57 protein-coding genes and 2 pseudogenes (1 of these 59 only partly in view) are annotated in these 57,671 nt (G+C 39.4%); 16 read left to right on the top strand and 43 right to left on the bottom strand.

Translation table 11 applies throughout. The annotated features are described in order from the left end of the window. Nucleotides 1-658, bottom strand: partial view of an SIR2 family protein gene (locus tag H5S41_RS02440; RefSeq protein WP_182602141.1) — the 5' portion only. Its footprint begins 32 nt before the window's first position; only the first 658 of its 690 coding nucleotides appear in the window; its start codon is at nt 656-658; its stop codon lies off the left edge, out of view. A gap of 263 nt (nt 659-921) precedes the next feature. On the opposite strand from H5S41_RS02440, the gene H5S41_RS02435 reads away from it, so the two are divergent. After that, complete coding sequence (locus H5S41_RS02435) at nt 922-1,470, top strand: SDR family NAD(P)-dependent oxidoreductase (protein WP_182602139.1); 549 nt, start codon at nt 922-924, stop codon at nt 1,468-1,470. Between the two features lie 17 nt (nt 1,471-1,487). Here the strand turns inward: H5S41_RS02435 and tnpA are convergent, their stop codons facing one another. Next, complete coding sequence (gene tnpA, locus H5S41_RS02430) at nt 1,488-1,946, bottom strand: IS200/IS605 family transposase (protein WP_182602137.1); 459 nt, start codon at nt 1,944-1,946, stop codon at nt 1,488-1,490. 165 nt (nt 1,947-2,111) lie between these two features. Here tnpA and H5S41_RS02425 point away from each other — a divergent pair. Further along, nucleotides 2,112-2,447 (top strand): annotated as a pseudogene (locus tag H5S41_RS02425) (SDR family oxidoreductase); the annotation flags it as partial. A 100-nt stretch (nt 2,448-2,547) separates the two neighbouring features. Beyond that, complete coding sequence (locus tag H5S41_RS02420; RefSeq protein WP_182602135.1) at nt 2,548-3,039, top strand: DUF805 domain-containing protein; 492 nt, start codon at nt 2,548-2,550, stop codon at nt 3,037-3,039. Between the two features lie 63 nt (nt 3,040-3,102). On the opposite strand, the gene H5S41_RS02415 is transcribed toward H5S41_RS02420, so the two are convergent. Continuing rightward, nucleotides 3,103-3,378: a hypothetical protein gene (locus H5S41_RS02415; protein ID WP_153709678.1), complete on the bottom strand. Its 276-nt coding sequence runs from the start codon at nt 3,376-3,378 to the stop codon at nt 3,103-3,105. A 177-nt stretch (nt 3,379-3,555) separates the two neighbouring features. Next, nucleotides 3,556-3,702 (bottom strand): hypothetical protein, encoded by a 147-nt coding sequence (locus H5S41_RS02410; protein WP_182602133.1) that lies wholly within the window; start codon nt 3,700-3,702, stop codon nt 3,556-3,558. Between the two features lie 47 nt (nt 3,703-3,749). Between H5S41_RS02410 and H5S41_RS02405 the strand changes: the two genes are divergently transcribed. Then, nucleotides 3,750-3,980, top strand: a complete 231-nt coding sequence (locus tag H5S41_RS02405; RefSeq protein WP_182602131.1) for a hypothetical protein — start codon at nt 3,750-3,752, stop codon at nt 3,978-3,980. A 153-nt stretch (nt 3,981-4,133) separates the two neighbouring features. Next, nucleotides 4,134-4,445, top strand: coding sequence for a hypothetical protein (locus tag H5S41_RS02400; protein WP_153709680.1), 312 nt, complete (start codon nt 4,134-4,136; stop codon nt 4,443-4,445). Nucleotides 4,446-4,487: 42 nt separating this feature from the next. Here H5S41_RS02400 and H5S41_RS02395 read toward each other — a convergent pair whose 3' ends face one another. Next, nucleotides 4,488-5,231, bottom strand: coding sequence for a zinc ribbon domain-containing protein (locus H5S41_RS02395; protein WP_182599048.1), 744 nt, complete (start codon nt 5,229-5,231; stop codon nt 4,488-4,490). A gap of 10 nt (nt 5,232-5,241) precedes the next feature. Then, the gene (locus tag H5S41_RS02390; RefSeq protein ID WP_182599050.1) at nt 5,242-5,775 is read right to left on the bottom strand and encodes a GNAT family N-acetyltransferase; all 534 of its coding nucleotides are present in this window, start codon (nt 5,773-5,775) and stop codon (nt 5,242-5,244) included. 230 nt (nt 5,776-6,005) lie between these two features. Between H5S41_RS02390 and H5S41_RS02385 the strand changes: the two genes are divergently transcribed. The 7 genes from H5S41_RS02385 (at nt 6,006) to H5S41_RS02355 (ending at nt 12,901) form a co-directional block, all read left to right on the top strand. Further along, nucleotides 6,006-7,535, top strand: coding sequence for a gluconokinase (locus H5S41_RS02385; protein WP_182602129.1), 1,530 nt, complete (start codon nt 6,006-6,008; stop codon nt 7,533-7,535). 13 nt (nt 7,536-7,548) lie between these two features. Beyond that, entirely contained in the window at nt 7,549-8,892 is a 1,344-nt protein-coding gene (locus tag H5S41_RS02380) for a gluconate:H+ symporter (protein WP_182602127.1), read from the top strand. 81 nt (nt 8,893-8,973) lie between these two features. Continuing rightward, entirely contained in the window at nt 8,974-9,993 is a 1,020-nt protein-coding gene (locus H5S41_RS02375; RefSeq protein WP_182602125.1) for a LacI family DNA-binding transcriptional regulator, read from the top strand. Nucleotides 9,994-10,044: 51 nt separating this feature from the next. Continuing rightward, on the top strand, nt 10,045-11,574 hold the full coding sequence (locus H5S41_RS02370) for a gluconokinase (RefSeq protein ID WP_182599055.1): 1,530 nt from the start codon (nt 10,045-10,047) through the stop codon (nt 11,572-11,574). A 176-nt stretch (nt 11,575-11,750) separates the two neighbouring features. Next, the gene (gene amaP, locus H5S41_RS02365; protein WP_153709687.1) at nt 11,751-12,296 is read left to right on the top strand and encodes an alkaline shock response membrane anchor protein AmaP; all 546 of its coding nucleotides are present in this window, start codon (nt 11,751-11,753) and stop codon (nt 12,294-12,296) included. Nucleotides 12,297-12,307: 11 nt separating this feature from the next. Continuing rightward, nucleotides 12,308-12,499 (top strand): hypothetical protein, encoded by a 192-nt coding sequence (locus H5S41_RS02360; protein WP_182599056.1) that lies wholly within the window; start codon nt 12,308-12,310, stop codon nt 12,497-12,499. An 18-nt stretch (nt 12,500-12,517) separates the two neighbouring features. Continuing rightward, the gene (locus tag H5S41_RS02355) at nt 12,518-12,901 is read left to right on the top strand and encodes an Asp23/Gls24 family envelope stress response protein (protein WP_182599058.1); all 384 of its coding nucleotides are present in this window, start codon (nt 12,518-12,520) and stop codon (nt 12,899-12,901) included. Between the two features lie 153 nt (nt 12,902-13,054). On the opposite strand, the gene H5S41_RS02350 is transcribed toward H5S41_RS02355, so the two are convergent. The 6 genes from H5S41_RS02350 to parE form a co-directional block, all read right to left on the bottom strand. After that, nucleotides 13,055-13,549 carry a GNAT family N-acetyltransferase gene (locus H5S41_RS02350; protein ID WP_182602123.1) on the bottom strand — a complete coding sequence of 165 codons (495 nt, stop codon included), beginning with the start codon at nt 13,547-13,549 and terminating at the stop codon, nt 13,055-13,057. Nucleotides 13,550-14,284: 735 nt separating this feature from the next. Beyond that, on the bottom strand, nt 14,285-14,674 hold the full coding sequence (locus tag H5S41_RS02345; protein ID WP_310740894.1) for an iron-sulfur cluster biosynthesis family protein: 390 nt from the start codon (nt 14,672-14,674) through the stop codon (nt 14,285-14,287). Nucleotides 14,675-14,801: 127 nt separating this feature from the next. Continuing rightward, complete coding sequence (locus H5S41_RS02340) at nt 14,802-15,737, bottom strand: manganese-dependent inorganic pyrophosphatase (RefSeq protein ID WP_182602119.1); 936 nt, start codon at nt 15,735-15,737, stop codon at nt 14,802-14,804. Between the two features lie 116 nt (nt 15,738-15,853). Further along, complete coding sequence (locus H5S41_RS02335; RefSeq protein ID WP_182602117.1) at nt 15,854-16,312, bottom strand: NUDIX hydrolase; 459 nt, start codon at nt 16,310-16,312, stop codon at nt 15,854-15,856. Nucleotides 16,313-16,328: 16 nt separating this feature from the next. Then, nucleotides 16,329-18,794: a DNA topoisomerase IV subunit A gene (gene parC / locus H5S41_RS02330; RefSeq protein ID WP_182602115.1), complete on the bottom strand. Its 2,466-nt coding sequence runs from the start codon at nt 18,792-18,794 to the stop codon at nt 16,329-16,331. Between the two features lie 21 nt (nt 18,795-18,815). Continuing rightward, complete coding sequence (gene parE / locus H5S41_RS02325) at nt 18,816-20,837, bottom strand: DNA topoisomerase IV subunit B (RefSeq protein WP_220483205.1); 2,022 nt, start codon at nt 20,835-20,837, stop codon at nt 18,816-18,818. Between the two features lie 210 nt (nt 20,838-21,047). On the opposite strand from parE, the gene plsY reads away from it, so the two are divergent. Further along, complete coding sequence (gene plsY / locus H5S41_RS02320) at nt 21,048-21,677, top strand: glycerol-3-phosphate 1-O-acyltransferase PlsY (RefSeq protein ID WP_163704118.1); 630 nt, start codon at nt 21,048-21,050, stop codon at nt 21,675-21,677. Nucleotides 21,678-21,769: 92 nt separating this feature from the next. Here plsY and H5S41_RS02315 read toward each other — a convergent pair whose 3' ends face one another. The 3 genes and pseudogenes from H5S41_RS02315 to H5S41_RS02305 form a co-directional block, all read right to left on the bottom strand. Continuing rightward, a complete protein-coding gene (locus H5S41_RS02315; RefSeq protein WP_182602111.1) occupies nt 21,770-22,648 on the bottom strand; it encodes an aldose 1-epimerase family protein in 879 nt (292 codons plus the stop codon). Between the two features lie 133 nt (nt 22,649-22,781). Continuing rightward, nucleotides 22,782-24,902 (bottom strand): type I DNA topoisomerase, encoded by a 2,121-nt coding sequence (gene topA, locus H5S41_RS02310; RefSeq protein WP_182599076.1) that lies wholly within the window; start codon nt 24,900-24,902, stop codon nt 22,782-22,784. A gap of 130 nt (nt 24,903-25,032) precedes the next feature. Further along, nucleotides 25,033-25,209: pseudogene (locus tag H5S41_RS02305) on the bottom strand (DNA-processing protein DprA); the annotation flags it as partial. A 396-nt stretch (nt 25,210-25,605) separates the two neighbouring features. On the opposite strand from H5S41_RS02305, the gene H5S41_RS02300 reads away from it, so the two are divergent. From H5S41_RS02300 to H5S41_RS02290, 3 genes are all read left to right on the top strand, one after another. After that, a complete protein-coding gene (locus H5S41_RS02300; protein WP_182602109.1) occupies nt 25,606-25,995 on the top strand; it encodes a hypothetical protein in 390 nt (129 codons plus the stop codon). A gap of 22 nt (nt 25,996-26,017) precedes the next feature. Then, a complete protein-coding gene (locus tag H5S41_RS02295) occupies nt 26,018-26,515 on the top strand; it encodes a hypothetical protein (RefSeq protein ID WP_182602107.1) in 498 nt (165 codons plus the stop codon). Between the two features lie 76 nt (nt 26,516-26,591). Then, the gene (locus H5S41_RS02290) at nt 26,592-27,440 is read left to right on the top strand and encodes a DNA adenine methylase (protein ID WP_182602105.1); all 849 of its coding nucleotides are present in this window, start codon (nt 26,592-26,594) and stop codon (nt 27,438-27,440) included. Nucleotides 27,441-27,472: 32 nt separating this feature from the next. Here H5S41_RS02290 and H5S41_RS02285 read toward each other — a convergent pair whose 3' ends face one another. From H5S41_RS02285 to H5S41_RS02150, 28 genes are all read right to left on the bottom strand, one after another. After that, a complete protein-coding gene (locus H5S41_RS02285) occupies nt 27,473-29,176 on the bottom strand; it encodes an AlwI family type II restriction endonuclease (protein ID WP_182602103.1) in 1,704 nt (567 codons plus the stop codon). Between the two features lie 583 nt (nt 29,177-29,759). Continuing rightward, nucleotides 29,760-31,955, bottom strand: coding sequence for a hypothetical protein (locus H5S41_RS02280; RefSeq protein ID WP_182602101.1), 2,196 nt, complete (start codon nt 31,953-31,955; stop codon nt 29,760-29,762). 16 nt (nt 31,956-31,971) lie between these two features. After that, on the bottom strand, nt 31,972-33,171 hold the full coding sequence (locus tag H5S41_RS02275; RefSeq protein WP_231833121.1) for a GH25 family lysozyme: 1,200 nt from the start codon (nt 33,169-33,171) through the stop codon (nt 31,972-31,974). Nucleotides 33,172-33,297: 126 nt separating this feature from the next. Continuing rightward, nucleotides 33,298-33,711, bottom strand: a complete 414-nt coding sequence (locus H5S41_RS02270; protein ID WP_182602099.1) for a phage holin — start codon at nt 33,709-33,711, stop codon at nt 33,298-33,300. Further along, nucleotides 33,695-34,051, bottom strand: coding sequence for a hypothetical protein (locus H5S41_RS02265; protein ID WP_182602097.1), 357 nt, complete (start codon nt 34,049-34,051; stop codon nt 33,695-33,697). Before H5S41_RS02265 ends, H5S41_RS02270 begins: the two co-directional genes overlap by 17 nt. Nucleotides 34,052-34,065: 14 nt before the next feature. Next, complete coding sequence (locus H5S41_RS02260; RefSeq protein ID WP_182602095.1) at nt 34,066-35,355, bottom strand: BppU family phage baseplate upper protein; 1,290 nt, start codon at nt 35,353-35,355, stop codon at nt 34,066-34,068. Between the two features lie 18 nt (nt 35,356-35,373). Then, complete coding sequence (locus tag H5S41_RS02255) at nt 35,374-35,676, bottom strand: hypothetical protein (RefSeq protein WP_182602093.1); 303 nt, start codon at nt 35,674-35,676, stop codon at nt 35,374-35,376. 29 nt (nt 35,677-35,705) lie between these two features. Beyond that, nucleotides 35,706-37,994, bottom strand: a complete 2,289-nt coding sequence (locus H5S41_RS02250; protein ID WP_182602091.1) for a phage tail protein — start codon at nt 37,992-37,994, stop codon at nt 35,706-35,708. Between the two features lie 24 nt (nt 37,995-38,018). Further along, complete coding sequence (locus H5S41_RS02245; RefSeq protein WP_182602089.1) at nt 38,019-38,960, bottom strand: phage tail domain-containing protein; 942 nt, start codon at nt 38,958-38,960, stop codon at nt 38,019-38,021. Nucleotides 38,961-38,981: 21 nt separating this feature from the next. Continuing rightward, complete coding sequence (locus H5S41_RS02240) at nt 38,982-42,578, bottom strand: tape measure protein (RefSeq protein WP_182602087.1); 3,597 nt, start codon at nt 42,576-42,578, stop codon at nt 38,982-38,984. Nucleotides 42,579-42,598: 20 nt separating this feature from the next. Then, nucleotides 42,599-42,781 carry a hypothetical protein gene (locus tag H5S41_RS02235; RefSeq protein ID WP_182602085.1) on the bottom strand — a complete coding sequence of 61 codons (183 nt, stop codon included), beginning with the start codon at nt 42,779-42,781 and terminating at the stop codon, nt 42,599-42,601. A 61-nt stretch (nt 42,782-42,842) separates the two neighbouring features. After that, nucleotides 42,843-43,223 (bottom strand): phage tail tube assembly chaperone, encoded by a 381-nt coding sequence (locus H5S41_RS02230; RefSeq protein WP_182602083.1) that lies wholly within the window; start codon nt 43,221-43,223, stop codon nt 42,843-42,845. An 88-nt stretch (nt 43,224-43,311) separates the two neighbouring features. Beyond that, nucleotides 43,312-43,914, bottom strand: coding sequence for a phage tail protein (locus H5S41_RS02225; RefSeq protein ID WP_182602081.1), 603 nt, complete (start codon nt 43,912-43,914; stop codon nt 43,312-43,314). 20 nt (nt 43,915-43,934) lie between these two features. Continuing rightward, on the bottom strand, nt 43,935-44,312 hold the full coding sequence (locus tag H5S41_RS02220) for a DUF806 family protein (RefSeq protein ID WP_182602079.1): 378 nt from the start codon (nt 44,310-44,312) through the stop codon (nt 43,935-43,937). Nucleotides 44,313-44,314: 2 nt separating this feature from the next. Continuing rightward, entirely contained in the window at nt 44,315-44,770 is a 456-nt protein-coding gene (locus H5S41_RS02215) for a hypothetical protein (RefSeq protein ID WP_182602077.1), read from the bottom strand. A 1-nt stretch (nt 44,771) separates the two neighbouring features. Beyond that, nucleotides 44,772-45,152, bottom strand: coding sequence for a phage head closure protein (locus H5S41_RS02210; RefSeq protein WP_182602075.1), 381 nt, complete (start codon nt 45,150-45,152; stop codon nt 44,772-44,774). Continuing rightward, entirely contained in the window at nt 45,131-45,460 is a 330-nt protein-coding gene (locus H5S41_RS02205; RefSeq protein ID WP_182602073.1) for a head-tail connector protein, read from the bottom strand. Before H5S41_RS02205 ends, H5S41_RS02210 begins: the two co-directional genes overlap by 22 nt. 31 nt (nt 45,461-45,491) lie before the next feature. Continuing rightward, complete coding sequence (locus H5S41_RS02200; RefSeq protein ID WP_182602071.1) at nt 45,492-47,468, bottom strand: HK97 family phage prohead protease; 1,977 nt, start codon at nt 47,466-47,468, stop codon at nt 45,492-45,494. Next, the gene (locus tag H5S41_RS02195) at nt 47,440-48,693 is read right to left on the bottom strand and encodes a phage portal protein (RefSeq protein WP_182602069.1); all 1,254 of its coding nucleotides are present in this window, start codon (nt 48,691-48,693) and stop codon (nt 47,440-47,442) included. The genes H5S41_RS02200 and H5S41_RS02195 overlap by 29 nt, the downstream gene beginning before the upstream one ends. A gap of 24 nt (nt 48,694-48,717) precedes the next feature. Next, the gene (locus H5S41_RS02190; protein ID WP_182602067.1) at nt 48,718-50,646 is read right to left on the bottom strand and encodes a terminase TerL endonuclease subunit; all 1,929 of its coding nucleotides are present in this window, start codon (nt 50,644-50,646) and stop codon (nt 48,718-48,720) included. Between the two features lie 16 nt (nt 50,647-50,662). Next, nucleotides 50,663-51,220, bottom strand: coding sequence for a P27 family phage terminase small subunit (locus H5S41_RS02185; RefSeq protein WP_182602065.1), 558 nt, complete (start codon nt 51,218-51,220; stop codon nt 50,663-50,665). A gap of 258 nt (nt 51,221-51,478) precedes the next feature. Then, nucleotides 51,479-51,625 carry a hypothetical protein gene (locus H5S41_RS02180; RefSeq protein WP_182602063.1) on the bottom strand — a complete coding sequence of 49 codons (147 nt, stop codon included), beginning with the start codon at nt 51,623-51,625 and terminating at the stop codon, nt 51,479-51,481. Then, complete coding sequence (locus H5S41_RS02175; protein WP_182602055.1) at nt 51,618-52,094, bottom strand: DUF8602 domain-containing protein; 477 nt, start codon at nt 52,092-52,094, stop codon at nt 51,618-51,620. The genes H5S41_RS02180 and H5S41_RS02175 overlap by 8 nt, the downstream gene beginning before the upstream one ends. Then, nucleotides 52,094-52,366 (bottom strand): hypothetical protein, encoded by a 273-nt coding sequence (locus H5S41_RS02170; protein ID WP_182602053.1) that lies wholly within the window; start codon nt 52,364-52,366, stop codon nt 52,094-52,096. Before H5S41_RS02170 ends, H5S41_RS02175 begins: the two co-directional genes overlap by 1 nt. A 3-nt stretch (nt 52,367-52,369) precedes the next feature. Beyond that, a complete protein-coding gene (locus tag H5S41_RS02165; RefSeq protein ID WP_182602051.1) occupies nt 52,370-52,597 on the bottom strand; it encodes a hypothetical protein in 228 nt (75 codons plus the stop codon). Between the two features lie 284 nt (nt 52,598-52,881). Further along, nucleotides 52,882-54,141 carry a metallophosphoesterase gene (locus H5S41_RS02160; RefSeq protein ID WP_182602049.1) on the bottom strand — a complete coding sequence of 420 codons (1,260 nt, stop codon included), beginning with the start codon at nt 54,139-54,141 and terminating at the stop codon, nt 52,882-52,884. Nucleotides 54,142-54,760: 619 nt separating this feature from the next. Then, nucleotides 54,761-55,171 (bottom strand): ArpU family phage packaging/lysis transcriptional regulator, encoded by a 411-nt coding sequence (locus H5S41_RS02155; RefSeq protein ID WP_182602047.1) that lies wholly within the window; start codon nt 55,169-55,171, stop codon nt 54,761-54,763. 25 nt (nt 55,172-55,196) lie between these two features. Next, nucleotides 55,197-57,533: a DNA primase family protein gene (locus tag H5S41_RS02150; protein ID WP_182602045.1), complete on the bottom strand. Its 2,337-nt coding sequence runs from the start codon at nt 57,531-57,533 to the stop codon at nt 55,197-55,199. Nucleotides 57,534-57,671: the final 138 nt, after the last annotated feature.

The raw sequence follows: 57,671 nt of genomic DNA, 5'->3' as shown, positions 1-57,671 counted from the left end.
GGAAATAAAAATTGTTTATCTCATTACCTTTGTAATATAAATTACTATAACTTGTGGATGAACTAATAAAATCAGCTGGCTTAGTATGAGCGTCTCCATGCAAATGGATCACGGTACTACTAGGAGCATCTATCTCATTGTTAACCAAATGTTTTCCAAACTCTTTAGTACTATTAATTACATAAGGCTCAACTTCCAGAACCTGTTTCAGGCTATTCTCTATTTGTGAATCATAATTCGTTGTTATATAAATAGCTGGTATACGAGTTAATTCGTTTAATATTAAATTCTGGTTGCTAGATGGAAGAATTTTATTAAAATATTCTTTTTCAAAACTTAATACTTCTTTTTCATAAGTTGAATTTTTAGCATACTTTTTTACTAGATATCTAATAAAATCTACTTTCCTTTCATTTGTAAAGCTTGATTCTTGCAACCAGTCAAGTTGGTCAATCCAATCAGTTTTATAAGGATGATCGCTTTCTAATCTATTAAAATTATATTTCCAATATTCAATTAAGTGTTTAACATAATCATTCCAAGACGAATACCCTTGTGAAGCAGACACTCCTGCCCCTATAAAGAAAATTAAGGATTTACTCTTCCTTGCCTCACCTACTTTTTCTACAAAATTTTTATTAACATCTGCAACAGTCATATTATTCTCCATTTTTTCTATATAACCAACTATATTGATTTAATCTCATTTTTTACTATTTCTCCCTATTTATTATTCTATTATAATTTAGGAAACTTTGCGCTATTAATTGTAACCGTACGCTATGCAGATGGTCTAACTAACCCAAATCAAAATAAGTAAAATATCCACCTTATTTTTACTAAATTTTATCAATCAACCTCATAAAACAATGTTATAATGTAACCGTTAACAAACAACAAATTTTCAAGGAGATGCATGTCATGGGACGTTTAGAGAATAAGGTTGCGATTGTTACTGGTGGTTCAAAAGGAATCGGTGAAGCAATTGCCGAACGTTTTGTTGAAGAAGGCGCTAAGGTAGTTATTACTGCCCGTCACACTGAAGAAGGTGAAGCCCTTGCTAATAAGCTTGGCGAAAATGCCCTCTTTATCCAACAAGATGTCTCAAAGAAAGCCGAATGGGAAAAGGTAATTAAGGAAACCATTGACCATTTTGGCAAGGTTAATATCATTGTTAATAATGCCGGAATTGGTGTATACGCTGACGTTGAACAAATGGACGATGATAACTGGGACAAGACCATTGGCATTAACTTAACCGGAACGATGTGGGGTATTAAGCTCGGCATTAAGGCGATGAAGGATAATGGTGAAAAGAACTCCATCATCAACCTTTCATCAATCATAACCACCCGTCAAACGGGTGGTTTGCACATCGGCTATAAGCCGATTAGAAAAGCCAGCGTCTCAAGGCGCTGGCTTTCGCTTTGCTCAAGCCAAAATGCTCTGACTACTTTGCCACCGCTTTAAGCGGTGTTTGTATTACTTCACTTACCCTTAAAAGGGTCTGAGTATTCCGTACTTGTTAGCTTATCTATAATCATGTCATGTTTTTCTTGATCTCGAATATATTTCTTAATTGTGGATTCATTTAATCCCACTGTACTTACATAATATCCTTCTGCCCAAAAATGTCGATTGCCAAATTTATACTTTAAATTTGCATGACGGTCAAACATCATCAATGCACTTTTGCCTTTCAAATATCCCATAAATTGTGAGACGCTTAGTTTCGGTGGAATGCTTACTAGTAAATGCACATGGTCCGGCATCATATGTCCTTCGATTATTGTTACGCCTTTGTACTTACACAACAATTTTATATAGTCTCTAAGATCCCTACGATATTGATTGTAAATTACTTTCCGTCTATACTTTGGAATGAATACGATATGGTACTTACATAACCACTTCGTATGGGCTAAACTATTTAGTTTATTAGCCATATTTATAAAACCTCTTTTCCCTTATTTGATTTTGGCTTGAACACCTACATCTTAAGGCAAAAGAGGCCTTTTTTATATAATTTTTATCGCCCACCCGCAGAGCAGGTGGTTTTTTGTTTCGTGCACTCGCTTCGCTCACGCACTCAACTAGGTCTAAAGACATTAATTGAAGGTCTAATTGGTGATCCTGACCTCTTTGCTTACAACGCTTCTAAGGGTGGTGTCCGGCTCATGACTAAGTCTGCTGCCCTTGACTGTGCTCGAAAAGGCTACGATATTCGCGTCAACTCAATCCACCCCGGCTATGTTGTGACCCCATTAGTTGAACATTTGATGGAAACTGATCCAAAAGTTAAGGAACATCTTATCAGTCTTCACCCAATGGGCCGCCTAGGAAAGCCAGTTGAGATTGCTAACCTCGCCCTTTACCTGGCCTCTGACGAATCAAGCTTTAGCACCGGCTCCGAATTTGTCGCTGACGGCGGCTACACTGCCCAATAAAAATTAGCATCTTAATAAATTAGAGATCAATCAGCGCACTAGTTGATTGGTCTTTTTATGTTATAATCAAGTCCGACATTATTTTGGAGGAGTAGATTTTATGTTTAAAGCTTACAAGTACTACTGGCAAAACGCTTTTAAGTACAAGGCCCGATCAACACGGGCAGACTTCTGGTGGCCCGTTCTTGTCACCACAATTATTTTCTTAATCTTAACCTTGCTAATTGTAATGGCAGTTGGTTCCGCCGTGACTAACCTATTAGATGGCTATGCTAACGCTGGCGGCTTTGCAATGGTCCTGATGATTCTTACTGGTATTTTTGCAATTGCCAATATTTTCCCATCAATCGCCATTAGTGTTCGTCGCTTCCGTGATGCCGGCTTATCTGGGTGGGCAGTTTTAGCTTTTTGGCTAATTTCAATTGTTTTAGGTAGTGGTGACAATAATCTCTTAATGTCACTATCATTTGTCCTCGACGTGATTGAGTTAGTACTGTGCTGCTTGCCATCTGGCTACATTAGTCAGCATGGTTGGTGGAGTCCTAACTATACTGACGACGTTGAAATTCCGTCATTACAGAACAAAGACTAAAAAAAGCTGGTGTTGTATTTTCATACAGCATCAGTTTTTTCTAATTAAAAGTTATTTATTCTATTAATCCTTGTAGATCGGTTGAGTAGTACCCCGCAATGTAATTTTATCAAGCCCATTATCAAGATCATACTTATCATCACTGATCTTCTGTTGCCGATACCCAGCTCGTGAAAATGCTTCAACCAAACGTGCCATAAACTTTTGGCCGCCTTCAGCAGTTTCATAAACCATATGATCAATATATTGTGGCATATTTGTACTCCGCCGAATTAAAGTAACCAAGTAAACTTGCTTATCAGTTTTATTAATTTCTGAGGTATTTTGCATTAAAGACATTTCGTTTTCCTCCTATCAAGATATAATCTTCTCTTCCTACCTCTTATTATATGTTCTGAACACCATTAGTTAAAGGTGTAAATTAAATAAACTTTTTACATTTTTCCTTTCTTAACCGTTATTATAGATGGGCAGCAAAAAAGAGTCATCACGCTAGCAATGGCTCTTTCACTTTAATTAGTACCGATGTTTATTAATCCACCGCAAAATTTCATCATAAATTTCCCATTTCCGACTAGTTTCATTAAGTATTTCATGCATCAAAAACGGGTATACGTGCAGCTCCTTATCGGCTGAACTAATCTTTCCCATAATATTTTCCAATTCTTTTAGCACTCCCCTGTACCTTTTGCTAATTTGGTGTTACTATAATGGCGAAAGGAAGCATAATCATGGAAATTAATGCAGATGCTCTTAAGAACTTCCAAAACTCGAAGTTCAATTTTGTGGATGCAGATGGTAATGATGTAGACTTTGATAACTTGGACGAGAGTATAAAGTACACTCTTCGTGATGGTGAAACAGTTGTTGAAGACGATATGCATGCCAAGGACGTTGTTGATACCATTAATAATGAATATGGCAAGACAATGAATGTCTAATTTCTTGATATGTAGAATTGAAAAAATAGGTTTTTATCATTCAATCAATGTTTGATAAAAACCTATTTTTTTACTCTTTGATACGATTAAATTGCTTCCCCATTCCAATAGTTCTAAAATTATAGATAAATTAAAGGATAAGGGGTCCTTATTATGATGAATGTTTTATTAATCATCTTAACCGTTATTTTTATTATCGAAAGTATTTTTGAAGTTCGCTATTTTTATCAAATTCGTACAATTTTTAACCAATCAGGACGAATTGAGCCTACCAAACGAGTCCAGCGTATTATTACTATTGAAACGCAGTGGTCATGGATCTCATGGATCTTTTTGCTTCTCTTATTCGTATTGCCAGATATGTATACAGCCGTCCTTATCTGTATCATTACTCTTATCGAAACATGGGTAGTATATGAACTTTACAATGCTCGTGAATATGCTAAACAAATTAATCAAAAATAACAATAAATGTCAAATACAGTTAATCGTCGCTGTGTTTGGCATTTATTTTTCGATAATAACTTTTTCACCTAGTTGCTGGGTTGCATTAGCATAATGATGGGTATTTAAGTAATCAACAATTTCTTGTCTGGATACGGTCGTAACAGGATCGTAACTGTCAGCATCGCTACGATGAGATAAATAATAAATATTAATATCGTCATCTTTATCAATTGTATAAACAAATTCAGGATCACTATCTTCATTAGCATCGTGATTGCCAAAAACTTCGTAAGCCATCCCCTGTCCCTTTTCAGTTAACTTATCCAATAAGTCCCTGTCGGTTGAAAGACGGACTGTTATCCCTTCATTTTTATCAAAAGCAAAAAAGTCTTGCCAAGGGGTATCAGTCTTTACCGCGTAATAAGTAATTGCCGCCGCACTTACTTTAGGACCAATATTAGTTGAAAGTGCGTTACCAGATGACTGCGGTTGTGATTGCGCATTTGTCTCGTTATCCTCACTTGCTGAAGTTGCCTGGTCAGTGCTGCCGCTAGTCATCGAACTTGATGCTTCAGATACATCATGACTTGCATAGTGGTTATTACGTTGACCAATAATCACCCCGCTAATCACTAGAATAACGACAATAATACTAATTAAAATTATCCGTTTACGCCACTTATTATTTGGTCTTCGCTGTGATCGGCGCGACAAAAGATTCCCAAAATCATAACCACACTTTGAACAGAATTTTGCATCAGCTGGCTGTTGTGTTCCGCATTGAGGGCAATATTTCTTCTTCACTGTATTCCTCCTAAGCAACCCGTACCTTAGTTAACAATTCGTAAACATACGAAAGTTCATTTGGTCGGAACGCCCCATGTAAAGTCCCCACCTTTTTAAAACCGCTTTTTATTGCGATTCGTTGCATTGCGGCATTATTTTCATTTGTGCTTAAACGAATTGACTTAATATCAGGACGTTCTGTTTCTAGATATTCAATCAAACTTAAAAATAATTTTGACGCATAGCCTTTCCCCGCATGACGTGAATGAATCGCTACACGATGGATTACAACATAATTTTCAGTATTAATTAGCCATTCCCCATTAAGCTCATCATAAAAATGATCCGGTGCCTCAACGATTGCTAGTGTACCGACCGTTTGTCCATCATCCGCCTTCACGAGATAAGCATAGCCATTTTCAATATCTTCTCTTACATGAGTGACGTTAGGATAGTCTCCCTGCCATTGATCAACGCCTCGTTCAGCCAACTGGTTACGGCCATCACGTAAAATATCTACTACTACATTTAAATCTGCCATTGTTGCTTTCCGGATTTTCATTGTAATCCCTCCCCGTAAAATCATTGCTTACAACTAAAATATAACAAATTAAGCAACTAATAGTATCACACCTTAATACGCATATGCAATCACTTTTTATTCAGCTTTTTAAGAAATCGATAAACTAATCTTAAATAATGTGTTGACAACGCTTACATAAAACATTATATTATTAGGTGTATCGATAAACTAAAACGTTTTCAAAGAAATAAATAGAGGGAGAATTTGCTATGAATTATTTTATCGGTGTCGATGTTGGAACCACTTCTACCAAAGCAGTTTTATACGACCAAAACGCAACTGTTTTAGATCAATTTAGTCAAGGTTATTCCCTTTACCGCGATGCTAGTGGAATGGCTGAGCAAGATCCGGCAGCAATTGTTGAAGCAGTGGAAAAAGTTATTCATGACGCTGCTGAAAAAGCAAAGTTAACAAACGGGAAATTGTTAGCGGTATCATTTTCTAGTGCTAATCAAAGCGTAATCATGCTTGATAAGAACTTCACCCCTCTTTCTCGCGTAATTACCTGGGCTGATACCCGTGCACGTGATGTCGCTAATGAGTTAAAACATAGTCCTGCTGGGCAGCAAATCTATGCTAAAACCGGTACACCGATTCACCCGATGTCCCCATTAACAAAAATCATGTGGCTCAATAAAACCCAAGCCGACAAGATTGCAAAAACTGCATATTTTGGAGATATCAAGTCATACCTCTTCTATCGGTTTTTCAACACATTTAAAGTTGATGTTTCCATCGCTTCGTGTACGGGAATGATGAACGTCAACACTTGTAACTGGGATGAGCAGGCACTAGAACTTGCAAAAGTTGACCGTAACCAATTACCAGAAATTGTCAACGGAACAACTCAAGAAATTGGGCTAACGGCAGAAGCACAAGCAAAAATGGGGATCCCAGCTGATACGCCATTTGTTTACGGCGCATTTGACGGCGCTTTATCTAACTTAGGCGTTGGTGCAATTAAGCAAAATACCGTTGCAATTACGATTGGGACCTCAGCTGGGGTACGGGTTGTAACTGACCATCCTGTAATCGACCCGCAACAACGACTCTTCTGTTATGCCGTAGATAAGGGATTGTGGGTAATTGGCGGTCCGCTTAACAATGGTGGTGATGTCTATCAATGGGCTGTCGAACACTTAGTTGATGCAAGTGCAGTTAAGAACGAAAATATTGATCCGTATACGCTCGCTAATCAAGTTATTGAAGGCGTGCCTGCTGGAGCACACGGATTGCTTTTCCACCCATTCCTTGGTGGTGAACGTGCCCCGTTATGGGATGCTAATGCCCGTGGCAGTTTCTTCGGCCTTTCTCATATGCATACACGAGCTGACATGCTAAGGGCTGTAATGGAAGGCATTTGTATGAACATTGCAACTGTTTTCCAAGCTGTACGAGACCTCGTCGGGAATCCCGCAAGTGTAACCGCAACTGGTGGCTTTGCCCGCGCTGAAGTCTGGCGGCAAATGTTAGCTGATGTCTTAAATTGCCCAGTCAACATCCCCAATTCATTTGAATCCGGCTGTCTCGGTGCAGTCACGATGGCAATGAAAAGTTTGGAAACGATTGAAAATTATGAAATTATTCAAACATTTATTGGCGATATCAGTTCATATCAGCCAAATCAAGAAGCGGTTACTATTTATCAAAACTACTTGCCGCTTTTCCAGCAGGTTGAAGGGCTATTAACACCAGCCTACTCAACAATTGCAAGACTGCAACAACAATCTACTCACTAGGAGGTTATCTATTATGCCTTTACTTATTGTTTTAATTGGAGTTATTATTCTTATTTTTATGATTGTTAAACTCAAAATGAACACTTTTGTTGGTTTAGTAATCACATCTTTCATCGTTGGCCTATTGCTTGGATTACCACTTACAAAAATTCCCCAAACAATTGAGTCGGGTATCGGCGGGCAACTTGGACACCTTGCCATTATCTTTGGCTTTGGTTCAATGCTCGGTAAATTAGTTTCAGATGCTGGTGGCGGATACCGAATTGCAACTACCCTTATTAATAAATTTGGCCGGCGCTGGATTCAATTAGCCGTTATCCTTGCTTCCTTTATTATTGGATTAGCATTATTCTTTGAAGTAGGATTGGTTGTCGTTTTACCAATTATTTTCATTATTGCGCGTGAACTTGACATGCCATTAATGTACCTTGGTATTCCAATGGCTGCCACGTTAAACGTCACTCACGCTTTCTTACCGCCACACCCTGCGCCAACAGCAATCACCGACATTCTCGGCGCGAACCTTGGTCATGTTTTACTCCTCGGTATTTTAGCTGCTATTCCAACGATTATTATTGCAGGACCTGTTTATAACTGGGTATTACAAAAAGTATATCCACGTGTTTACCGGAAAAATATTGATATCTCTGTTCTTGGTGAATATAAAGAATTTAAACTTGAAGAAACACCTAAATTTGGTATTTCTGTTTTGACTGCCATGATGCCGGTTATCTTAATTGCTGTTGCTACTATCTGTTCATTTATTTTCCCTAAAAATAATCCAGTCAACGAGTTCATTCAATTTATTGGTGCTCCCGACCTTGCAATGCTTCTTTCATTAATTTTTGCGATTTTCACCATGGGCTTACGACGCAACAAGAAAATGGAAGAAATTTCAAATTCTCTCGCCGACTCAATTAAACAAATTTCCGTTATGCTTTTAATTATCGGTGGTGGCGGGGCCTTCAAACAGGTTCTTGTTGATGGTGGAATTTCTAAGTATATTTCTGGGCTATTCGCTCAAACTAATATCTCACCGATCCTGGCTGCCTGGTTAATTACCGCGCTACTACGGATGTCCCTTGGCTCATCAACGGTTGCGGCCATGACTGCTGCTGGACTTGTTGTTCCAATGGCTCATCAATTTGGTGGTAATTCCGTGATGGCAACATTGATGGTTCTATCCATCGGTGCTGGTTCTGTATTCTGCGGACACGTTAATGATGCCGGCTTCTGGATGATCAAGGAGTACTTTGGCCTTTCACTAAAAGAAACATTGCTTTCATGGACAACCCTAACCTCCGTCTTAGCCCTTGCAGGATTAGGCGCAGTTTATGCCATCTCACTATTTGTTTAAGCTATAATTCAAGCGTCCTAGCGAATTAGCTAGTGACGCTTTTTGCATGGTTTGGTATTCTTAATAGTAGAACTAATAAGGATGATGAATAAACAAATGACGCAACATACTACTATCGCTGACGTTGCTAAAGCAGCTGGCGTTTCTGCTACCACCGTTTCACGTATCCTTAACGGCCACTATGACAAAATGCGGCCAGCAACACGGAAACGAGTAGAAAAAGCGATTAATGACCTTCACTTTGTTCCAACTGCTTCTGCCCGCTTACTCCGGCAAACTCACAGTCATGTTGTCGGAATCCTCGTTGGTGATATCTCTAACCCCTTTTCATCTTTACTCGCTAAGGGGATTGATGATGTCCTGCAGCAAGCAGGCTACGATATCTTACTCATGAATACGAATAATTCTCGTGAAAACGAAAGCCGGGCACTTCAACGTCTTTACCAGCAAAGGGTTGATGGAATCATTGTTCAGCCTAACTCAAGATACTTCAACCAGTTTTCTTCCGCTATCCATCATGATATTCCCCTGGTTATCGTTGACCGTGAAGTTGATGATCAGCCTTCTACTGTTGGTAAAGTTACTTCTGCGAATCGCGATGCCTGTTACAATCTCGGTAAAATTCTCTATCAAAAGAATTACCAAAACATATTAACTGTTAGTGCCCGTTTTGCGGAAGCATCAGGGCAAATCCCACGAATTGCTGGTTTAAAGGTTGCTGCTGCTGACAATGGCCTTAGCTACCATAATATTGAAACTCGCGGACATGATCGTAATTGGCTTGCAAAAGCATTCCTGCAACAATTAAATGAGCTTAAGGGAAAGACAGCTGTGGTTTCATTAATGGGACCAATATTATTCGACTTATTAGCGATTTTCAAGGAACTGAACCTTTCTTTCCCAGGGGACATCGGCTTAGTTAGTTTCGATGACTGGGAATGGTCGCAGTACGTCGCAAATGGGATATTTTTATTAAAGCAGGACATGGAGTTAATGGGTAATCTAGCAGCCAATAAACTATTAACGCAGATTAACCGGGCAAGCACTGTTAGTTCAACTACTCTTTTACCAGTTGAAATCGTTGCACGCCAGTCACTTTAGCATATAATATTACAAAGAGAATTAAATTACTTACTTAAAGGAGAACAATAAATGAACTATTTAATTGGTGTTGATATTGGAACTTCGAGCACAAAAGCCGTCTTATACGACCAGGATGCCCGTGTAATTGACCAAGCTAACTATGGATACGAACTTCATCGTAATGCGGCTGGAATGGCTGAACAAGAGCCTGAAGAAATAATTAACGCAGCTGAACAAGCTATCCATGAGGTCGCTGCTAAAGCTAATCTTAGTAAGGGAAAATTACTTGCGGTTTCAATTTCAAGTGCAAACCAAAGTCTCCTCTTATTAGATAAGAATAAAAAGCCTATTTCCCGTCTAATCACATGGGCTGATAGTCGAGCCCAACGAGCCGCTGATAACCTTAAAATGATGACTGAAGGCCAGCAGCTATACATGAAGACTGGGACTCCCGTTCACCCAATGTCAACGCTGACTAAACTTCTCTGGTTAAAAAAAGATGAACCAGAATTATTTAACCGCACAGCATACTTTGCTGATATTAAAGCATACCTTTTCTACCGCCTATTCAACGAATTCAGAGTAGACATGTCGATCGCTTCCTGTACCGGCTTAATGAATCTCAAAACTTGCCAATGGGATGACCAAGCACTTACCCTGGCAGGTGTCACCAAAGACCAGCTGCCAGAAATCGTTGATGGAACTACCCAAGCACATGGTTTAGTTCCAGAAGCACAGGCAAAATTAGGTGTACCAGCTGATACGCCATTTATTTATGGTGCGTATGATGGTGCTCTTTCAAATATTGGTGTCGGAGCAACTAAGCAAAATACTGTTGCCATTACTATTGGTACTTCAGCTGCCGTGCGCGTTGTTACAGATCACCCGGTAATCGACCCGGAAAGGCGTTTATTCTGCTATGCAATCAGTAAAGGCCAGTGGGTAGTCGGTGGTCCCCTTAACAACGGTGGCGATGTATATCAATGGGCAGTTGAACACTTAGTTGATAGTAGTGCCGTTAAAAATGAGAATGTTGATCCTTACACTTTAGCGAATCACGTAATTGAAGGCGTTCCCGCGGGAGCTCACGGTCTCCTCTTCCACCCATTTCTTGGAGGAGAGCGAGCTCCATTGTGGAATGCTAAGGCTCGCGGTAGTTTCTTTGGGCTGTCACAGATCCATACACGTGCTGATATGTTGCGGGCCGTCATGGAGGGAATCAGCATGAACATTGCAACTGTTTTCCAAGCTGTCCGTGCGCTTGTCGGTGAACCAGCAAGTGTAACTGCCACCGGAGGATTCGCCCGTTCTGAAGTCTGGCGGCAAATGTTAGCAGACATTCTCAATTGTCCAGTTAATATTCCGGACTCATTTGAATCTGGGTGTCTAGGGGCAGCGATTATGGCGATGAAAAGCCTTGGAATGATTGATAGTCTTGAGATACCTAAACAATTAATCGGCAATGTTAGTTCCTATCAACCAGATCCAGCAGCCGTAAAGGTATATCAGCGCTACACTCCCCTTTTCAAACAAGTAGAAGAAATGCTTTCTCCAGCCTATTCTGAAATAGCAAATCTTCAAGAACGGCAAAATAAGTAGCATAAAACCATCTTGCAATAATCGTCTTATTGTAAGATGGTTTTCTTGTTTATGACTATTCTGTTAACACATCCTTAATATTACCTTTAGTGTTTTACTAATTAGGGTAAAGCGTTTTCTACCATGTTATGATTACCTCATAGCAAGGAAATGTTAATAGAAAGGATGTGGTTGTAATGGCCGCCTGGAAAAAATGGTGGATTTCATTTGCAATGTTGCTTCAGATAATTGTCGGAATTGTTGTAGTGTCATTATGGTTTTACCGTGACCAAGCTTGGACTATCCCAGTTAACGATTGGCTTCATAGTTCAACTGGACAAAGTTTCTCAGCAGGTGTTGCGATGTTTTTAATCATCGTTGCCCTAACCGTAATGGCAGTTGCTATTTTTCGTCCAACAACAACTAAACAAATGGTAATCGCTAAGGAAGGTGCTAACAAGGTACAAATTGATCAGCAAGCAGTTGAACACAGCTTAGGCACTTCAATTGCTAAATATGATCTTTATAACCCGGTTATTAAACTTAAAATGCACCGAAATAATCGTAAAGCAGACGTTACAGTCCATGGAATGTTATCAAACAGAACCAATCCTAAATTAATTCACACTGTACTTCTTCAGACGATTAAAGAGAACCTTAAGCAAGATTTCGATATTGATCTTAATAAATTACATGTTAAGTTAAGTCCATATACGGATAAAAAATCAGTTGTCGTTGTCTAAGGAGGTGCCCCATGAAACTTGCTACAATCGGTGTTATCTTAGGACTAATTATTAGCGTTAGTTGGATCATATGGGGATTTCTCCCAATGATTGGAATTCTAGTAGCGATAACTATCCTAGGTGGAATCGGCTATTTTCTTGATGCAAAAGGCTATTCATTGAATAAGCTTGCAGCAAAAATGTTAGACAAACTTGCCAACTAATTCTGAGGAGGAATTAACATGACAACAACTACAAACACTAAAACGATCGACGAGCAATTAACTTTTGATGACCAAGTAATCGAGAAAATCGCTGGCATTACCGCTAGTAAAGTACCGGGTATCCTTTCACTTGACGGAAATATGTTTAGTGAATTAGCTGACAAGGTAACTTCTGGCAGCAATCCTACTAAAGGAATCAGCGCTGATGTTGGTGAGAAACAAGTGGCACTAAAAATGGATGCAACAATTGAATACGGAAAAAGTGCTCCAGAAATTTTTAAGGCTGTTTGCTCCGAGGTAGAGCGTGCAATCAGTAAGATGACTGGCTTAAAGTTAGTTAAATTTGAATTGCATATTAATGACGTAAAAACAAGAGAAGAAGTAGAAAAAGAAGCACAATAGATTATTTTCGAGACAACTACACTTAATTTATCAAGCATAAGAAAAAACGACCAAAATGGGCTAACAGCTGATTCTGGTCGTTTATTTTGCACTCTCCTAAAAAATAACTAGGTTGGTTAGCCACGGTGGTTAGTATTTTTAGTCATCTAATAATTATTTAAACCGTCGTCCTAAAATTACTAAATCACGCTTAATATTATCAAGCTCTGCTACCTGTGGCAATAACCCCCATTGAGTGAAACCAAATGATTTAAATAAATTCAAACTAGGATGATTATGACCAAAGATATATGCCACAATTGTTTCAATATTTAAATTAGGCAATTGGCTAATAACAAATCGCAATGTATTTCTCCCAACTCCTTGTTTTTGAGAATGTTGATCAAGATAAATTGCAATTTCGCTAGTATGGTTATAAGCTGGTCGACCATAAAAATGTTCAAGCGCAACCCAACCAATAATCTCATTTTTATCTTTAATTACCCATATTGGATGGTTTTTGTCAAAAGACGCAAACCATTCTTTACGTTCGTCAACAGTTACCGGCTTGAGGTCCGCAGTGGCTATTCGCGATGAGATAATTTGATTATAAATTTCAACAATTCGTGGTAGATCTTCTATTGTAGCTTTTTCGTATATTAGATCCATGATTCCCTCTAAAAGCTAGTGTTTTTGAACTAGTCGTACCAATCCTATCATCATACTTAATATAATTCCCGTGAATGCTAATAGGGTATATCGGCGTAATTGTTGGTTTTCTTCTGTTAATAATTTTATCTCTTGTCGCATAGCTTTTTTCTTCACTGCTAGCACCACCTTCACTAAGTCTATCAAGATAATCATATCATATTATCCGACATTACTTCTTATATATTTTATCTTTAACCTGCTAGTGGCTATAATAAAAGGTATAAGGGAGCGTGAAGTGTATGGTCTTAAATGATATCATTAGCATTCTACTATTTTGTGTTTTTACCTATCTCTTTAATCTTAATTTTCGCCGAGATAATTATGCTTATGCCTTCGTAATGTTTATAGGAATGATGGTCTTCTATGGCGATTTCTACCATCACCTGCCAGCTAGTTGGAAATTGTATATTTTAATCATCGCAACTTTTTGCTGGGCCATATTTACTATTCTCGTAGGAAGGCAAGCCTTTATTAAAGCAAGCCACCGTAAGCATTTTTCTTATGCAACAGCTATTGGAATTCTTGCAATCATTATAACTTTTATTTTTAGAATTATTCTTTAAAGAGGTTCTGCAATAAACGGTAAGGATAGAGTAAAATCTTATCCTTATCGTTTTTTCTTATGTTCAGTAAAATAGCAAAAAAGTTCAGAACAATTTTTCGTTCTGAACTAGTCTTAAATTACTGATATTACTAGCAATCATGAGCCTTATCAGTTTGCAAATTTAATTCTGTATCACTAAGATCTAAGACTTCAAGATTACTTGTTAGAATCCGCTTAGGACTAACAAGGGGCATCGTAAAGTATTGGGGATTAAACCTTACTTCCATTTCTTTATCAAACTGGACAGCCGTATGTTCTTTTATGAAAACATCGCCCAAATTAGATGTAAGCTTTTTATCATAATCTGGAGTAGCTAAGTCTTTTTTGACAAAGATTAATCGATAACCACCGTCTAAACTACAACTCCCAACTGCTGAAAATGGGCCAACCCCATCATCAAAGTCGAGAAGCATCTTCTTAGCTGATGGGTTATAACGTTGTAAGCGTTCAACTGCCCGATTAGTAAATGTAATATCCATTAATCTCATCCCCATTTCTTAAAATCAATACCTATATTTTAACTAATTAAAAATAGAATTTTAAATTTAAAGCTCACAATTGGTATTAAAAAAGATCGAGAAGTTTTCCCGATCTCTTATTTGTATCTTAACCTTCAAAGGCATCTGTCAAAGGAGGAACAACTTGCTTCTTCCGTGATACAACCCCTGGTAAGTTCATCCGATTCTTTTCGTTTAGTTTCTTGCCAAAAGCAGTTTCAACCTTTTCAGCAGGATCCCCAACTACTAACAATTCAGAATCACTGTTTAAAATGTTAGTGGCGATCAATAGGAATAAATCGTAACCATTGTCATTCATTAAGCTTTGCATTTGGTTTTCTAAGTCGGCCTGACGCGCAAAAACGTCATCTAAGTCAACAGTATTAACTTGGCCAATACGAACTTTCTTCCCACCAAGTTCAAAAGTCTTAGCATCGCCGTCAACGATATCAGCATCAGACTTGGCACCAAGGTTTGTACCTGCCTTAAGCATTTCAATACCATACTTTTCGTAATCTTCAACACCAGCAACTTTTGCTAGGTATTTAACTGCTTCACGATCATGGTCAGTTGTAGTTGGTGACTTCAAAAGTAAAGTATCAGAAATAATTGCAGAAAGCATCATTCCAGCTAAGTTAGCAGGAATATTAATGTGCTTTTCTTGGAATAATTCAGTAATAATGGTACTTACACAACCGTAAGGACGTACTGTTGCCCAAAGTGGTTGAGCAGTTTCAAAACCAGCAATCCGGTGATGATCAACCAAGTGAGTAACAGTAACCTTATCAATATCACTGACACTTTGTTGTGGTTCATTATGGTCGACTAGCATTACCTTGTCTACTTCATTTGCAGCCGTTTCAATTACACGTGGGGCCTTCATTCCGAAAGTCTTTAATGCAAACTTAGTCTCATCATTCGGTTCGCCAAGAGCAACTGCTTCAGTTTCATATCCTAATTGATTCTGGAAGTATGAAAATGCCATTGCAGCAGTAATCGCATCTGTATCAGGTTTTTGGTGTCCGAACACTAATTCTTTGCTCATATTAATTCCTCCTGTTTGTTCACTACTTTAATCATAATTACTTCTAAGACGTGAACCGATCTACATTCCTATTCTATCATGGAAGTTAGCAGATTAAAGAATAATTATTAAATATCTCACTTATTTTGAATAAACTCTTTTAAAATTAGCCACATTTGCTGATGCTGGTCATTAAAGAACTTCGGTGGCTCCTTTAATAGTGAGAAATACTTAGTAGCTGTTGTTTCGCTTGGCTTAGGCTGAGAACGCTTTGAACTCTCTTCTTTAACTAAGTAAAAAGCATTAATTGGCTGAACTTTATCTCCATTTGGATAAGTGTAGAAATTTTGATCCAGTATCGCTAATTGTTTTATCGGAACCACTTCAATTCCCGCATCCTCTTTAAATTCGCGTCTAACAGTCTGATCAAAAGACTCACCAAATTCCATATAGCCACCTGGAAAGCCCCAATCACCGGTATCAGCTCGTTCTTGCAAAAGCACCTCTCTTGATTCATTTAATAATGCACCAGAAGCGCTGGTCATAATCAATGGCTGATGTCCAACTAATGCCCTAATATCTTTAATATAAGCCATCACGTTACACCTTCTTTTAACTTTGCGAAACCGGCTCTTCATCTAAAATATTTGTCTGTTTTATCCGTAGTTTTACTGGTTCTCCTTGAGTATCAGTATCAATTACAAATGTCCCATTCGATTTAATTGAACTAAGATGGTGATCTGTAGCCATTACATCCTGAAAAGCTGGTCGCTTAGTGATAATTTCAAATGCACCCTTATAATCGCTATCATAAGAAAGAAAATCTGCTATTTCATGAGGGTTAGATTTTAGACGGCGAAGTACTAATTCACCACGACGCGCACGTGCACCTATCTCGATTTCATCAACAGGCATCTCCTTAAATGCACCCCGCTGTGTGATCACGGCAATTGACTGGCCTTCTGTAACTAGGACTTGATCAGCTACTTGGTCAGCATCTTTTAAGTTAATTGCCCGTACACCTGCAGTTCGAATACCAGTTACAGGCACATCTGCTACATCATATCGCACTGCATATCCTTGACGACTAATTGTTAGGATTGATTGGCTCTCATTTGATGGTTCGTAGTAGTCAACACTTACCACACGTGCATGAGGTCTTAACTTGATTGCAGCACTAGCATGACTCTTATAGCGCGAACCAGGCTTATAATCCGTGAACGATGTCTGTTTTACTTGACCATCGCTTGTTCCCATGATAATCGTTCCCGATTGTGCTAGCTTATCAAAAATCATGGCCTTAATAATCTCCTCATTATCAGCCAGCCCAATTGTTTGTGAAATATGTTCTCCCGTATCTTTCCACCGTGCATCAGCTATTTCATGAACAGGGCGGTAAATAATATGACCAAGATTAGTAAACATAAATAGGTGCGACAATGTATTGGTTTGCTGAATAAGTAGTGGATAGTCATCCTCACGTAGTCCATTTTCATCAGCTTCAGATGCTTTGAACGATCGAATACTGCTTCGTTTAATATACCCAGCATGTGAAACTAATACCACGACATCTTCGTTAGCGACTGTAACTTTAGTATCAATTTCCAATTTTTCAACTTGATCTTCAATCTTAGTTCGGCGCGGATTACCAAATTGTTTTTTTATCGCACGAATTTCTTTTGCAAGGACCTTATCTAATTCTTTCTCATCTGTCAAAATTAACTGGTATTCATTAATTTGTGAGTTTAATTGAGCCTGCTCATCTTTTAATTCAGTTACATCAGTATTCGTCAATCGATATAGTTGCAACGTAACAATTGCTTCGGCTTGTTCAGCAGTAAAATCATATTCTTTAACTAAATTTTCTTTAGCATCTTTTCGGTTTTTACTTGCCCGGATGGTCTTAATAACCTTATCAAGGATAGATAAAGCCTTAATCAATCCTTCAACAATATGAAGGCGGTGCTGTGCTTTAGTTAAATTATACTGTGTTCGCCGCCGAATAATTTCCCTCTGAAACTCCAGATATGATGTCAGAATCCGCTTTAAGCCAACCCGCATCGGCCGCTGATCATCAATTGCTACCATATTAAAATTATAGTTGATCTGCAAATCAGTATTTTTTAAAAGGTAATTAAGGATACCATTAGCATTAGCACCACGTTTTAATTCAATTGCAATCCGTAACCCGCTTCGGTCAGTTTCATCACGAGCTTCAGCGATTCCCTCTACCTTCTTGGCAAGCCGCAAATCATTAATCCGCTTAACCAGCTGTGCCTTATTTACTTCATAAGGAATCTCAGTCACGTTAATTTGCTGACGGCCACCACGTAAAGTTTCAATTTCGGTTTTAGCCCGAACCACTACCCGTCCGCGACCTGTTTGATAAGCTTTACGGATTCCGTCAATTCCTTGAATAATTCCCCCGGTTGGGAAATCAGGCCCCGGAATAAATTCCATTAACTTATCAAGAGAAGCAGTTGGATGTTTGATTAAGTAAATCAATGCATCAAGAACTTCACTAAGGTTATGAGTAGGTATCTCGGTTGCATACCCAGCGGAAATTCCCGTAGCTCCGTTAACAAGCAAATTGGGAATTCGTGCTGGTAAAACTGTTGGCTCTTTCTCTGTATCATCGAAGTTTAGCGTCATTTCGACAGTATCTTTATCGATATCCTGAAGCATTAACCCGGCGATTTTACTCAACCGTGCTTCTGTATAACGCATTGCAGCCGGAGGATCCCCATCCATTGATCCATTATTACCATGCATTTCAATCAATGGTTCTCGAAGTTTCCAGTCTTGGCTCAACCGTACTAATGCTTCATAGATGGAACTATCCCCATGCGGATGAAAATTACCCATGACATTACCGACTGATTTAGCGGATTTCCGAAATCCCTTATCATAAGTATTGCCGTCTTTGTTCATTGCAAATAGTATTCGACGCTGAACTGGTTTTAAGCCATCTCGAATATCAGGTAAGGCCCGTTCTTGAATAATTGATTTTGAATAGCGCCCAAAACGATCGCCCATGATCTGTTCAAGCGTCATATGTTCAATTTTACCGTTTCTCACAAAACTTGATTCCCTTCTCTATTAATTCCATGTATTAATCGTTGGTTCTTTTGATGGTGGCAACTGTCCTTTATTCTCTACTAATTTATCAGATTCCTGATCATCACTTAACGTAAATTGAACGTTTTCTTCAATCCACTCTCGGCGGGGTTCAACTTTATTACCCATCAATGTGGTAACCCGTCTTTCTGCTAATTCAGCATCTTCAATTCGCACTTGAATTAATGTCCGCGTTTCAGGATTCATTGTTGTCTCCCATAGCTGATCAGCGTTCATTTCACCAAGACCCTTGAAACGCTGCAATTGGGTACCTTTACCCATCCTCTTAGTAAGCCTGGTTAATTCATCGTTTGTCCAGGCATACGTAATATTTGTTTTAGCGCCGCGTCCTCGCTGTAGACGGTATAACGGCGGCAATGCAATATATACCTTCCCTGCTTCAATCATCGGCCGCATATATTTATAGAAAAAGGTAAGAAGAAGAATTTGGATATGGGCACCGTCATCATCCGCATCGGTCATTATAATGATCTTATCATAGTTAGAATCCTCAACATTGAATTCTGAACCTGCTCCTGCACCAACCGTATAAATAATCGTATTTAATTCTTCATTTTTTAATACATCGTCTAACTTTGCTTTTTCCGTATTAAGGACTTTCCCCCGCAACGGCAAAATAGCTTGAAACTTACGGTCGCGGCCTTGCTTTGCGGATCCGCCAGCTGAGTCTCCCTCGACTAAGAATAGTTCGTTTTTCTTTGCATTTTTTGATTGGGCTGGTGTTAATTTACCAGAAAGGTTTCGTTCTTTTTTGCCCTTTCGTTTACCACCACGCGCTTGATTTCGGGCCTTACGAGCAGCTTCACGAGCTTCACGAGCCTTTAACGCTTTACGAATCAATGTTTGAGCAAAGTCACCGTTTTCCATTAAGGTGTAGTTTAATTGCTCACTTACAATGGCATCAACGATTTTACGAGCTTCAGGAGTACCTAATTTATCTTTTGTTTGCCCTTCAAATTGAAGTAACCGCTCTGGAATGCGAACTGATATTACAGCCGTCAAACCTTCACGAACGTCGCTACCTTCTAGGTTCTTATCATTAGTTTTTAGCAGGCCAACTTTTTTTGCATACTCATTAAAAGTCTTTGTCCAAGCACTTCTAAAACCTGCCTCATGAGTACCGCCATCTGGTGTGCGAACGTTATTGACAAACGATAACAAGCTTTCAGAGTATCCGTCATTATATTGCGCGGCTACTTCAACTTCAACGCCATCTTGCTTACCGTCAAAGTATAGGATTTTTCCTAACACATCTTTGCCTTCATTGAGGTAAGATACGAATTCTTGGATACCGTCATTAAATTGAAAGACATCCTGCTTTTCTTGCCCTGCCCGTTTATCAGTAAGGGTTATCTTTATTCCCTTTAATAAAAAGGCAGATTCACGAAGACGATTAGCCAAGGTGTTGTAGTCATAGACAGTTGTTGAAAAAATCTTAGGATCAGGCTTAAAGGAAACAGTCGTACCATTACTCTCTTTCGTTTTTCCTAATTTTTTTAAGGTTCCAACTGGTTTTCCGCCTTCTTTAAATATTTCTTGATACCGGACATTATCACGAACAATTGTTAACGTTAAGTGAGCTGATAGTGCGTTGACAACTGATGCACCAACCCCGTGTAATCCACCAGAAGTCTTATAGCCATCAGACTGACCAAATTTTCCACCAGCATGAAGGACTGTCATAATAACTTCTGGTGTTGGTTTACCAGAAGCATGCATCCCAACTGGCATCCCGCGACCGTGATCTTGAACCGTAATCGCATTATCAGCCTCAATCGTAACGTTTATCTCGTCGCCATAACCAGATAAAGCTTCGTCTACAGCATTATCAACAATTTCATATACCAAGTGATGTAACCCGCGTGCGTCAGTCGATCCAATGTACATTCCGGGTCTTTTTCGAACTGCCTCGAGTCCCTTTAATACTTGAATGGACGAGGCATCATATTTTACTTTTTCTTTGGCCACAAAATGACCTCCCATTGCCAAATTTATATTAAAACGTATGTTCGGAAAGCTATTGTACCATTTCCATTTATTCATTGTAAAGATAAAAATTGTACAATTTCAATTCATAATGAATGATACTCAAAACTTGGCAGTTTAGCAAATGGTGTTTTTTCATAGTGGTTAAAATTTAATATTCATGCTATGCTTAAAAGCTGTAAAAGCTATTATTAAGGAGCTATTTATATGATTTTTGAAATTATTGGGATGATCATTATTGCCTACCTACTTGGCTCTATTCCTACCGGTTTATGGATCGGTAAATATATTTACCACAAGGATATTCGGAAACTAGGAAGCGGAAACATTGGAACGACAAATACTTTTCGAACGTTAGGATTTAAAGCAGGTGTAGTGGTGCTTATCTTTGACGTATTAAAGGGAACATTGGCGGCCAGCCAGCCATATTTTCTTGGAATTTCGGGTACCGTTAATCCCCTGCTGATTGGGTTATTCGCCAGTCTGGGTCATACAGTATCTATTTTTGATAATTTTCATGGTGGCAAGGCTGTGGCAACTAGTGCCGGTATCTTGCTTGCATATAATCCATTTCTTTTTCTTATCGCTTGTTTAATTTTCATTGGCATTATGTGCCTAACAAGCATGGTTAGTGCCGCGAGCATAACTGCAATAACCGCCATTTTCCTGATTGCCCTCTATATTCGTGATTGGATATTAGCAATTGTTGCAGGAATCTTAACAGCTATTGTCCTTTACCGCCATATATCAAATATCAGACGAATTTTAGCAGGCAAAGAATCAATGGTTAACTTTGGGTTAGGCTATTATCTCCGGCAAAAGAAGCAAAATAAATAAAAGCATAAATAGGGTTCCAGCGTTCGGATTTATCGATCACTGGAGCCCTATTATTACTTTTATTTGAAATCTATACCACGGTTCGCCTAATTTTAAAATGGTTTGATACTAAAATTGTAATTATCAATTTCATTAGGAGCAAGGCGATGCATTCCCTGCTTATGCAATAATTGTCCATCAGCATTTACATTATCAGCAATTCCCCACCACGGTTCAACACATACAAATGGAGCAGTAGCAGGATACTGCGACCAAACACCGACATATTCAGTCGCAAAAGTATCAACTTCAACACCATGGTTAGCATCCTTATCAGTTAATTTAGCTGTAAAATGACTGCCGTCAGTCTTAAAAATAATCGCATCACGGTTAAAAAGCTCATGATTCAACGGTAACGAATCAGTCATGTCTATCACTTGTGGGTGAGCTGAATCATTATAAGCCCCATCTAGAACAATCCGTGAATACTTCGCAGCTGGACGCACACTTAGTTCTACTTGATCAAACTTTCCCTTCGTTGTTAACGGCATATTAAAACCCGGATGCGCACCAATTGCATAGATGAGCGCCTCATTTTTACTAGGATTTTTTACAATATAACTAATTTTGATACTATCTTCTTCTAACAAGTATTTTACTTGAAGGCTAAATGAAAATGGATATACTTGCCGTGTTTTATCGTCATCATGCTGTTCCATTACTACCATCGTCGGTGTCTGCTCGATAACTTGAAACTCCCGATCTCGCGCAAAGCCATGTTGTGTTTGATGATAAATTTGATCATTGTAACGGTACTGATCATCCTTTAAGCGACCGACAAATGGAAACAGGATTGGAGCTTGGCGTTTCCAAGAAGCGGGATCACCCTGCCATAAGTATTCAATATCATTGTCTTGTCGTTTAATGCTATGTAATTGTGCTCCTAATTTGTTAATTTGAACAGTTAATTGTTGGTTTTGTAAAGTAACCATCTGTTATCGATCCCTTCAATTGATAATCGTTTAACATTAAGTATATAAAAAAGCTTCCAAACGCACAATAGCAGATTTTGGAAGCATTTTCAATAAAGATTCAGTAAAAGTAAATAAAAATAAATCTGTAATTTTACTTTTGAACTTCTTCTTGGTAATCACCGTTGGGACAGATAACTTGTTTTCCACCCTTAACCTTCTTTTCAACAAGGAAGTGCCCATCTTTGGGACAATTACGGCCAATTGGTTTATCCCATGAGACAAAATCACAGTCTGGATATCGAGAGCAGCCATAGAAAGTACGGTTCTTTTTAGATTTTCGTTCAACAACTGTTCCTTCACCACATTTTGGACATGTAATGCCGATATCCTTTACAATTGCTTTCGTATTTCGGCATTTAGGGAAACGAGAACAAGCATAAAATTTACCATAGCGTCCCATTTTAATAACCATTGGTGCCCCACAAATCTCACAATCCGTCCCTGCTAACTCATCTTTCATCTCAATCTTGTCGACTTCTTCTTCAGCAGCATCCACTTCTTTTGAGAACGGTTGATAGAATTTATCAACAACATTAATCCAATTCTGCTTTCCTTCTTCAATTTCATCCAATTTTCCTTCAATATCAGCAGTAAATTGGACATTTACAATATCTGGGAATTGTTTTTCAATGATCCGGTTAACAATCTCCCCCAGTTCAGTTGGCTCAAAGTGCCGTGATACTAAACGAACATAGTAGCGGCGTTGGATAGTATCTAGAGTTGGCGCGTATGTTGATGGACGTCCAACCCCATTCTCCTCTAAGGTTTTAATTAATGCAGCTTCAGTGTATCGTGCTGGCGGCTGGGTAAAATGTTGCGCTGGATCATCTTTAATCATTTTTGCCTTATCACCCTCAGCAAGTTCTGGCAATAAATTATCCTTTTCATTCCCACGTTTATAGACTTTTGTAAAACCAGGGAATTTAACTTTTGATCCGTTTGCCCGGAAATCAACCCCATTTTGTTGAAGGTTAACATTCATAGTATCAATTACTTCTGCTGTCATTTGACTTGCAACAAAACGCGACCAGATCAGGCTATAGAGTTTATATTGGTCGGGTGTCAAATATTGTTTCATCTTCGCTGGCGTCCGATATACAGAAGTTGGCCGAATGGCTTCGTGAGCATCCTGGGCCCCTTCCGGCAGCTTACCTTTAACTGGCTTGACCGCTGCATATTCACCACCATAATTTTCGTGAATATAGTTAGACGCCTCATGCTTAGCAATTGAAGCAATTCGAGTTGAATCAGTCCGCATATATGTAATTAGACCAACAGGTGCCCCTTCTTTTATATCAATTCCTTCATAGAGCATTTGCGCCGCCATCATTGTTTTTCGTGTTCGGAAATTTAAGCGACGGTTAGCATCCTGTTGCATGGTCGAAGTAGTATATGGCGGTTGAGGCTGCCGACGACGTTCTCTTCTTGTAACCTTTGTAACCTCAAAGTCTTTTTTCTTATCAATTTTAGATAATATTGCTTGAACATCATCATTATTTTTTAACGCAACTTTTTTACCATTTTCGCCGTAAAAGCTAGCTTTAAATTCTTCTTTACCTTTTTTAAAGTCAGCATCAATCGTCCAGTATTCTTCAGGCTTAAAGTTTTTTATTTCATTTTCGCGTTGAATAATAAGGTAAAGTGCAACTGATTGAACTCGACCGGCACTTAAACCCTTTTTTACTTTTTTCCACAGAATCGGACTGATTGAATATCCCACCAGTCGGTCTAATACCCGTCGCGCTTGCTGAGCATCAACGAGATCCATATTAATCTCTCGTGGTTCCTTGAATGCTTCTTTTACCGCATCTTTTGTAATTTCATTAAATGTAACACGATTTTTCTGATTATCATCAAGTTTCAAAATGTTTGAAACGTGCCACGCAATTGCTTCACCTTCACGGTCAGGGTCAGATGCAAGATAAACAGCCTTCGCATTTTTAGCATCTTTACGTAGTTCTTTAATCACATCGCCCTTTCCACGAATAGAAATATAATCAGGCGTATAGTCGTTCTCAATGTCTACCCCCATCCGGCTCTTAGGCAAATCACGGATATGTCCTAGGCTAGCAACGACCTTGTAAGACCGACCGAGAAACTTCCCAATTGTTTTTGCTTTTGAAGGCGACTCAACAATCACCAAGTTCTTTTTTATTTTTGAACGACGGCGAGTAGTCTTCTTCGCCGTTGATTTTGTTGTTTTGGTTGCCATTTTGGTAGGCTCCTAACGTTTTTATTAAATTTCATTCAATAATATTATTAATCCATTTGACCATCATATGTCAAATATAATCTCTAACTGAACAAAATATTTTAATCAACTTTAGGATAGAAATCAAGCCCTAGTTATGTAACTGAAATTCATCTAATAAATCCTGCGCACTAAGAATCGGCTTAGCACCTGCAGCAATTAGGCTATTACAACCAACTGATAATGGTGCATCTATTCGCCCTGGTACCGCGCACACTGTCCGATTTTCATCTAAACCAATATTTGCCGTAAACATACTACCACTATTAAAACACCCCGTAACATCAACGATTACGGGGTGTTTATTTATGCATGTGTCTCATTTGTGTCTCAACGCTCTGACTTCATCTATTTTCTAAATTGGTAGAATCATAAGGCAATACTTAATTAAATTATACCACGAAGACCGTCGAGCCGGTCGTATTAATTACATATTGACGACTACACGACTAATATTTATTTGAGTTTGTCATCGTAACACGGTCAACAACTTGTTAATTGAACATGTGACGACATGATGAGTTACGTTAATGCTCAGATTGCCGCTCAGACAAAATGAAAAATATTTTGGCGTATAATCCATCGTTTGAATTCGTCTCAGAGCCAAATAAGACCGCAGGATGCGGTCGTAATAATTTCATGTTGAAAAGAAAGGATGATCTATATGATGAGTGATGAAGAGTTAAACACCTTAAAATTTTATAATTACCAATTGGAGATGGTCGATGAGTTAGAGTCAATGTTGAAAGATTCAGATGTTAGCTTTGACGGAAAAAATCGAGGTGAAGCTTTCGAAGAATTGCAAGATTTAGCATTCGACAGAGACTTGACTGGAAACAGAACCGGTAGCTATTGGTGCAACGAGCTTAAATCAGAAAGAGCGTTATTAGGAAATTTTGATCTAGTTCAAGATGCACTTGACGACTTTGGAATGGAGTCGATAAGTTCTCCTGAATTAGTAAGCGGTGAACACCTGGACGTTTTAGTTCGTGAATATTTATTGCCTGCTGTTATAGATGACGTTCTCGATAAACACAATATCGCCCCATTTTAATATAAGAAAGGATTGAATTATAATGACACAACAAACAACTAATAAACTACAAGGAATCCAACGCTATTATCAACGTACTAAACAAGGAGAGTTCGGCAATACCTATTACATCGAGCCGCGTGAAACCTGCCCCTTGTATGTATTAAATTCAGATGATCGGTTTGTTATCGTAACGTTTGATAAGTCTGATAATTACATTGTTGTTGATAATAAACGTTATTATCTCAACAAATATAATTCTATTAAATGTACAGATAAAATTACCCAACGCGTTGCTGTAATTGATCTCGACGAATTACAAAAATCGAAAACGTATGATTATAATAGGAAATTCAAACACAAATACACAGCAGAATTTCGATCATTTGACGAGTTGAAACGTCTAGCAATGCAACAATATGAAATAAACGGAGTTCCTTATATTAAGCAAATTGCAAAATATAATGAAGAAACCGGTCAAATTAGTTATATCTATGAGCCGTCATTTGGAAAAGTGACCGATCCTATTGCTGCCGCTTAATTCAATTCGAACCCGTATTTTGCGGGTTTGTTTTTATCTAGATTATGATAGAATTATAAAGAATTGAGGGATGACTATGAAGCCAATACTTAAATACCGTGGTGGAAAATCAAGAGAAATTAAATACTTTAAGGATTATATACCAAAATTTGATACTTATTATGAGCCGTTCTTTGGTGGCGGAGCCGTTTATTTCTATTTAGAGCCACAAAAAGCCGTTATTAATGACGTTAATAAACGGCTTATTGATTTTTATAAGGATGTTAAAGATGAATTTGATTTAACACATATCCAATTATCAAAACTTGGGGATGAGTATAAAAAGAATCGTGAATTATTTGATTTAGAAAAATCAAAGCATCCCCATGACCATGTACCTGATAAAAATGAATCTGTCTATTATAAAATCAGAGATATATTCAACGGTAAAACATCAACTGAGTTAACATATGCAACCGTATACTTCTACATTAACAAAACGGCATATTCTGGAATGATTAGATATAATAAGAATGGTGACTTTAACGTTCCGTTTGGTAGATATAAAAACTTTAACACTGATTTATTAAATAAAGGACACTATAATTTATTAAAATCAGCAACAATAACCAACAACGATTATATAAAATCATTTGAATCTGCAACGTCAAACGATTTTATGTTCCTAGACCCTCCGTATGACACTGTTTTTAGTGAATATGGTAATGAAGTTTTCACCGGTGATTTTGGTGAAGATGAACACCGAAGACTGGCTGAAGACTTTAAGAACTTATCATGTAAAGCCTTGATGGTTATTGGTGAAACTGAACTAACAGATGAATTATATAACGGATATATAAAAGGAAAGTATAATAAGCGATATTCTGTTAATATTAGAAACCGTTTCAAATCAAGTGCTAATCACCTAATAGTAACTAATTACTAAAAAAAAGAACCCGATATACGGGTTCTTTTTTATTACATAGACAACATATAATCACGAATTTTATTATACCAATCGGCCTCGTCATCAGCAGATTTGGCGTACTCTATAGTCTTACTATGGATTTTATGAATATCATCCTCGTTGAGTTTGTGGCCGTCTTGAGTGACATTCTTAAAGAATTTAGCAAAATCATCAATTGTCAACGGTATAAATTCAACAGTACCTCCGTAAAGTTTGGTTGGTATTAAGTGCTTATAATAGAACTCAGTAATAACATTAGGCTGAATTGTCTTTGCGACAAATAATCCGAACGTCTCTTTACCGTTTTCTTTTGTTCTTAGCTCTCCCAAATGTCTTGTCACTGGCTCATTTTCCATTTCGTATTGCTTTTTGCCGCTTGACATGGTGACTTCGCAAATCATATTAAAATCACCATAATCACCAACAATATCAGCGGTGTTACCAGGAGCTGTATTAATTGGATCTCCGTTTGAGTTAGTTTTAAATGACCCTTTGATATTTCCATTATCAATCATGGTAATAGCTCTCCACGTGTTCCATTCCAGATATAACGGATTGTCAAAGTAATCTTGAGATTTAATGTGTTGAAATGTGTCGAGTACATCTTCAACTTCTTTGTTATCGTATGATTTGAGTGATTTGGCATATTGCTCACGTACTAACTGGTCGAGTTCGTCTTCCTTTTCATATTGGAGCTTCTTTAATTCTAGAGAAGAAATTCCTTCATAGCTTCTATTAGCAACATCTTTATATTCTGATAGTCTAGCGTCAAGCTGATTAATTTTATTAATCAACTCGCGAGGGCTATCAGACAGGAGCTTTGGATAGTTAACATCAAAAAGTAATTTATTATATTCTGTGTTCGAATATTTTTTTGCTTCACGACTAACATTATTTAAGATGTACTCGACATCATCTTCACGGTTTGGAGCAACTACTACCTGAAGCTTTTTGTTAACAACAACAAGCCCAGTCCCTGTTAAGTATCGAAGAAATGCATTACCATAATCACCAACATTATTAAACTTGGTCTTAATAAATTTTTCTGACGATTTGCTTTTAGTTTCTCTAACCTTAACGTCATCAGATTCAATCTTATCAGAATACAAATTAGACACGTACTTCATCATATAGTCATGATAATGTTTACGAGCATGAATGTGATTTTGTTTTGCTTCTTTTCTATATTCTTTGATTCGTTCGACAGTTTTATCAAAGTCATGGTAGTCTGTCATTGTTACACCGAATGCATAAAATTCAGAGCGTGACAAGTCACCAACAATATATACCAGCCTCAAAAGTTCGAGATAAGGTTTAATGTTGAACATTCCCTTATTGTCTTGACGTTCTGGAAATAGTGGACTTGGTAATTGATATTTTAACAATTGTTTGGTTAAAACATCTTGAAAAATATATTTATTTTGAATTTGTTTTCCAGGCTCAGTTATTCTAATTCTTGGCTTCAACTCAACCAGTCCAAGAGCTTTTGGAGCTCGTGTTATTTTGTCACGTGCTGACATTTCGGGGTGCTTACTCTTACCTATCGAGAAATCACCAAGCTGATTACTAACCATCGCTTTATAGTAATTGACTTGTGTTTCATTATTCCATTCTTTTCCTTCGAATTGTTCCAATAGTGATAGATAATATGGAACCCGTTGTGGACTTCTCGGACTCGTTGACATAGTCATATATCTGCTACTAAATCCAGCCATGTTGTCATCTCATTTCGTCTCATCTTTTTCTTAATTATACTCAATGTAACTAGATGTGAGAAGAGCATAAGGGAATTTGCCAAATACCGGTGTATGAATGATATAAAATGCTTATATATCAACATTTTGTATTTAACCAAAATATAAATAAATAGACCAATATGGATAATCTATTGGTGTATTTGACAAAATTTAGGCTGTTTAGCAGTAATCCAAAATATCATGGAAAGACACAATACCTCGCTGTTCCTGGAATATCTACCAAATCGACGTTTTGACCTTTCCGATGAAATTTCAACTTTTTTGTTCGACAAATCAGCAGAGACACGAACATATGATCAATTGTCTCTTTTTGATGACAATACGATTAAAAGAAGAAGCCTCAACATGAAATCGTGCCGAGCCTTGATTAATGTTCAGCTATAAATTAGGTCCGACCGACGACGTGATCGTGGTTTAGTTTCGGTCCGTTTTTGTGTATGAAATAAGTCCTGTCTCGACTATCTTCTATATTTCAAAACAAAATCAAACAAAAAAAAGACTGATTACCAATTAAGGTAATCAGTCTAAATTTATTTTATGTTTAGATTTCGTGCCATTTAGATGTTACACCATACCACGGGCTGTAGCTGTCTGCAGACCAAATAGGACGACGGGCATAATGAACAGTCATATCTGATGTCAAATATGTAATTTCAGCATATTCAACACGTTGCTCATATTGCAAAATTTGATAAGGCTTATCAGTTAACCCATCATAATTGGATGCAGACTTTACACTGAAGTTAGAAAGTTGAGTGTCACGCATTGGATAAATTCCCGGAGTAATTCCATACGCTCCGATCTTTCCAGTGTCAACATCTAATTCATATGACTTTGTTGTATCTGTGATATTTAAATATTTTGGTAAATCGGTTTTAGAAACTACGACAAAATCACGAGTTGCTGGCTGGTATTGCGCGTAATTGTACGGTGTATCTTTAGTTGCCGTATCGGATTGAGATTTAATCGTAGCAAGTGCTGATCCAGTATTGATGACAAGTGGGTCACCATACGAATACGCAATAGAGCTAATTGTTCCATCAGATCCAACAACCAAATCACCAATTTCTGGCTGCAGCATTGAATATTGCTGATAATTTAATAATTGTGAAGCGTTAATACTAATACCTGAGCTTGATCCTTGACAAACCCAAACGCTGTGTCCATTTGATCCAGCAGGACCAGCAACACCTTGCAAATTGGTGTAAGAATCCGAAATATAAACATTAGATGAATCAACTTTTGTGATTGTTGAAATTGCGGTCTGTGTATCAATATTTGCTATCAAATAATCACCAACGCGAGGAGCTGGAGTTGTTTGATTTAACGCATCGATAGATACTGACATATTCATATTTTTACTTGATAGCTGAGCATTAGTTGAGTAAATCATCGTGCCACGATCGCCTTTTTGTGACTTAATGTTTTCAACGTCGTGCTTAGTTGCATAAGTTGAATCAGCGACGGATTTGGTAATGTATGGCGTCAAGTCGACTGCCTTAATATCAGATTTGAGAGCATAGCCTGACATATCAGGAATTACTGGAATGTCACTCTTTTTGGCATATTCAGAATCAGCATCAGTCTTTTTTAAGTATGGAGTTAAGTCAACGGTCTTAATATCGCTCTTTTTAGCATATTGTGACAAGTCAGGAGCTTCTGGAATGTCGCTCTTTCGGGCGTAATCGCTCAACTGATCCACTTTAACATAACCTGTGAGATCCACTGAATTTGGAATGTTAATCACATTATTGTTAACGGTTAATGTCCGCTTTGCTGCGTCTAATGTAATAGCTGGAACTGTTGGAATGTCTGACTTCTTTGCAAAATCTGCCGTGTCCTCTTTGCGTACATAGTCGCTTAAGTCCACATTGTCGGGCAAGTCAACGTTAACACCATTAATAGTTAATTGTTTCTTATTAGAATCATACAGAACACTTGGCACGTCTTGCTTCTTTGCTAGATCTGCTAGATCTTCACGCTTGACGTAATCTGTTAAATCAACCGTAACCTTATTGTTCTTGATCTGCTGGTTGACCTGATCCTTTGTGTAGTAGTCGGATAGGTCAATATTTGAAGGAATCTCAACAGCCACACCGTCAACAGTCAACGTCTTAGTATCTTTGTTATATTTAACATTTGGAACTTCTGAAGTCTTAGCATAACCTGAAAGATCGACACTGTCGGGGATGTTGATAGTCTGATTGTTGATTGTTAATGTCCGCTTGTCAACGTCTAACGCAACATCCGGCACGTCTTTCTTCTTAGCGTAATCTGATAGGTCCAACATAGAAGGATCAACCTTAATATTCTTAACGGCATCATTGACATCAGCGTGAAGATCCTTACGTAGATCATCGAGTGTTAATGTCGTTAATGTCTTATCGGTTAAGTCGTCGGCATTCTTGTCAATAGTTAGAGCTAATGCTCCAGAAGACGGATAAATCGTCGTCTCAGGACCATCTTTTTGACTTACCCAAAGTTCAAGGCTGTACTTTCCGGCTGGTAAATTGACAAGATCAGCACTGTTGATATTAACGTTATTACTACCAATGATTAACTTAGCAGGAATGTTTTTGACATGTGCAGAATTAGTATCAATATGTACTGTTGCAATGTCCCCCGCCTTGAAAATTTTAGGTTCGTTGTCATCGTGGGCGCTCAAAATGATAGTTGTACTGTCATCGTTTTGTTTAATTGTATCTGTGTTGTTAACATTTAATAATTCACGTGACATATATTATTACCTCTCTTTACTTAAAAGATCCGTAAGCTTGATGTGTTACGGCATTTCGTACTACTACATATCCGTATCCGTTATTACGTGGTTGGCGTACCCAAACATAGCCTCCGTGATTACTCCAAGCGTCATATTTGACGGTTGATCCTGGATTTAACAGAGCAATCCGTGAGCTGCTAGTTCGTGCTCCCCATCTGAGGTTAAGCCATGTATTGCTTGTAAACGTGCCGTTTTCCTTGTGCCATGTATCACCCAAAGCGTCACGCCAAGTGCTGCCTGAGTTTTTGGATTGTTGGTTGGTCTGAACATTTGCACGAATTCGCAAGGTTTGGCCTGGATATAACATGCTGGAGATTGACCGGCCGTTAATTTGAGCCAACGTATACATGTTCATACCGTGACGGTTGGCAATACTCCACCATGAGTCACCATATCGGACGGTATAAGTATTAGCTGCTGGTTGAGGCTGTTGTTTTTGCGTGTTGCTTGGGCGATTTACGGGCTGAGTTACGGTTGGGTTTGTGTTTTGTGTATATCCGTTGTTTGTAATGCCCGTCAAATCAACGTCACCATCAAGACCGCCCAAGACGTACGTGCTAGTAAATTGGAAAATTGCCACGTTGTTAAACGATGGGAAAAATCCAAAGTTTGGATAACGCCGGACACTGTAATCAGGATATTCAGCAAGCCATAACGGATACTGTGTAGAGATATACTGTAAATTGATGTGATTTACTAAAAAGTTCTTATAACCGTATAAAATCGGTGTATAACCTGCTGCCTTGATCCGCCCCAATGCATATAACACTGAATCAGTGTCTGGGTTTCCGCTTTCAACGTCTAACGCAACAATTGATCCTTTTGGGGTCGTAACACGTGGCAAGTAGTAGTTTAGCATCTGGTCAGCTTGCCACCGTCCCGAAAATTGGGCATAAATGTATGTGTGAACATGTTGACCACGAGCCCGGAAAGTCTGTACTTGAGAGCCATACGTCCAGTGTGGAACGAACGATCCGTTATAGTAGCCGCCAATTTGGCTAAACATAAACTTTTCATCACCATAGCCATATTTTCCGTACGCTCCCTGGTATTCTGATTGATCAGTCCCCCGTTCACCAACTGCTGCATGGCTTACAGTACTACCACCGGCAATAAAAAAGACGGCTGTAAACACAACCGCCAAGATTTTAATTAATTTATTTTTGTGAAACAAAGTTAAAGTCACTCCTTACTTTTAACTCAAAATGTAATCTTGTAATCAAAATTACGTCGATATATGAGCGTTTTTAGATTAGTTTGCGTGTAATCCATCGTTATTTTTCTCTGTAGAGCGTCTAAATCACTTTTGAGTTGATTTCGCGGAATCACTTGCTGCGCTTGCACTTTCGGCTATTTGTGTTGCAACTGAGGCCGCAACGCTTGCTGCCACCGACGCTGCCAACTGCCGATTTTCGACCGGTTGAACAGACGTTGAAACAGTAGAAGTTTGCCGTGGCTCGGATACTTTTTCCGGATTGATAATTGACGCTGTGGTTGGGCCTTCGACGAATCCAAAAATCGATAAAATAGTCAAAATTGTGTTCAAAATCGCAACTGCTTGATCTTGGTGGACTGGAACAATGCTAAACATTGCTAAGATCTGGTCTACCAACACAATTAACAAAGTGATAGCACTAACTAAAACCGTTTTGTTAATCGTACCGTCTTCATTTAGGAATTTGTGTTGTAAAATCTGCTTAATCTTGTTTGTCATCATTACTACCTCCTGTGTTAAGTTGTCGGTAAATTTCATTGATACGTTCTTCGTCACGAACAAATTGTCGATCATGTTTGGCAACATGCTCGGTTAATTCTTTGTACTGCTCGTCTCGCTTGTCGTTAGCTTTAACAAGCCGATCAACACTATCACTTAACTTGTCAATGACTAAACTTAGCGGATTAGTCAACTTGTCTTTCAGTACTACAATAAGAAGTCCGCATAGGGTGCTAATGATAAGGATAATAACGGTGATGACTGCTGCCCAATCCGCAGCTGTCATCCCCAAGCCAACCCATTCTCCATCACTCGCTGCACATACTACATTTGAAAACACCTGATATCACCGCCTTACGATTGTTTAGAAATGTGTTGTACGTCGTTACCGTCGATTTTCTTGTTGTCAATGTTTTGGTTAACGGTGTTAATCAAAGCCGTAACAGCGCTAAAGAGATTATCAATGTTCACGCTGGTGGCATAACTGGTATTGCTGATGTTAGTAACGTTATCTTGAACATCGCTCAATACTGTACTCAAATTGTTATTGTTCTGCTGAGCTGTGTTAGCTGTTGCTAACGCTTGGCTGGCGGTTGCACTAATGGCATTAATTGACGTGGTGACGTCGGGGATGTTGCTTACTGCTGTACTCAATGTGTCAACTTTTGTGCTAAGGCTGATCAACGAATTGTTAACATTGGCAAGGCTTGAAGCGACGTCAGTGTTTCCGCTGCCTGAAGTATCCATGTTGTCAACTGATGAAGCTAAGCTTGCTAGCTTATTGTCTGTATTTTTAACTGCACTTGATACCGTAGCAATGCTTGTTTCAGCAGACGTTAGCCGGTTATCAGCACTTGAAATTGCCGTACTATTTGCAACGATTGAATCAGTATTATTACTAATTTGTGTTGAATTAGATACAGCTTGTAAACTTGCGGAGTTCGCCGTCGTTTGGGCTGTTACCACTGCATCCGATACATCGGAGAGCTGTTTGTTATTAAGAGTGTCAATGTTTACAGTTGTGAATGAGTTAGTTCCGGTAAAGTTATTGTTGCCGTCTGCCGTTGGAAAAGCGTTTGATTGAATTAATTTCTCGTAGCCTTGGACCAATGCTTCTGCGTTACTGCCGGCTAGCTTAACAGCTTCAATCCGTGACTTTGCCTGATTGAGTAAACGGTCAACACTTGAAATATAAATTCCAGTGTCTACGTCAGAAACTTCGATCCCGTTTTCATCAACTGAAAAATCAACGTTAACCGTTGATGTACTTGTTGTGTTTCCTGTATCGTCTTTGTCGTTAATAACAAAATAAGCATGTTGATATTCTCCGGCGTTCTTGTAGAATTGGGCGGGAATGCCAAATACAATAAGTCCGCCCGTTCTCGATACCCAATTTAAGACCATATCGGAAATTTTAACTACTCCCGCTGCATCTTGAGCTCGTAATTCAACTGTGCTGTTTGTCAAATCATGTGGTTGGTCGTCATCGACAAAAGCAATCGGCACGCGCCGCATCGTATCACCTTGCCGACCATTCATAGCATCAACCATTGCGGTTTGCGTTGGGTCAATTGTTGTGTCCAAGATGTAATATTGTCCTTGCTTGTCAGGCTCGTACTTAGTTAAATGTGCATTATCTGCCATTTTGCTATATCCTCCTTATTAATATTTTTGTAATTTGTCAACAACGAAATCTAAAAACCGTTTGGCGTCGTCCCAATCATCCAATGTATCGACATTCTTAATAATATTTTGACGTTGAAGCTGGTCTGTTAGTCGGTCGACTACTCGGGCGACTTCTTGTTCTGCATCAATAACATATGAAGAATAGAACGAGTTGTGTTTAGTTGGAGCTGATAGATTGATTTCATCAATATTTAGATTTACACCAAACACGGCCTTAACCTTGGATTTGATAATAGATAATGAGTTGTTAACATAATTAATTTGATCTTGAATTTTCATAATCAAAACCTCTTTAAAACAAAAAACAGCTAAGATTTGCTCTTAAGCTGCTTCTTTAATTTGTTGTTTTCTTCTGTCAATTTATCGACTTTGTGGCTTAATGCTTGAACGGCCTTCACTGTGTAGGCTAACAATGCCGAATCGTTACGATAAGAGCCCGATTTGTCTTTGAAAACGTCTGGTGTTCGCCATTGCGGATTATCGTGGACATCGTCAATGATTACACTGGCTTCTGGATTTTGCTTATCGTCATACTCTTTCTTATAACGATATGTTGCAATATCAGTATTCATAATTGTTTTAAGGGCTTTGTCTTCATCTAACGGCTTCACGTCTTGCTTAGTTGATAACTTAGAAAGTTTATGAGTGCTGGTAGCGTAAAGCGGACCCATGTTAACTCTCGCCAAATGACCAGGATTTTTACCATTAGTTTTCGTATCATCATACAAACCGACGCCATCATCATTATAAGAATCTACCACGTGGTGAATTGTTCCGTCGTCGTTATAATCGGAATTTGGAACTTTGGCTCTGAATGTAAACTGTCCAGCTTGCGTCCACCACATCCCCGATCCGGTCAATCCAGCGTGTGAAAAATAAAAGTCGGCATTTTGATAATTTGAATTTAGATTTGTGTTTTTTCCGTGAAGCCATGAGCCGTGGTCGTAATCAATCATCATTAGCCGGTCAACGTAATGATTTTGGTTTATTGAGTCTGGAGTTATCTTATGATCCCGAAGTTGAGCCATAGCGTCATCGTCTGCAACACGTAAAAGCCATTTATTGTTATTTTTGTTAACAACAATATTTCCATGATCGCTGATATATGCATTGGTCCCGCGGTCTGAAATTGACAAGAAGAAACCTTGAGCCGATCCCTGTTGTCCATTTTGTGGCTGTGTTCCGTCACCGTTTCCGTCATCATCTGGCCGGTCTGTTGTGTCATCGGTATCTTCTTCATCCAATCCGTCGTCGTCTGAATCGTCGTCTCCGTCATCATCTGAGTCGTCATCGTCTGAATCATCGTCAAGATCATCTGACAAATCGTCATCTGACAAATCGTCGGAATCGTCACTGTCATCGCCTGAGTCGTCATTAGTCAACTCTTTAAAATCAGTCATAGCTGGAGATAATTCCAAATCGTGCATAACGATAGTTCTAAGATTTCCTAAAATTCCAGGATCTACTGAATTAAGAGTGAGGTTTGCTCCTTTTTGAGGATCAAACGGGTACCAATCAAAGCCACGCAAAATAACATGATAAACATTATCATCATTTGAAACCCCAACGGTATACTTAAATCCAGGTATAGGCTGTGCTTCTGTCTTTCCCGGGTGATCGACTGTTGCCGTGACACTAACAACAGGACGAGTTACCATCTTTTCACGAGCCGCGGCAATTGCAGCAGCTTTATTAGTAAAATTGTTGTCAAGAATGGAATCAGCCATATAATAGCCATACTCTTTAATAGATTTTTCAGATACAGCTAAAAAGTTCGCAAAATATGGGCGTGTTTGCATAACAATGTCTGAATCATCCCCGCCGGTTTGGTTCTTGACTTGATATGTTGCAGATTTAACCTCAATCGCATTACACATTTGAGTAATCGAACGTTCAACCTTAATATCTTTTGTGTCATACATATTATCGAAACGTTGCCCAGTATCGATATCACGAACGTTGACAAGTTCTCCATTTTTACCACGTGATTTTTGGAATCCGTAGAAGTGTATTTCATGTCCCCAACCAATTACGACTGTTCCGGGCCAAATGTCGGTAATTTTTGTTAACAATTGCTTACCGTTCCAATGGCCAACGTCCTTAATTCCACGCTTGGGAAACCATCCATGCACTACGAACTTAAAGCCCATCGTGTCAATTCCATGTTTAAAGAAATTGAGCAGTTGTTTCAATGTTAAATATGAAACGTTCTCTTTCTTTTTGTCACCTTCGGAAGTAGTGTATATCATCTTACGTGGCTGGTTGACACGCTTAAAGTTTACGTTTGCCAACTGATCAGCAGATACAGAAGCACTATCAATACCACTCACCGAAGTGTTAAAGTTTGATATTTCGAAGATCTGTTCACCTGCAAGAATTCGTGCTTTGTTGCCTAACGCCTTAAATGCTGCCGAACCGTCGTCATGTACACTAAAACTAATATTGTAATCTGAATTATCATTATATTTAATATGAACACTCGACCGATCAACACAACCAGTTAATGGGTAAACATTCATATAATGATTTTTTGTGTTTTTTGGGTCGTATTGTGCAACTTTAAGATAATCGAAACTCTCTGGATTACTAATTGACATGTAATATATAACATCCTTTCTGTTTTAGAAGTTGGTGAAGTAAAAATTAGTATTGATATAAGCGCTCGAAGCATTGCTAAGCACAATCTCATTCCATCCTGGATCAAGCCAAAAATCAAGACTGTTACTACATTGATTAATTGGGTGATCATCACCATCACAAAGATTAAGGTTATACCACGTTATGGAGCTTGGCACATTAGTTTTGCTGGTTTTATCGTTATGTGCTTCTAGCCAAGTGTTACTTGTTTTATTAAAAATTTTAACGCCTGAACTTGCTCCGTGAACAGTAATTGTTGTCGACATTGCCGGGTTGGTCATTTGTTGCATGACATCCCCGGGGATGAAGACTTTATTACTTCCAGCTGTCAAATTCCAGTGCAGCTGATCAATTGTTGCATTATTAGGCAACCGCAAATCCGAGTTCATATAACTGTCCCAATGTTTTTCTATCCAGTCTGTATTGTTTGTGAACCACATTCCTAGGGCATTATCAAGTTCAACATCAAAAACCAGATCGTGTAAATCGGCATGATCTTCGGGCAAGTTCATATCAACTTTTGACGTGTAACAAGCAGCGTGCAATGCTGGGTGATAGCTTGTCTGAATGATGAACCGGGCCTTTGCTGCAAAATAAGCCTGAATATCGTGCTTTTTATCGAGGTAGTCGTCATAAGTTGACCAATGCAGCCAAAAACGGAGCTTAATTGTTGTTTTGGCTAGGTTGTTATATTCAAAACGTGAGCCGTCAATTCCAGCGTCTTGTGCATAGGTATTTTGAATAGTTGGGTTTGTCTGAATATCTAACAAATGAAGATCTGGGCAAATATTCTCTACGTTAGTCATCGTGGCCTCGTCGTGGTTTTTCCACCATGAGTTTGACGAGTTGAGACCTTGCCAATCCCGATACATTCTAACTACTAGCCGCTTATTACGGCGGCCACCTAGTAAATCAATTCGTCTCATTATTTGTTATCACCTCGTGTTCTACATTGTTAATCCAGCGTTAAAAGCATTATTAATATACTTGCTTACATCTTGGCCGGCTTTGGTTGAGTCATAGCCTTGAATTCCTTTTGTGGCTTGGATTTGTGCACCTTGACCAGATACAACCTGCCGCAATAATGACGTCAAGCCTGCAAGATCACGGTGAAGCTGGTCCAGCTTAGCATTATCAGCGGATTGTCCGCTTTGCATTGCTCCACCGTTACTACCACCAGCGTAAAAGTCAACGACTCTCTGAAGCAGACTCCACGCGTTTCCTTGCTGCATCTGATCTAGAGGAATTGCCGCCTCTGGACCAGCTTCACCGAAAATACTTGGCTTATCAGCAATACCACCATTTGCATAAGTTGCATTTGCTTTTTGGAATTGAGCAATATTATTATTACGCCATCGTGCGAGCCGGTCTAAATTGAGATTAGCTGTAAAAATAATGTGACCTTGTTTACCAACTGCCTTTTCCATTGCGGTTTTCTCTGCGTCAAGATCCTTACTGTATGCAGAGTGAGCACGAACTACAGCGTTACCATAAGTTTGACGTGCTTTATCACGTGCTGAATCTCTAGCATCTTCAGTAGGTTTAAGAGCTGCCTTTTGCATTGATTTCGTTAGTGTTAAGCGAGCTTTTGACATCGCCTCGACGAACTTCATGTGTGCTTTGGCAATAGCTTCAGCCTCTTTTTTGCGGATCTTGAACTCTTCTAATCGTGCCTTCTTAATTGTTTTTAAGAACTTAGCGTGAAGTTTTGAATATTGCTTATTAATCTTAGCTAAAAACGCCTGAAATACAGCGCTTCGTTGTCCTTCTGCATAGCTTGATTGACCAGCAATCCACGAATTAAGCATACCGATACCGTCGGCATAATGAGGGATGTTCTTCTTGCCATGCATCAGCTCATGCATTGCGTCGCCGTTGATTACTTGCGCATCCTTTGGTAAAAACGTTGTAATGTTACGCTTGTTAGGAAACGGCATCAATACGCCGTTGTAGAACATGCCCTCACGGTAGTGCTTGCTACGTGCATCGTTAACCATTGCGATTTGATCTTCAGTCGTTCCGCTGGTACCAGAAGCATAAGCAGGCTGAGAACCGCCCGAAAATGGGTGTTTGATAGAATCCCACAGTTCTTTACCTTTCTTCTTTAACCAATCAAACTTCTCTTTAAACCAGTTAAAGAGTCCAGTGAATACGTCTTTGCAAGTCTTCACAATGCCATTAACAAAATTCCGGAACGTCTTACTATGTTTATATAACTTCATAAACATAGTGATCATCAAAAATGGCGGAGTGTATTGTATAAACTTTTTAGCAATATTGACAACAGCTGATACTAATCCATTGACAAAGTTTCTAAATTTTGCGTTATGCTTGTAAAGTGCGACAAATACACCAATTAGAGCCACAACAAGAGAAATAACAGCAATAATTGGGTTAGACTTCAGAGCTAGATTAAAGGCCCGAACGCCTTGAGCCGCAAGTTTTACACCTTTAGCCATTGCCGCCATTGCTTTGACCATAGCACCTTTAGCCATCGTAGCTAATGAACGCATGCCGTTCATCATTGCTCTTTTGCTTGCAACAGCTAAAGATTTTAAGGCTGAGGCCGTTTTAATCGTTGCTGTCTTAAGTAACGTGAAGGACTTAACAGCAGTAGACTTGCTAAAAGTTGCTACGGTCTTTAATACAGACCAGCTCTTCTTTGCAGCACTTGCTAACTTAGAGAAAGCGTCGCGGATATTAACCAACTTGCCGATCAATTTTGCAAGTGGTCCGGTTGCCAATTTCTGAATGAAGGACGCAAATTGGCTTGCCTTGTTAATCATAAACAGGCTTGACAACATACCGGCTAATACTTTAATAGCAACTTGGTTCTTGCTTAATGCCTTCAAAGCATTAGATAAGCCTTGTATTTTTTGGGCCATCGACTGTGAAGAGCTGCCCGATTTACCAGATGATCTGGTAAACATACTAAAGAAACCGATAACATCTTTGATTGATTGTTTAATAACAACAAAGGCCAACTTTCCAGCGTTACCAATAAGGCTAAATGTCGCTTGAATTGTTGTCCGGTTTCGTACTAAGAACTGGCTTACCGACTGGATAGCATTTCCAATACCTTGGACCATACGGTTTAATCCGTTAGTGATAGTGGAAGCATTGCCACCGTTTGTGTAGGCTTTTAAGACATTTTGGACTGACGTGTTTAGTTTTTGCCCTAATTGCTTAAACTCGTCATCAGTCTTCTTGTCCTTAACCCAATTACTAACAGCCTTGTAAACAGGGGATGCTGAGTTCATTAATGGACCCATAGCGTTTCCGAGCTCTTGTTGCAGCTTGGATTTGATCTGTCGGGCCATACCAGGAAGCGTTGACATTAAGTGTTCACTTGCCTTATGGTACTTTTGCCCCAATTGATTCATAACATTAACGGCATCTTGGCTCTGAATTTTACCGGCTGAGATCTGCTGCCGTAGTTGGCTCATCGTCAAACTTCCGTTGTGCTGGACTTGTTGTTCATATTTAAGCAAGGCCTCGCTAAACATTGGGAAGGCGTCCTGAATTTGGTTAAGTTCGCCTAAGTGTAGGACTGAGGAACTCATCATGTGTGTGAAGTCTTGGCCAACCTGCTGGAGACGGTCGGACGTCAAGCCGATCGCATCGCCCATCGTCTCAAAGCTCTCTGTAAGTTGGGTTGAGTCTTGCCGATTATTAAAGACGTGGTAGAACTGTTGCTCCAGTTCGTCGGTCAATTTGATAGGCTGGCCAAGCTTATTGCTGACGGTCGTAATATCGTCAACCATACCTTTTGCCCCGGTTTTCGTTCCGGTCAAGGTTTGCCAGGTCGCCATCATAACCTGGTTTTGCTTGGTAAAGTTTATTCCGGCTTGTGTTGCGGCTGCAATACCGCCTTTAATCGCGTTCCAAGCACCAGAAGCCGCGCTTGTTAAGGCCTGTCCGGCAAATGTGCCCATCAGAACACTCTTAAATCCTCCCACGTTATGTTTACTTTCTGCTAGTTTCTGATTAGCTCGATCAAGACTTTGGCTGATACGTTGGCCAATCGTCGGCGTGTATCGTTGATCTTCACGCTGTAGATCTGTGAGCTTAATCTTTGCATTTTCAAGTTGACGACTGACCTTTAAAAGATTAGACGGAGCATATTTGGCTTCACGTTCTTCTTGCTGAAGGTTCTTCAGAGCCGTTTTAAGCTCGTTGTACTTGTTTGACGTCTTGCCTACTGCATCGGCTTCTGCGGACATTTCTTTCCGAACTTCTTTTTCACGATCTCGTAAATTTTTAAGTTGTCCGGCCTGGTTTTGGGCAACTTCGGCAAGGTGGGCCTGTTGATCTGCTAGGTTGTGAACAAGCTTTGTCTGCTTGTCAATAGCTTGGCTCAGTCCTTCGTGACGTAAAGCGTTGGCCTGAGCTACTTTTCCTGCATTTTCAGCCTGTCGAGCTTGTGCTTCGTATGATTTAGAGATTGCATCAACAGCACGACGCAGACCGCTTAACGCCTGGTTAGCTGGTAATGTATTGAGGGCAATATCCGTTGCCATTACTGTATTAATATTTTGTGCCATTTTTCAATATCACCCCTTTATTAGTTAAGTTTTGCATTTCCAAATTTGCCACCGAGTCGACGTACCAAATCGCCGGCGTCCTGCATTTCTTCAGCTGGCTTATTAGTCGAAAGTACACGCTGTAAATCAAAATAATCCTGTTCATCATACGTTTTTAAATCAATATGCAAATTAATCATAGCTTGATTTGCCGCATAGTCCATATTATGGATTTGCACTTCCAGACGGTCGACTATTCGGTCACGCTCTAATTTACGCTCATAACTACTTTTCGCTTTTGGAATCTGCGTCACCGTGTTCACTATCACGCATACTGTCAATGACGTCGGCAATTTGTGTGTTGCTCATTCCTTGGATCTTTAAAGCAAGTGTAACGTCTAGCTCCTGAAGCTTGTCTTGTTCCATTTCGTCTAATGCTTCTTTTTGCTTGTCGGTCAAATTAAGAACATCAGCCGGAAAGTCAATCAAAACATCAGAATATTCTGCGACTTGCTTCATTTGTTCGTTGACGTCGTCTACATCATTAAGTTGGCCAAGCTTAGCCATTGTAAGCTGGAATTGGTAACTCTTCCGCATATTCTTATTGGTATGACTAATCTTAAAGGTCTTGTTTAATTCATCAATGTGTAACTTTGCTCGTTCCATCGTTAATAATCTCCTTTGTTTTAAAATAAAAAATAACGGAGGATTTCACGAGTCGCTCCGTTACTGAATATAAATTATTTAATAATAATTAGTGACCGCCGCCTGGCTTAACTGCTGCTGAAGAGCTGTTATCTGTATAATTACCGTTGCCCTTCGTTGGGGTGCCCCAACCTAATTCTTGCAGAACAGCAGAGCCATCGTCATATTCACCGATTCCGATTGACTTTCCGCCGAGCTTGTCTGATGAAATTCCGTTGAAAGTAATAACGTCGGCTACGACGTTAGTCTTTGAGCTGGTGTTAGTTGAAAGACTGGCTGAACTGTAGGTTGCAGCTGCCTTGTCCATAGCAAAAACAGCTTCCTTATTAGTGCCAAATTCTGGAGAAACAACTACAATACCAGTGTCTGCTGGACGGTCACCGAGTACGAACAAAGAGCCACTGCCTGCCTTTTGCATACCTGTAATCTTTGCGATCCATTCCATGCCCAATTGGTTGACAGTCAAGGCAATACTGGACTTTCCACTTCCTTCAAAATAATAAGCTTGGGTTTCGTTACTTCCGTCGATTTCGCCGACATTTGGTTCAATTCCCTTAACATCAGCCTTGTTGACGCCTAAAAATGAGTGATCCAATTCCAAAACTTGGTCGCCAACACGGATATATGCTGTTTTAATACCAACTTGTGCCATATTTTTAATTTCCTCCTGTATTAATTATTTAATAATTTTAAATTGTTAACGTAAAATGTTGTTGTGATTTGTTGTGTGTCGGGGTCTATTGTGTGGCCTCGATTCTCACCAACGTTCCAGTAATCATTTGTAAAGAGTTTGTATAGTTTAACTTCGATTGTTTCAGGGTCAATATCGAGATCTTTTTTGTAGAACACTTGAATTTCAATGGTACGACTCAATGCGTTAAAATCATTGTTGCCATAGATTGATGGATTGGTGTTTGCATCAGTAATTAACACAATTGTTTGATCAACGTTCTCAACCATTTCCGAGGGGATGTTAAATGTATATACATTGTCAATACCAGCAATATTAGCTGAATTGATCATATTCTGAGCTTCCAAAACTGCTAACATTGCTAATCATCCCCTTTGTCTGATTGGTTCTTATTGATAATCTTGTTGAATTCACGTTTTTCAGCGTTGAGCATTTCAGATTGGACAGCGCGATCTTCTCGTAGGTTCGTCACAAAGTGGTCTCCGACAATGGATTTCGTCCCGTCATTGACTCTCATCATATTCATAGCGTGATAGCGTTTTTTCCAGCCAACCCGGACGTGGTCGGAATCTGCAAAATATCCGCTCCCGGCCTTATCATGTGCCATGCTGATATTGTCAGCAGCGTGACCATATTTTCCATCATTGTGGGTACTTCTGTGCTTGGCATTGGTGACTTCACGCAAATGCTGCATAAATACTTCTGCTCCAGCGTCTTCAACGGCGTAACGATCAGCCGAGTTCATTTTGGCCGTTGACTTTTCGACTGAGTCAAGCCATTGCTTAAGTCCATCTGATAAATCTAACTGACGAGACATATTAAGACACCTTCTTTACTCTTGACAAAGTCAACAGATCAACACTGTTATATGTTGAGTTATTAACTGAGTAGTTGATAACACGGTAAAGCTTGTCGTCGATTTTGACATATAACACGTCACGACTTGCAAGATCACGATTATGACGAATAACAATCATAACCGAATCTTGGTAAGCAGTACCTGCAGCCTGGACTCGATCCGAAATCGTCTGGTTACGGACTGCATAATGCAACTTGGCGATCTGCTTAAACTCCGCTGTTGATACACCAGTAAATTTATTCTGTTGACTTTCCGAAATGCCAAACTGAGCTACGTGATTAAATTGATAGGCTGGGTATTTGAATTGTTGCCACTCTTCTAGTCTTGTTTGTCTGGCCATTCATCATACCTCCCCTGTAACACTGTGATACACATTTGCACACCAGCTGGAACTCCTTGTGACATTGCCCGGTCGTAGTACAAACTCGAAACGAGCGCCTTAACCGCTAAAATGTAAGTATTATCAGCCTTAAGCTGGGAGGCGCTGAGGTTCTTGCTATTAAAGCTGTTGTTGATAAAATCCGTCGCTTGATCAATCAAACCACCCAATACATTATTATTCTCTGGCGTGTCGTCAAGATTTAGATAATTCAACATATCATTAACGCTGACAGGTGAGATAGACTCACTGTTATCTGTATCAGCCATTACTTACATCTCCTTTATTTTGTAATTATGATTACTTGCCTGCCCCGGCAGTTACAACATTATTTGAAGCTGACAAACTCTTATCAGTGATAGTAATTAAGTTCATCAAGTCTGGACGAACGGCCACGATGTCTTGCATGAAGAATACACCAAGAATTACATCAAAGCTTGAGAAGTTGTCGATGAATTGGCCTTGTACCTTGTCAAACGTGAACTTATAAACTGACTTGTTGAGTGGAGTGATAACTGCAAGCTTGTCGCCGACCTTCTGACCAAGTAACGTATCAGCAACCTTAATTACAGGCTTGCCAAATAACGTATAACTTGAGCTCTTAGTTGGGTCTGGTTGAAGCAATGGGCGTCCAAATGCGTCCTTTAACTGGTCAAGAGCATTAAATGCTGATTGAGTTAATACGATTTGAGCAGCTTCTGAATCGTTAGGCTGTAAGTTAACGTTGAGAACCGTCTTCATATCAGCGATTACGTCGCTAGCTGTAATCTTATTAGCTGCGTTAGTCGTCAAAATATTACTAATGTTATGATCATCTGTGTTATTTTGAATTTGTGCCATTTGGCCTTGAGCAATTTGCATAAGATCAGTGTTTCCACCACGACCAGCGGCGATTTGTTCACGACTAAACCGAATCTTTGAACTGTAGGCCTTGACGTCGTAAGGAACACCCTTTGCTGTAGTCATATCAAAATTAGCAGCTTCTGACAATTCTTCGCGAGTTTGTGCTACTTGGTCGTTTTCGTCGAAGTATGTTGCCTTACCATTTGGCAAGTTAACACTTTCAGTGTGTACATATTGGTTAAGACGTGGGAATTGATGTACTTCTTGGTATGCCTTTAAAATGTTTTCAGGAAGGAAAAACTTTCCTTGATTATTAAGTGTTACGTTACCGTGTTGTGTATCACGTGTATTAATACTTGGTGTTACAAATCCAGAACGCTTATATTCATCGTGGGCCAAAACTGCTTCAGTCAAGGCGTCACGCTTGTTATTCTTTGGTGTAATATCAATCATTGCTCGATGTTCCTCCTTGTTATCTTCTTGTTGATTTTGTCGAGTTGCTGAACTAATAGCCGAGCTAGTGTTGGAGCTATCGGCTGCACTGGTAGCAACGGCTGAGCTTGCTGCTGTTGACGCTGGGGATGATTGATTGCCTTTTGAATCGTCTTCAATGTCTGAATCATCCGCCGTGTCGTCAACATCTGAATCATCTACATCTTCACGCTTTGCCGCACTTCCTGGATGACATGCTGCACTAACAGCAGTCTTAATACCAGCAACAGCAGCACTAACGGCTGAAGCTACAATTTCATCAATTTCAGCTGTTGACGTTGCCGATGAAGCAGCTGAACTGGTAGCAGTTGAAGCTGCAGAACTTGCAACAGCTGAACTACGTACTACGTTTGAATTATTTTCTGAGTTCAAATCTTGTTCCTCCTTGTTATTATTTAATAAATATTGTTCTAAATCACGCTTAACCTGTGCGCTTACACTGGTTTCCTCATATGCTGGGATTGCAGTTAACGTCAACTCGCTTACCGTGTCTATTTTGTCGACATAGTGAACAGTTGTTCCATCATCTCGTGTATCCCAACGATCGCCACCTTGAGCAATTGTGAAACCAAAGCTACATCCTTTAACATTCCCGGCCTGGATGTTCTTAAAAGTATCAACACCCAAGGTCGTGTCGGGGATTTGAGCTGTAAACTTCAACCCGTTGTCGTCAATTTCAGTTTTTAGACTTGATGAATCTGCCCGAGCTAAAATCTTGTTGTAATCGTGGGCATACAATAATAAGGTTTTGCTGAAATCAACGTCGTTTAAGGCATCCCGTGAGATATACTCGATAAACGGAAGGGGTTGGCTTGGTTGGTTGAACACTACGGCATAACCACTAACGGTATAACTTCCGTCGTTATTGTTAACGGCACGGATTTGGCTTTCCTTAACAGGTAAAGCGCGAATATTAATCTTCTTGTTCTTCGTCTTGATCACCTTCTTTATTATTAGTTGGTGGACTAGCCGCCACCGATGAAGTGCCGGCCTGTTCACTAGCCTTAAAATCAGAATCAATGTCATCATCACTAATATCAGCAAGACCTAGAGCGTCATTATTCCGAAGAATTCGAACGGCCAAACGTGAAGGAATGACGGGGTTCTTGCTGCTGGTTAAACTTGAGATTTGGCTGATGAGTTGGCTGTGGTCCACATCGGCTAAGTTTGTAAAGTCTGCTCTGACGTCAACTCCAAACTTTGCGCTCATTTCTGACGTTAGGGAGCTAACGTATGGCGCCAAACCGTTTACATATAGGCTATTCATCATCTGAATAGAACTTTGCTGGTCACCTTGGCCGTTGAGGTATTCATCAGGAATGCCAAAGGCTTTCGCAATTTGGGACTGACTGAATCGTGTATTACTTAACAATGAATCAATGTTAGGGTTAACTTGCAACGGTTGGAGATCCATACTTGTATCCATAACAAGAGCTCGTCCTGTGTTTGCTCCTGACGTCATTTTTTCCACTTGGTTACGCCAATTCTCCTTCAACGCGTCCTTAATTTGGTTTTGAGGTAGCTTAATAACGTAGCTTGGAGCGATTGCGTGGCTAAGTGACGCATTGGCCAACCGGTTAGAGTTGTTTTGAATGCTGACTTCTTGAGCCAAGCTAACCAAAGGAGAAATCCCGCAAAATCCGCGTGTTTGCTCATCGAATCCAGAAACTAAACAGCGGAAATGAAGTACATCCGAACTCCTAACTGTGAACGTCTTACCGTTCTCACTGTCGAGCGTAATCGTATATACAATGTCATCTACGGGGTCTCCTGCATCTTTTGATAATAGGTTAATCTGCACGTTTGAGGCTGGGACTTGAATAAATGATCTCGGAATATTATTACCATCCCGATTAATTAACACGTAAGCGTTACCTGTTAATAGCAGCTGCACAACGACTTTCTGCCAAAATGAATAACCGTTGATATATTGACTCGGCTGTTTGATTGCCTTATTAATTAACGGGTTGTCGGTTTTATAGCTCGTCATGGCAACGTTTGAAGCTATCCGACTAACAACAGCAAAAATATCAGAGTTGGTTAATGCATCTGACGCGTTGATCGTTTGGCTGGCGATTACCCGGCCACCATCTGCAACAAAAAAGGGCGATAAACCGCCCGAACTTAGTGATAGATTGCGTTTATGAAATTTTGAAAAAATTGACATGTTAGATTATCACCCCTTTCACTGTTAAAAGTTTGTATCATTAATTTTTATAAAATCATTTAACCAATCGTCCTGCTCATCTGACGACATGTTAGCCAATGGATTTTTATTATCAGTTTTAAGATTGGTTGACAATCCGGCAATTTGACCCTGAGCAATATAAAAACAGTCAATTATTGCGTCCATGCAGTCGATTTTTGAGGTCTGCAAGGCCTTATCGATCTTCACACCAGCAACAGTTGATTTAAGAATTGCGTTCTTCATCGAATATTGCAAAATTGGGTCGTCGTCGATGATAATATTTCCAATGTCCAGCTGTTCCCGAAAGAATCGTGTTGGAGAATCAAGCTGAGAAGGCATTTGCCGAACTTCAAGCATATTCCAGTCTGACTTCTGAACGATATACTGCACCATATTGCTTTTGTCCCAAGGGTCATAACATACATATTTAACGTTTAAGTTGTGCTCATCGACAAAATCACGCAAGTACTTATATACTGCTGTATCACTGATATATCCGCGTCCACGTCTCATAATGTCGGCATATCCCAACTTTTCAGCAGCTGCATAATCAATACCATCTTTACCCGACTTAATGCCAATATTTCCCTGACTGTGGGCAAGTGGAACGAATGAATGCTGCTTTACATAAAATTTATCATTGCCATCTGAATTATCATGATATGGGAAAACAAAAGCCACGGCCGTATCATCTGAGGCGTGGCTAATATCTAAACCTATATAAACATCCCGACCTTCAATATTAACAGGCGGATTTTTGCTAACTGCTCCGTTTATTGCCTTTAACGGCAAGTACGAATCGACCCGAGCCTGTAACCAAATGTTGAGGTTCTTGTTCTCAAATTCTGACAACTGGCCCTTCTTCATTAACGAATCACGGTTAGATAACAACGAGCTTTTCATTGTCTCATATTTAACCTTGTTTAAGTCCATCAATGGGTTTGACTTAATCCAGGTATCCGGCTGGTTTACTTCATCGGCGCTGTCCTGTTGCCAAACTAGGCATAAATGATCATCTAAGGCCCGGTCGTAGTCCTGTTCCATGGCGGCAAAATTCATTTTTTCATCACCGTACATATAACTATTACTATCAGGGTAAGCAGTTGAAATCTGGATTATCTGGCCGTGCGTTTGAGTCATCCCTGACGAGATTGTATCTTTGTTGTCACGGACAATCTCAACACTGATCTTATCGGAAGCCGCTTCATCTATGACACATACATTAAAGTGGTAGGCATCGAACATCTGAGATCCTTGTGTAAGCTGATTAAGTGAGTTCTCATGATTATCTGTTATCTGAGTTTTGGTGTTAACAATAACCCGATTTTTAAATAATCGTTTGAATGCCGGTGAATTACGTAACAGGTTAAACGTCGATGTGATGTATCTCCAGCCTTTTTTTGCCTGGGTTTCAGTCGTAGCAACATAACCGAGATCTTGATTAAATTTCTTGTTAACGTACACGAGATAATAATAAGCAATCAAAATATTACTAAGGTACGTCTTTCCATTCGTTCTTGCAACCGAAATAATAATATCCGTAAACCTTGCAAGGTCTGGATTATTGCGGTTACGCCAACCGACAACCTGGCAAAGAATGGCTAACTGCCACAAGTCAAGAGGTAACGGCTTATTAGTGCTAGGCTCTGGGCATAGGCTGGCAAACTTTACGATTAACCGGCATTGGTTCAGATCATAAATATATTTAAAGTCTGGATCTTCGTTTTGACGTCGTAGATCTTGAATATGTCGAAAGGCGGCGAGTTTGATTGATCGAGATGTTAACATGTCACCATCTAACACCTTGAAGGCGTACACTGTGGCCGGATCACGATATTTACGCTTAATATCATCATAATTACCAGCTTGTAACTCTTCATAGTATGCATCTAAGATTTTGGTTTTATCCTCTGTAAAATTCCACTTTTTCAATCAATCCACCTCGATTCTAAAAATTACTGTAATTACTGTTAACGTTGCTGTTCTGGTCTGTCCAATTACCCGAATTGTCGTCATCGTCTGGTTTTGTTAGTTGTAACAAGCTGGCCCGAGCAGTTGGAGTCATTCCCAATTCTGAACATAACGACTTAATCATGGTAGCGCTGTTTTTTAACGCTGAAACTGAAGGGTTGATCTTCCATCCGGCGAACTGATGTTCCAGCACTTCTCCAGTCTGTACACTCTGGATTGCCTTATAATAGGCTTTCTTGGTACCTTCCGCGTCTTTGCCATCCCCACCGAAGATGTCTGTATAAGCATCACGGTTAACCTGGATTTGTTGAGCAAGTAACACAACTATATCCGTATCGGCCTTTGTTAGTATTCCCATTCCGGAAAATGATTCGACTATCGTTGCGTAAGCTTTGGCTGCCACACCTGATAAATAATCAGGAGACTGTGACGAAATCGGATCCTGTGCTTTGTTGTATTTTTTAAGTTCGTTGGTTCGGGCACGTTGATATGCCCGAGCTGATTTTTCTGTTGTTATTTTTGCCTTGCGCGGCATATTAACACCTCCTCGTAATGCCTTATGTATCAAGGCTTTTCATAATATTTGTAAATGCTTATATATCAAGGGTTTTCGAGACCCCTTATATGCCGATTTTTTATAACTGCTCACGCTTCCACGGGAGCCTCCTTGATCGCGCGCTCTCCTAGAAGGCAATACGGGCGCGGGATTGCGAAAACCCTTGGTAATAAAGGCTTTTCAAAGCAAAGAGAAATCGCTGTATCCCTTGCGAGAGTAAGGAAGACGACGATTCGGCTATTTCAAGTCGACCGATTCGCAAAGATCATCTAAAACCCAGTGACAACACCGCTTTAATTCATCGTATGAGATGAAACCTAATTCATACTTTTCAAATAGAATATTTAAACTATGGTGATACTGTTCTTCGGTTGATCTATCCATTACTATCACCAGCCTTCATATTAATAAGACGCCTCCATTCTGTCTTTGTCATGTTCTTAAGTTGTTGATCTGTAAGCTTTTGTTCTAACTTTGTTTTTGTATTATGCTCAGCTCGTGACAATAGCCAAAGATTATTCATATCAAACTTATCATCACAAAGATCACGTTTAATAATGTGATCAACAATATAATCATGATCATTCAGCATTTGACCAGACACGCCAGACACCATAAGATCACGGTTCTTTACAGCGTCACGTGTTCTAGTCCAACGCTTGGAGTGGTAAAACCTGTTGGCTTCTTGATCACGTCGTGTTTGGTTGTAACGTTTATCCGCTTGTAATTTCTTAATATGATTTTGATACCTTGGAGATTGTAAATGTAATCTGTAATGGTAATCACAATATTTGTGATTTTGAGGGATGATCTCATCGCATCCTCGCCAGTTACAAACATGCAATAACGGCATTATGACTCATCCCCGTTTCCTTCTCTCTTAATATCGTTACTGTAAACCAACGCATCTTTTGGTACGTCGTTCTTATCGTCGTCTGAATTGTCATCAGATCGTGATAAAGTACTAAATGAAGACATCATCTTTAACGTCGTATCGTTAAGCTTCTTCATATTTTCACGATTCATTGACAAGTTAGCAGATTCTACCCAAGCCATTGTTTTCAGGCTGTCGTCGATAGATTCCAAATGGTTATTAATTGAGTTATATAATTCTTTCTTATCCATAATTTACATTCCTTTCTTATTACGATGTACTAAGTAAATAACAAGAGCGATTACCAAGAATACCAGCAAAGCTAACAGATCAATCGCCAGAATTGCAATGACCGGCAAAAATACGATTAACCAGCTGATACTTGCTAAGCCTACCAGCTTAACTACAGCTAGAACCAAAGAGCAGACAATAGCTAAGTTGAATAAATTAAAGTTAATACTGACGTTTGGATTATTGTTCATTCAGTGATCACTCCTTTGTTATTTAGTACGTCCTTTAGTTCAACAACAAAAAAAGCCCGATCTGAGAGTTGCACTCAGAATATCAAGGAGAAAGGACCGCATATTACTCTAAAGGAGTATAAAAAAGCCTTGATACATACTGATTCGGACATAAAGCAACGTCATATCTAACGCTGCTTTATTGATTAGATTATAGAAGGGAGAAAATGTTGTGAAAACCAGCTAAATTTAGCTAAAATCATGGCTACAGCAAGAAAACGCGCAGGCTGTAACCATGCTGACGGCTAAATAGCATCATCTAAAGTTAACGTGTCGGTTTCAGTTAGTGGGTCATTGTAAAGATAGTTAATACTCGTAACACGATGATCATTTAAGGTGAACACTTCTAGCTTATGACATGACATGGTGAATCCACGGTCTTGTTCGTAATTGTCGTTCGGCTTAATAGTGCTGCACTGATACAACATGACGCCATCATCATTATTTGCCACCTGCTTAATCACATTCTTGTGAAAATGACCACTCAAAGCAATACGTGACGTGCAATCAGCCCACATTTGTGGCTGTTCGGTTGACATCAGGTTAGCAATCTTATTAAGAGCTTGATCACCATGCAAAATAGCAAGCATGACGTGGCCAATTTGGAAATATTGACGTGTTTCAGTCGTCAAATGAAAATCGGCGAACTTTTGCCATTTAATACTCATGGCGTACATAAATAAATATTGCTTATCAAAGTCGTGGTTTCCACCAACGGCCAGAACGTCGATATGGTCAGCATGACTGTTAACAATACGAATAAGATCATCGAAGAAGTCGGTTGCATCTTGAAGGGCTTGTTTGTTGTCTACGTGGTCGAGCTGTGTATTCTTGGCTGTTTGAGTTTTGGTCATAAAGTCACTGTGGAATGTATCACCACCGAAAATCAACACCACATTTTTGTATTGCTTGTCACTAATTAGATCTTCAAGGTGACATAAATACGTATAAGCAACCTCAAGATCAGTTATTCCAAAATGCATATCAAAAAGTGGCAAAACTAAGCTTTGATCTGTTGATTGTGTAGCCGTTTGACGTTGGAAATCAGGTTGAGAAATCGGATCAACTTGGTTATTAATAACGTTGATAAAATCATTAGTAGTCACCGTGTTAGTAACAGGCGAAATCTTAATTTTAGCTGATACAAGCGGCTGACCTGTCTCCTTGTCTTTACCCCAAGCTGAATAACTGAATGAGTTAAGCTTAAAGGAATCAGGGTCATACCCAAAGATGGTTAAAATATCAGTGTCAGATAAATTCTGGGCTTGATTTAATGAAATCAACTTATTAGCTACCACCGAACCGTCACTGTTACGGGTTACACTTCCAAATTCAAACTGATCATCACTGTTTGAGTTCGTGTCGGTGTCGCGGTTGTGTAAAAGCCGGTACACGTACTTAATCTGTGTGTGTGTCAGGTTGTACCGTTCCATTAAATCAGATTGTGTTAATCCATCTTGTCGATCTTGCTTAATTCGATTTAAAAAATTGTTATCATACTTCATAATTTATACAGTCCTTTACTTTAAAATATTAAAAGACAAGCTTAGTTCGTTCGGCCTGTCTTAATATCATCACTATTTATATAATTCTTTCACTATAATAATACTACCACAAACTGGTGTTCGGTGAGTCTCTATTTAGTCTCAACTTTATCTCATCAATTAGCCGCAAAATTGACGCTCAAAAGTTAGCTCATGGGTAAATTGCTTGCCCCGCTTGGATTTCCGTAACGCTTACTAAAACTGGAGCTAACCAAAATAAGTTAGCTCATGCGAGATTGCCTGTTATTATTGACGTTGCTAAGCGTATGAGCTAACTAAGGCAAAAAATGCAGAAAACTTATTTTATATATAGAGTTACTATATATACTTTTGTGCAAAAAATAGCCTACTTAGCTCATTCGACTTGTAAAGCCTTTAATATCAATGGATTACAGATGAGCTAAGTTTTTTATGTTTTAGCAAGGGATTTGTAATCCATTGATTATCAAGGGTTAAAGGTCTGAGCTAACTTTTTGCAGTTTTAGCAAGCTTATAAATAAATTTATATTATATTTAGTTATAATTTACACAATAAAAAAGACGGTCTCTTTTGAGATCGTCACACTGTTTTATTTGATTGTTACGCTGTAGCCTTGTCATGCAGACGGTCGAGCAGTTCCCCGCCGTTGAAGGCATAGGCAAAGTCAACAAGTGCACGCTTGCGTAGCCGAAAGACTGAAGCCCTGCTCAAGCACAACTCAAGCGCTGCCTTTGTTGCGGTTTCGTGCTTGATCATCAGCATGTTCAAAACGTCGGCTTCGTCCCGATCCATCAGCTCAAGAGCCGTGTTGATTGCTGCCAGGTGCCGTTTTGCTTCCGTATAGCTGATCATCTTGTTTTCTGATCCGTTGCCCTTGCCTGCTGCCTTTGGCATACCGTCGAATTGTGGGCTCGTAATGCTGGTAGCACTGCGTACTAGCATTTGCTCACGCGGAACATCTACCTCAAAGAACTTTACAACTTCTTTACTGATTTCCTTATCATCCAACATAATTTTCACCAATCCTTTTAATCTCTTAGTCGTCAAATAGTTCATTCAATTCGTCAATTTCTTTATTACCAGTCTTTGGTGTTTGGTTGGTGTTTTGCGTGTTGGATGTTGTGTTGTTCGTGCTGTTGGTTGGTGTGGTTGATTGATTTGACTTCGGCCAGTCAATATTGCTGTAGTCGGTCCGGTACTTGTTGCCAAATGATGACGGGTTGACGTCGATAAATTCTTTAATCCGCTCTTTTGCCGCGTCGGTCGTGTGGTTGTCGATATTTGCAACAAATAAGTTATTATCCTTAATTTGTGAATAGGAGGACAACTTGTCAATATCATACTTCATGGCTAGGTGCTTAAGGTAATTTGTCAGATTACCCACGTATAATCCAGACATTAACCCGCGATCCTGCTTCAAATATGGCATGGCTGAAACGCCCAACCATACATAACTACCTTTTTGCCGGCCTTCGGCAAGGACGGTTGCGATGGTATCGTGGAAACGCCGCTTTGTCATAGCTTTGGTGATACCTTCACTATTACAATATGACTTATACATCTCATATAAATCATTCTTTGAAATATAGCCGTCTTCATCGTAAACTAAACGCGGTTCGTCGAACATTTCACGGGCCATGTCGATTTCATCACCCTTAAGCCTTGAGGTCACTCCTTTTTTCAAATAATAGTTCTGCTTATCGTTTTCAAGCATTGGAATAACAATATTCATAAGTTCATCATTTGAATAGAGAACATCATAGATGAATTGCATAGCTGAATTTGCTGAATATTGGTATTGATTGCGTGCCTTCTGTACTGAATCAGGATACGGCATGAGAGGGTCTTGATATATAACTTTGTCAGTATCACCTGCTGCACGTGCTGCCGCTGCTTCTTTAGCAGCCTTAGCTCGCTTTTGGTTTGCCTTGACCGATCCAGCAACTAACCAAGCTAATACGCCTTCAGCGTTGCTCTTCTTGGATAATTCATATTCAATGTTAGGCATGTCTTCTGAAGAGTTTGGCTTAATTCTGTGTGTGAACGGAATAATTACCATACGATCCATAATAGCCTGGGATGCTGAACTCTTTGGTATTTCGTTTGCGGCAATCCATAAACTGAATTGTGTATACAATGTAAATGCTGTACTGTACAATTGACGAACTTTCATTGTGTCGGATTTTCCTGTGAGGCTTTTGATCAAACCCTCGTCAAGTTTTGAGGAATTGTCCGGTTCCGTTGGAGTGATGAATCGTTTACCGTCGAGAGCCGCCATGTCAGGGGATGCACCACCAGCTGAATTAGTGCGCTTCTTGAGAAAACTGTTAATGTCTGCTGTATCGGCAAACCCGCTATCATCTTGGCTATCTCCGCCCAAGACGTGGCGAACCGTACTCAATGCTACAGATTTTCCATCGTGACCAGAACCATAGACAACGTACATATGCCGGTCGGTGTTAACACCTGAAAGGCTTGAATCTCCCAACGCAATTTGCAAATATTCGATCATCTTTTGGTCGTTCTGGAAAGTCGTGTTGAGGAATTGATCCCAAAGATCACTGTGAGCATCTTTATGATATTCAAACGGAATAATCAGTGTGAACATATGCTTTTTGTCATGTGGTAGCAGTTCACCCGTCTTAATGTTGATCTCGCCGTTTTCACAATTGATTAAATCATTTCGGTAATTGTAACGAATGTTGCTTGTACCTAATAAATCTTCAGTTTGTGTCAGCTTTATAATCTGCACTAATTTTGGCTGAGTTCGTAAACTTTCAATCTTGCTTAAAGTATCTTTTGTGTCTGCTACCTTAACTCCGGCCTCGGTAACCATCAAGTCAAGAATTTCACGGCTGAGTTGTGTGAGTTGGTTGATGTCATTACTCAACCATACCCAACGTTTACCATTCCAAGCGACGAACTTTCCACGATCAATGTCATACATAACATGTCCACGGCAAGCGTCAGCCAGCCGCTGAGCAGCGCCAATTTGATCAAAGTTATGATCCTCAAATTGCTTATAATCGTACTCCCAACTGGTATTAAGTCCGCCGATTTTTAGGCTGATGTTGTTCTTATTATCGTCAAAATACTGATCAAGCTTATCATCATCCCCAACACGTGTGTCAACAGGATTAACGATTTGTTGCTTCATATCGCGTTCTGCTTCTGGAGTTACACCCCGGAGCGTCATAATGAACTGCTGATATTGTTGTAAAGTATTGGTATCAGCCGCTCCAGCGTTGATATGAGCGTGATCCATCACGAATGCTTGTGCAGCTTCAAAGATTTCTCCAGCTGTTGACTTAGCGGTGATAGTGTAAGTGTTAGCTGCATTATCGAGAATATTTTGTGTATCTACTTGAGCCATTTTTAAATAGCCGTCCTTTCTATCAATCTAACCAATCAGAACGGCTATGTGTTATAATATAAATAACCGATCTGATATTTTTTTGTGACGTGAAATCAAGTTAAATATTGTGGTTGGTTATAGGTTGAGTTGAATTGG

The organism is Limosilactobacillus albertensis (assembly GCF_014145555.1).
GTDB lineage: Bacteria > Bacillota > Bacilli > Lactobacillales > Lactobacillaceae > Limosilactobacillus > Limosilactobacillus albertensis.
Note: the sequence above shows the minus strand (reverse complement) of the source record. Positions and strands in the feature narration are given on the sequence as shown.

Bases quoted from the DNA above. Each gene is read 5' to 3' on its own strand.
- H5S41_RS02435 (WP_182602139.1), top strand. From the start codon at position 922: ATGGGACGTTTAGAGAATAAGGTTGCGATTGTTACTGGTGGTTCAAAA.
- tnpA (WP_182602137.1), bottom strand. From the start codon at position 1,946: ATGGCTAATAAACTAAATAGTTTAGCCCATACGAAGTGGTTATGTAAG.
- H5S41_RS02420 (WP_182602135.1), top strand. From the start codon at position 2,548: ATGTTTAAAGCTTACAAGTACTACTGGCAAAACGCTTTTAAGTACAAG.
- H5S41_RS02415 (WP_153709678.1), bottom strand. From the start codon at position 3,378: ATGTCTTTAATGCAAAATACCTCAGAAATTAATAAAACTGATAAGCAA.
- H5S41_RS02405 (WP_182602131.1), top strand. From the start codon at position 3,750: ATGGCGAAAGGAAGCATAATCATGGAAATTAATGCAGATGCTCTTAAG.
- H5S41_RS02400 (WP_153709680.1), top strand. From the start codon at position 4,134: ATGATGAATGTTTTATTAATCATCTTAACCGTTATTTTTATTATCGAA.
- H5S41_RS02390 (WP_182599050.1), bottom strand. From the start codon at position 5,775: ATGAAAATCCGGAAAGCAACAATGGCAGATTTAAATGTAGTAGTAGAT.
- H5S41_RS02385 (WP_182602129.1), top strand. From the start codon at position 6,006: ATGAATTATTTTATCGGTGTCGATGTTGGAACCACTTCTACCAAAGCA.
- H5S41_RS02380 (WP_182602127.1), top strand. From the start codon at position 7,549: ATGCCTTTACTTATTGTTTTAATTGGAGTTATTATTCTTATTTTTATG.
- H5S41_RS02375 (WP_182602125.1), top strand. From the start codon at position 8,974: ATGATGAATAAACAAATGACGCAACATACTACTATCGCTGACGTTGCT.
- H5S41_RS02370 (WP_182599055.1), top strand. From the start codon at position 10,045: ATGAACTATTTAATTGGTGTTGATATTGGAACTTCGAGCACAAAAGCC.
- amaP (WP_153709687.1), top strand. From the start codon at position 11,751: ATGGCCGCCTGGAAAAAATGGTGGATTTCATTTGCAATGTTGCTTCAG.
- H5S41_RS02360 (WP_182599056.1), top strand. From the start codon at position 12,308: ATGAAACTTGCTACAATCGGTGTTATCTTAGGACTAATTATTAGCGTT.
- H5S41_RS02355 (WP_182599058.1), top strand. From the start codon at position 12,518: ATGACAACAACTACAAACACTAAAACGATCGACGAGCAATTAACTTTT.
- H5S41_RS02350 (WP_182602123.1), bottom strand. From the start codon at position 13,549: ATGGATCTAATATACGAAAAAGCTACAATAGAAGATCTACCACGAATT.
- H5S41_RS02345 (WP_310740894.1), bottom strand. From the start codon at position 14,674: ATGGATATTACATTTACTAATCGGGCAGTTGAACGCTTACAACGTTAT.
- H5S41_RS02340 (WP_182602119.1), bottom strand. From the start codon at position 15,737: ATGAGCAAAGAATTAGTGTTCGGACACCAAAAACCTGATACAGATGCG.
- H5S41_RS02335 (WP_182602117.1), bottom strand. From the start codon at position 16,312: ATGGCTTATATTAAAGATATTAGGGCATTAGTTGGACATCAGCCATTG.
- parE (WP_220483205.1), bottom strand. From the start codon at position 20,837: ATGGGAGGTCATTTTGTGGCCAAAGAAAAAGTAAAATATGATGCCTCG.
- plsY (WP_163704118.1), top strand. From the start codon at position 21,048: ATGATTTTTGAAATTATTGGGATGATCATTATTGCCTACCTACTTGGC.
- H5S41_RS02315 (WP_182602111.1), bottom strand. From the start codon at position 22,648: ATGGTTACTTTACAAAACCAACAATTAACTGTTCAAATTAACAAATTA.
- topA (WP_182599076.1), bottom strand. From the start codon at position 24,902: ATGGCAACCAAAACAACAAAATCAACGGCGAAGAAGACTACTCGCCGT.
- H5S41_RS02300 (WP_182602109.1), top strand. From the start codon at position 25,606: ATGATGAGTGATGAAGAGTTAAACACCTTAAAATTTTATAATTACCAA.
- H5S41_RS02295 (WP_182602107.1), top strand. From the start codon at position 26,018: ATGACACAACAAACAACTAATAAACTACAAGGAATCCAACGCTATTAT.
- H5S41_RS02290 (WP_182602105.1), top strand. From the start codon at position 26,592: ATGAAGCCAATACTTAAATACCGTGGTGGAAAATCAAGAGAAATTAAA.
- H5S41_RS02285 (WP_182602103.1), bottom strand. From the start codon at position 29,176: ATGGCTGGATTTAGTAGCAGATATATGACTATGTCAACGAGTCCGAGA.
- H5S41_RS02280 (WP_182602101.1), bottom strand. From the start codon at position 31,955: ATGTCACGTGAATTATTAAATGTTAACAACACAGATACAATTAAACAA.
- H5S41_RS02270 (WP_182602099.1), bottom strand. From the start codon at position 33,711: ATGACAAACAAGATTAAGCAGATTTTACAACACAAATTCCTAAATGAA.
- H5S41_RS02260 (WP_182602095.1), bottom strand. From the start codon at position 35,355: ATGGCAGATAATGCACATTTAACTAAGTACGAGCCTGACAAGCAAGGA.
- H5S41_RS02255 (WP_182602093.1), bottom strand. From the start codon at position 35,676: ATGAAAATTCAAGATCAAATTAATTATGTTAACAACTCATTATCTATT.
- H5S41_RS02250 (WP_182602091.1), bottom strand. From the start codon at position 37,994: ATGTCAATTAGTAATCCAGAGAGTTTCGATTATCTTAAAGTTGCACAA.
- H5S41_RS02245 (WP_182602089.1), bottom strand. From the start codon at position 38,960: ATGAGACGAATTGATTTACTAGGTGGCCGCCGTAATAAGCGGCTAGTA.
- H5S41_RS02240 (WP_182602087.1), bottom strand. From the start codon at position 42,578: ATGGCACAAAATATTAATACAGTAATGGCAACGGATATTGCCCTCAAT.
- H5S41_RS02235 (WP_182602085.1), bottom strand. From the start codon at position 42,781: ATGGACTATGCGGCAAATCAAGCTATGATTAATTTGCATATTGATTTA.
- H5S41_RS02230 (WP_182602083.1), bottom strand. From the start codon at position 43,223: ATGGAACGAGCAAAGTTACACATTGATGAATTAAACAAGACCTTTAAG.
- H5S41_RS02225 (WP_182602081.1), bottom strand. From the start codon at position 43,914: ATGGCACAAGTTGGTATTAAAACAGCATATATCCGTGTTGGCGACCAA.
- H5S41_RS02220 (WP_182602079.1), bottom strand. From the start codon at position 44,312: ATGTTAGCAGTTTTGGAAGCTCAGAATATGATCAATTCAGCTAATATT.
- H5S41_RS02215 (WP_182602077.1), bottom strand. From the start codon at position 44,770: ATGTCTCGTCAGTTAGATTTATCAGATGGACTTAAGCAATGGCTTGAC.
- H5S41_RS02210 (WP_182602075.1), bottom strand. From the start codon at position 45,152: ATGGCCAGACAAACAAGACTAGAAGAGTGGCAACAATTCAAATACCCA.
- H5S41_RS02205 (WP_182602073.1), bottom strand. From the start codon at position 45,460: ATGGCTGATACAGATAACAGTGAGTCTATCTCACCTGTCAGCGTTAAT.
- H5S41_RS02195 (WP_182602069.1), bottom strand. From the start codon at position 48,693: ATGTCAATTTTTTCAAAATTTCATAAACGCAATCTATCACTAAGTTCG.
- H5S41_RS02185 (WP_182602065.1), bottom strand. From the start codon at position 51,220: ATGCCGCGCAAGGCAAAAATAACAACAGAAAAATCAGCTCGGGCATAT.
- H5S41_RS02180 (WP_182602063.1), bottom strand. From the start codon at position 51,625: ATGGATAGATCAACCGAAGAACAGTATCACCATAGTTTAAATATTCTA.
- H5S41_RS02175 (WP_182602055.1), bottom strand. From the start codon at position 52,094: ATGCCGTTATTGCATGTTTGTAACTGGCGAGGATGCGATGAGATCATC.
- H5S41_RS02170 (WP_182602053.1), bottom strand. From the start codon at position 52,366: ATGGATAAGAAAGAATTATATAACTCAATTAATAACCATTTGGAATCT.
- H5S41_RS02165 (WP_182602051.1), bottom strand. From the start codon at position 52,597: ATGAACAATAATCCAAACGTCAGTATTAACTTTAATTTATTCAACTTA.
- H5S41_RS02160 (WP_182602049.1), bottom strand. From the start codon at position 54,141: ATGAAGTATGATAACAATTTTTTAAATCGAATTAAGCAAGATCGACAA.
- H5S41_RS02155 (WP_182602047.1), bottom strand. From the start codon at position 55,171: ATGTTGGATGATAAGGAAATCAGTAAAGAAGTTGTAAAGTTCTTTGAG.
- H5S41_RS02150 (WP_182602045.1), bottom strand. From the start codon at position 57,533: ATGGCTCAAGTAGATACACAAAATATTCTCGATAATGCAGCTAACACT.